38 protein-coding genes and 1 riboswitch (1 of these 39 cut by a window edge) are annotated in these 44,187 nt (G+C 69.7%); of the genes, 8 read left to right on the forward strand and 30 right to left on the reverse strand.

From position 1 onward, the window contains the following. From metH to AB0B82_RS13160, 3 genes are all read right to left on the reverse strand, one after another. Positions 1-1,046, reverse strand: the beginning of a protein-coding gene (gene metH / locus AB0B82_RS13150) for a methionine synthase (protein ID WP_360166235.1). The gene continues 2,569 nt to the left of window position 1, outside the view; only the first 1,046 of its 3,615 coding nucleotides appear in the window; it begins with the start codon at positions 1,044-1,046; its stop codon lies off the left edge, out of view. Between the two features lie 22 nt (positions 1,047-1,068). Continuing rightward, positions 1,069-1,146: riboswitch (S-adenosyl-L-homocysteine riboswitch) on the reverse strand. Between the two features lie 69 nt (positions 1,147-1,215). Next, on the reverse strand, positions 1,216-1,749 hold the full coding sequence (locus AB0B82_RS13155; protein ID WP_360166238.1) for a TetR family transcriptional regulator: 534 nt from the start codon (positions 1,747-1,749) through the stop codon (positions 1,216-1,218). Further along, positions 1,746-3,143, reverse strand: coding sequence for an MFS transporter (locus tag AB0B82_RS13160; RefSeq protein WP_360166241.1), 1,398 nt, complete (start codon positions 3,141-3,143; stop codon positions 1,746-1,748). The genes AB0B82_RS13155 and AB0B82_RS13160 overlap by 4 nt, the downstream gene beginning before the upstream one ends. 136 nt (positions 3,144-3,279) lie before the next feature. On the opposite strand from AB0B82_RS13160, the gene AB0B82_RS13165 reads away from it, so the two are divergent. Continuing rightward, positions 3,280-4,125, forward strand: a complete 846-nt coding sequence (locus AB0B82_RS13165; RefSeq protein ID WP_360166244.1) for an NAD-dependent epimerase/dehydratase family protein — start codon at positions 3,280-3,282, stop codon at positions 4,123-4,125. Positions 4,126-4,381: 256 nt separating this feature from the next. Here the strand turns inward: AB0B82_RS13165 and AB0B82_RS13170 are convergent, their stop codons facing one another. Then, the gene (locus tag AB0B82_RS13170) at positions 4,382-5,641 is read right to left on the reverse strand and encodes a trypsin-like peptidase domain-containing protein (RefSeq protein ID WP_360166247.1); all 1,260 of its coding nucleotides are present in this window, start codon (positions 5,639-5,641) and stop codon (positions 4,382-4,384) included. A 503-nt stretch (positions 5,642-6,144) separates the two neighbouring features. Then, complete coding sequence (locus tag AB0B82_RS13175; protein WP_360166250.1) at positions 6,145-6,702, reverse strand: TetR family transcriptional regulator; 558 nt, start codon at positions 6,700-6,702, stop codon at positions 6,145-6,147. 94 nt (positions 6,703-6,796) lie between these two features. Here AB0B82_RS13175 and AB0B82_RS13180 point away from each other — a divergent pair, with 94 nt between their 5' ends. Beyond that, positions 6,797-7,627, forward strand: coding sequence for an oxidoreductase (locus AB0B82_RS13180; RefSeq protein WP_360166253.1), 831 nt, complete (start codon positions 6,797-6,799; stop codon positions 7,625-7,627). A gap of 300 nt (positions 7,628-7,927) precedes the next feature. Here the strand turns inward: AB0B82_RS13180 and AB0B82_RS13185 are convergent, their stop codons facing one another. Beyond that, positions 7,928-9,067, reverse strand: coding sequence for an epoxide hydrolase family protein (locus AB0B82_RS13185; RefSeq protein WP_360166256.1), 1,140 nt, complete (start codon positions 9,065-9,067; stop codon positions 7,928-7,930). A 62-nt stretch (positions 9,068-9,129) separates the two neighbouring features. Here AB0B82_RS13185 and AB0B82_RS13190 point away from each other — a divergent pair, with 62 nt between their 5' ends. Beyond that, positions 9,130-10,074, forward strand: coding sequence for a YafY family protein (locus AB0B82_RS13190; protein ID WP_360166259.1), 945 nt, complete (start codon positions 9,130-9,132; stop codon positions 10,072-10,074). Between the two features lie 19 nt (positions 10,075-10,093). Here the strand turns inward: AB0B82_RS13190 and AB0B82_RS13195 are convergent, their stop codons facing one another. From AB0B82_RS13195 to AB0B82_RS13250, 12 genes are all read right to left on the reverse strand, one after another. Next, positions 10,094-11,008 (reverse strand): ribonuclease Z, encoded by a 915-nt coding sequence (locus AB0B82_RS13195; RefSeq protein ID WP_360166262.1) that lies wholly within the window; start codon positions 11,006-11,008, stop codon positions 10,094-10,096. After that, positions 11,001-13,259, reverse strand: a complete 2,259-nt coding sequence (locus AB0B82_RS13200; RefSeq protein WP_360166265.1) for an aminotransferase class III-fold pyridoxal phosphate-dependent enzyme — start codon at positions 13,257-13,259, stop codon at positions 11,001-11,003. The genes AB0B82_RS13195 and AB0B82_RS13200 overlap by 8 nt, the downstream gene beginning before the upstream one ends. A gap of 24 nt (positions 13,260-13,283) precedes the next feature. Further along, a complete protein-coding gene (locus AB0B82_RS13205) occupies positions 13,284-14,609 on the reverse strand; it encodes a metallopeptidase TldD-related protein (RefSeq protein ID WP_360166268.1) in 1,326 nt (441 codons plus the stop codon). Continuing rightward, entirely contained in the window at positions 14,606-16,066 is a 1,461-nt protein-coding gene (locus tag AB0B82_RS13210; RefSeq protein ID WP_360166271.1) for a TldD/PmbA family protein, read from the reverse strand. The genes AB0B82_RS13205 and AB0B82_RS13210 overlap by 4 nt, the downstream gene beginning before the upstream one ends. 105 nt (positions 16,067-16,171) lie before the next feature. Next, on the reverse strand, positions 16,172-16,387 hold the full coding sequence (locus tag AB0B82_RS13215) for a hypothetical protein (RefSeq protein WP_360166274.1): 216 nt from the start codon (positions 16,385-16,387) through the stop codon (positions 16,172-16,174). Beyond that, entirely contained in the window at positions 16,384-17,172 is a 789-nt protein-coding gene (locus AB0B82_RS13220; protein WP_360166277.1) for a hypothetical protein, read from the reverse strand. The genes AB0B82_RS13215 and AB0B82_RS13220 overlap by 4 nt, the downstream gene beginning before the upstream one ends. Before the next feature lie 186 nt (positions 17,173-17,358). Further along, positions 17,359-18,339, reverse strand: a complete 981-nt coding sequence (locus AB0B82_RS13225; RefSeq protein WP_360166280.1) for a pyridoxal-phosphate dependent enzyme — start codon at positions 18,337-18,339, stop codon at positions 17,359-17,361. Next, complete coding sequence (locus tag AB0B82_RS13230) at positions 18,336-19,142, reverse strand: ABC transporter ATP-binding protein (protein ID WP_360166283.1); 807 nt, start codon at positions 19,140-19,142, stop codon at positions 18,336-18,338. The genes AB0B82_RS13225 and AB0B82_RS13230 overlap by 4 nt, the downstream gene beginning before the upstream one ends. A gap of 9 nt (positions 19,143-19,151) precedes the next feature. Next, a complete protein-coding gene (locus AB0B82_RS13235; protein WP_360166286.1) occupies positions 19,152-20,177 on the reverse strand; it encodes an iron ABC transporter permease in 1,026 nt (341 codons plus the stop codon). Next, positions 20,174-21,238: an iron ABC transporter permease gene (locus tag AB0B82_RS13240; RefSeq protein WP_360166289.1), complete on the reverse strand. Its 1,065-nt coding sequence runs from the start codon at positions 21,236-21,238 to the stop codon at positions 20,174-20,176. The genes AB0B82_RS13235 and AB0B82_RS13240 overlap by 4 nt, the downstream gene beginning before the upstream one ends. A 1-nt stretch (position 21,239) precedes the next feature. Next, positions 21,240-22,268 (reverse strand): Fe(3+) dicitrate ABC transporter substrate-binding protein, encoded by a 1,029-nt coding sequence (locus tag AB0B82_RS13245; RefSeq protein ID WP_360166292.1) that lies wholly within the window; start codon positions 22,266-22,268, stop codon positions 21,240-21,242. Positions 22,269-22,305: 37 nt separating this feature from the next. Next, entirely contained in the window at positions 22,306-23,487 is a 1,182-nt protein-coding gene (locus AB0B82_RS13250; protein ID WP_360166295.1) for a C45 family peptidase, read from the reverse strand. Between the two features lie 173 nt (positions 23,488-23,660). Between AB0B82_RS13250 and AB0B82_RS13255 the strand changes: the two genes are divergently transcribed. Next, complete coding sequence (locus AB0B82_RS13255) at positions 23,661-24,605, forward strand: MurR/RpiR family transcriptional regulator (RefSeq protein WP_360166298.1); 945 nt, start codon at positions 23,661-23,663, stop codon at positions 24,603-24,605. A 3-nt stretch (positions 24,606-24,608) separates the two neighbouring features. On the opposite strand, the gene AB0B82_RS13260 is transcribed toward AB0B82_RS13255, so the two are convergent. From AB0B82_RS13260 to AB0B82_RS13285, 6 genes are all read right to left on the reverse strand, one after another. Then, positions 24,609-25,178 (reverse strand): Chromate resistance protein ChrB, encoded by a 570-nt coding sequence (locus AB0B82_RS13260; protein WP_360166301.1) that lies wholly within the window; start codon positions 25,176-25,178, stop codon positions 24,609-24,611. 9 nt (positions 25,179-25,187) lie between these two features. Beyond that, complete coding sequence (locus AB0B82_RS13265; RefSeq protein WP_360166303.1) at positions 25,188-26,963, reverse strand: FAD-binding protein; 1,776 nt, start codon at positions 26,961-26,963, stop codon at positions 25,188-25,190. Then, positions 26,960-27,679 (reverse strand): VIT1/CCC1 transporter family protein, encoded by a 720-nt coding sequence (locus AB0B82_RS13270; protein ID WP_360166306.1) that lies wholly within the window; start codon positions 27,677-27,679, stop codon positions 26,960-26,962. Before AB0B82_RS13270 ends, AB0B82_RS13265 begins: the two co-directional genes overlap by 4 nt. Positions 27,680-27,771: 92 nt before the next feature. Then, positions 27,772-29,502: an aldehyde dehydrogenase family protein gene (locus tag AB0B82_RS13275; RefSeq protein WP_360166309.1), complete on the reverse strand. Its 1,731-nt coding sequence runs from the start codon at positions 29,500-29,502 to the stop codon at positions 27,772-27,774. Beyond that, a complete protein-coding gene (gene acnA, locus AB0B82_RS13280) occupies positions 29,499-31,940 on the reverse strand; it encodes an aconitate hydratase AcnA (protein ID WP_360166312.1) in 2,442 nt (813 codons plus the stop codon). Before acnA ends, AB0B82_RS13275 begins: the two co-directional genes overlap by 4 nt. Further along, positions 31,937-32,986: an isocitrate/isopropylmalate dehydrogenase family protein gene (locus AB0B82_RS13285; RefSeq protein ID WP_360166315.1), complete on the reverse strand. Its 1,050-nt coding sequence runs from the start codon at positions 32,984-32,986 to the stop codon at positions 31,937-31,939. The genes acnA and AB0B82_RS13285 overlap by 4 nt, the downstream gene beginning before the upstream one ends. A gap of 104 nt (positions 32,987-33,090) precedes the next feature. Between AB0B82_RS13285 and AB0B82_RS13290 the strand changes: the two genes are divergently transcribed. Then, positions 33,091-33,786 (forward strand): GntR family transcriptional regulator, encoded by a 696-nt coding sequence (locus AB0B82_RS13290; protein ID WP_360166317.1) that lies wholly within the window; start codon positions 33,091-33,093, stop codon positions 33,784-33,786. Next, on the forward strand, positions 33,783-34,769 hold the full coding sequence (locus AB0B82_RS13295) for a GDSL-type esterase/lipase family protein (RefSeq protein WP_360166320.1): 987 nt from the start codon (positions 33,783-33,785) through the stop codon (positions 34,767-34,769). The genes AB0B82_RS13290 and AB0B82_RS13295 overlap by 4 nt, the downstream gene beginning before the upstream one ends. Here the strand turns inward: AB0B82_RS13295 and AB0B82_RS13300 are convergent. Further along, entirely contained in the window at positions 34,753-37,740 is a 2,988-nt protein-coding gene (locus AB0B82_RS13300) for a glycine--tRNA ligase (protein WP_360166347.1), read from the reverse strand. The genes AB0B82_RS13295 and AB0B82_RS13300 overlap by 17 nt on opposite strands. A 127-nt stretch (positions 37,741-37,867) precedes the next feature. On the opposite strand from AB0B82_RS13300, the gene AB0B82_RS13305 reads away from it, so the two are divergent. After that, positions 37,868-39,124 carry an RNA polymerase sigma factor gene (locus tag AB0B82_RS13305; RefSeq protein WP_360166323.1) on the forward strand — a complete coding sequence of 419 codons (1,257 nt, stop codon included), beginning with the start codon at positions 37,868-37,870 and terminating at the stop codon, positions 39,122-39,124. Positions 39,125-39,163: 39 nt separating this feature from the next. Here AB0B82_RS13305 and AB0B82_RS13310 read toward each other — a convergent pair whose 3' ends face one another. Together AB0B82_RS13310 and AB0B82_RS13315 are read right to left on the reverse strand one after the other, a co-directional pair. Continuing rightward, entirely contained in the window at positions 39,164-39,559 is a 396-nt protein-coding gene (locus AB0B82_RS13310; RefSeq protein WP_360166326.1) for a DUF3618 domain-containing protein, read from the reverse strand. Further along, entirely contained in the window at positions 39,556-40,023 is a 468-nt protein-coding gene (locus AB0B82_RS13315) for a phage holin family protein (protein WP_360166329.1), read from the reverse strand. Before AB0B82_RS13315 ends, AB0B82_RS13310 begins: the two co-directional genes overlap by 4 nt. A 157-nt stretch (positions 40,024-40,180) precedes the next feature. Here AB0B82_RS13315 and AB0B82_RS13320 point away from each other — a divergent pair, with 157 nt between their 5' ends. After that, positions 40,181-40,963: an alpha/beta hydrolase gene (locus tag AB0B82_RS13320; protein ID WP_360166332.1), complete on the forward strand. Its 783-nt coding sequence runs from the start codon at positions 40,181-40,183 to the stop codon at positions 40,961-40,963. Between the two features lie 121 nt (positions 40,964-41,084). Here AB0B82_RS13320 and AB0B82_RS13325 read toward each other — a convergent pair whose 3' ends face one another. The 3 genes from AB0B82_RS13325 to AB0B82_RS13335 all read right to left on the reverse strand — a co-directional run. Continuing rightward, positions 41,085-41,711: a superoxide dismutase gene (locus AB0B82_RS13325; RefSeq protein ID WP_360166335.1), complete on the reverse strand. Its 627-nt coding sequence runs from the start codon at positions 41,709-41,711 to the stop codon at positions 41,085-41,087. A 227-nt stretch (positions 41,712-41,938) separates the two neighbouring features. Further along, positions 41,939-42,310, reverse strand: coding sequence for a YciI family protein (locus tag AB0B82_RS13330; protein WP_360166338.1), 372 nt, complete (start codon positions 42,308-42,310; stop codon positions 41,939-41,941). 998 nt (positions 42,311-43,308) lie between these two features. Further along, positions 43,309-44,187: IS1380 family transposase (locus AB0B82_RS13335; protein ID WP_360166341.1), on the reverse strand; the 879-nt coding region annotated here is incomplete at its 5' end.

The raw sequence follows: 44,187 nt of genomic DNA on the forward strand, positions 1-44,187 counted from the left end.
ACGAACCCGGTGTCCGCACCGATCTTGAACGGCTCCAGCCCGGAGAAACGGGTGGTGTGATCGGCCGGTACGACGGTGCGCGGGGTCAGCGGCTCGACCGCCGCCGCGATCCGCTCGATGTGCGCGGGCGTCGTACCGCAGCAGCCGCCGACGATGTTGACCAGGCCGGACTGCGCGAACTCCGCCAGCATCGCGGCGGTCTGCTCGGGCGTCTCGTCGTACCCGCCGAACGCGTTCGGCAGGCCGGCGTTCGGGTGCGAGGCGACGTACGTGTCGGCGAACCGGGCCAGGTCCGCGACATGCGGCCGCATCTCGGCGGCGCCGAGCGAACAGTTCACGCCGACGACGAGCGGCTTGGCGTGCTCGACCGAACTCCAGAACGCCTCGACGGTCTGCCCGCTCAGCGTGCGGCCGCTCAGGTCGACGATCGTCACCGAGATCCACAGCGGCAACTGCGGCGCGACCTCACGGGCCGCGGCCACGGCGGCCTTCGCGTTCAGCGTGTCGAAGATCGTCTCGATCAGCAGCAGGTCGACGCCGCCCTCGGCCAGCGCCGCGATCTGCTCGGCGTAGGTGTCCTTGACCTTCTGGAAGGTCACCGCGCGGTACGCCGGGTCCTCGACGCGCGGGCTCAGCGACAGCGTGACGTTCAGCGGGCCGATCGAACCGGCGACGAACCTGGGCGCGTCCGGGGTGGCGAACTCGTCGGCCGCCTGCCGGGCCAGCCGGGCGCCGGCCACGTTCATCTCGCGGACGTACTCCTGCAGGCCGTAGTCGGCCTGCCCGATGCTCGTCGCGGTGAAGGTGTTGGTGGTGGTGATGTCCGCGCCCGCCGCCAGGTACTGCCGGTGGACGTCGAGGATCAGGTCCGGACGGGTGAGGTTCAGCAGGTCCGGGTCGCCGGTGACGTCGTGGGAATGGTCGCGGAAGCGATCGGCTTGATAGTCGGCCGGGGTCAGCTTGGCGCCCTGCAGCATCGTGCCCCAGGCGCCGTCGAGGACCGCGATCCGCTGATCCAGCAGCTCTCGCAGCGCAGTTTCACTCATCTGCCAACCCCTCCAGAAGAACTCTCCGGAGGCGCCCTTGCAGTCAGACTCCAGGTCGAGCGTGGCGGACCTGGGGTCCGTTGCAGCGCCTCTCGGCCTGGACGGTCCATGTTAGTGGGGTCACACCGGACGCCAAGCCCGTTGTCCACATTTTAGGATCGCTGTTCAATCAGTGGATGAGCTGCTGGATCGCGGGAGCGTAGCTCCGCGCGATGTCTGCGGGGTCGGCGGCGGCCACCGGCCCCGTCTTGTCGATCGCGAGCACGGCGCCCAGACCGAGCAGGTGCGCGGTGATCAGGCCGGCCCGCACCTCGGCGTCCGATCCGGTCAGCCGGGCCGCGAACGCACGCGTCACCTGATCGCGGAAATGCTCACGGATCAGCGCACGGTCCTCGCCTTTGCCAGCCGCGAACACGACCCGGAGAAGTAGGTCCTGATCGTTTTCTCTCCGATACGCGATCAGCGTCCGTACGGCGTGCTCACCGAGGCGCTCGTTCGGTGCGGCGAGCAGCAACTGGGCCGCCTCGGTGAAGTCGGCGACCCGTTCGAAGAGCGCTTCCTTGCCGCCGAAGTACTTCACGATCAGCGCGGCGCTGACGCCCGCGTCGGCGGCTACCCCGCGCAGGGTCACCGCGTCGTACGGCTGCCGCGCGAACGCCTTTCGTGCCGCCCGGAGGATCGCCGTACGCCCCGGATCGGTCACGGCGTGGTCACCTCGTACGCCGGCTCGGGCTTGTGCACCGGGATCAGCAGCACCAGCCCCGCCGCGACGACCGCCGCGATACCGGCGATCACGAACACCGTCAGGTACGCCGACAGTGCCGGCGCGACCCGTCCCGCGTTCGCGATCGTGAGGTTGGCCAGCACGGTCGCGACGATCGTGCTGCAGATCGCCTGGCCGATCGTGCGCATCAGCGTGTTCAGGCCGTTCGCGGCAGCCGTTTCGGTCACCGGCACAGCATGCATGATCAACGCGGGCAGCGCCGAGTACGCCACCGCCGTACCGGCACTCACGACCGTCGCGCCGACCACGATGCCGGCCACGTTGCCGCTGGTGAACAGGCGGACGACGTACCCCGCCGCCATGATCACCGACGCGATCGCGAGCGTGAACCGCGGGCCGCGGGCGGCCGAGATGCGCGCCGACACCGGCGAGAGCAGCACCATCGCGACACCGCCCGGCAGCAGGCACAGACCGCTGACCACGATCGACTCCTCGAGGCCGTACCCGGTCCACTTCGGCTCCTGGACGAGCTGCGCGGTGGACAGCGAGTTGGCGTAGAACGCGAACCCGATCAGCAACGCGCCGAGATTCGTGAACAGTACGCCGGGGCGCGCGGACACCCGCAGATCGACGAGCGGGCTCTTCGTACGCAGCTCGTACCAGCCCCACAACGGAACGAGCAGCACCGCGACGCCGTACAGGCTGATGATCGTCGGCGTACTCCACGCCCCACTCTTGGAGACCGCGAGCAGCAGGCAGACCAGGAACGCGCTCAGCCCGATCGCGCCGAGAACGTCGAACCGTCCGCTGGTGCGGATCGCGGACTCCGGCACGATCAGCAGCACCAGCACGATGTCGAGCAGCCCGAGACCGAGGTTGATCCAGAACATCGTGTGCCAGTTCGCGTACTGGACGACCAGGGTCGCGGCCGGGATGCCGAACGCGGCACCGATCCCGAGCGTCGAGCTCATGATCGCGATCGACGGGATGACGCGCCGCGGCGGCAGTTCGTCGCGCAGGATGCTGATGCCGAGCGGTACGACGGCCACCGCGGCGCCCTGGAACGCGCGCCCGGTGATCAGTACGGTCAGGTTCGAGCTGCTCGCGCAGAGCAGCGAGCCGATGACCATCGAAGACAGGGCGATCAGCAGCACCCGGCGCTTGCCGTACATGTCGCCGGCGCGGCCGAGCAGCGGCGTGAAGACCGCACCGGTCAGCAGCGTGACGGTGATGAGCCAACTGACGTCGGAGGGCGGGCTGTTGGTGATCTCGGGGAGTTCGGGGAGCAGCGGGACGACGATGGTCTGGCTGATCGAGACCAGGACACCACAGAACGCGAGCGCGGCGAGGATCAGGCGGGGGCGAGCGGACAAGGTGGGGCCTCACGAGGTGGTGAACAGTTGTTTACTCCTGATGGTAAACGCCTGTTCACCCTGGTCGGAAGTGGCCCGTTGAATCGTTCAGCAAATGGACCAAGTGCTGTGGTGGGCACCTGCTTACGGTGGCCGCATGAGGATCTTCGTCGCCGGCGCGACCGGCGTGGTCGGACGTCGGGTCGTCCCGCTGCTGGTTACTGCGGGCCATGAAGTGGTGGCACTGACCAGGCGTTCGGTCGAGATCGCGGGAGCGACCACGGTGGTCGGCGACGTGTACGACGCTGCGCGGCTGCGGTCTGTGGTCGCTGCCGCCCGGCCGGACGTGGTGATGCATCAGCTCACCGATCTGACCTCGCGCGACTTCGCCGCGAACGGGCGGATCCGGCGCGAAGGCACCCGCAACCTGGTCGACGCGGCACTTGCCGCCGGCGTCCAGCGGGTGATCTCGCAAAGCGTCGCGTGGGCCTACTCGCCTGGTTCGACACCCGCCGACGAGTCCGTACCGCTCGACCTGGACGCCGCCGACCCCGGCCGTCGCGCCATGGTCTCGGCCGTCGCCGAACTCGAGACGATCACCGCCGAGGCGCCCGAGTGGGTAGTGCTGCGGTACGGCATGCTCTACGGCCCGGACACCTGGTACACCAAGGGCGGCCTGATGGCCGACCAGGCCCACGCCGGCCAACTCCCCGCCGGCCCCGACTTCACCAGCTTCCTCCACGCCGACGACGCCGCCCTCGCCGCCCTCGCCGCCCTCGCCGCGCTGACATGGCCATCCGGGCCGATCAACATCGTCGACGACGATCCCGCCCCCGCCTCCCTTTGGACCCCCGCGTTCGCCGCCTCGGTCGGCGCTCCCCCACCCCCGCCCACCGACGCACCCCGAACCCCCTGGGCCCGAGGCGCCACCAATACCCACGCCCACTCCCTGAGCTGGCAGCCCACCCACCCCACCTGGAGGACCGGCTTCCACACCCCGTGACCCTGACCAACCCCGCCCGGCCGGCGCCGAGTCGTGGCAAATGGCTGCCGCCGGATTCGCCGAGTCGTGGAGATCGGGTCTCACCAACGACCAAAGCCCACGACTCGACGAACGACCATCACCACAAGCAACTCGCCCCGGCTTCGCGGGGGGGCGGCTCGGCGTACACGTAGAAGATCGGGCCCGGGCGCTCCTGGGGAGGGGGAGGGCTCGGGCCCGATCTGGTCGGTCCGCTGGTGCGAGGGGTAGCGCTGGATCAGCGGACCGGGCCGGTGACGAGTTCGATGGTGGCCTTGTGGGTCTGGCCGAACTGGTCCGTCCAGCCGACCTCGACCTTGTCGCCCGGGTGCTGCTTGTTCAGGAGCTCCGACAGCGTGTCGGGCGACTCGACCGTGTGCCCCGCGAACGAGGTGATCAGGTCACCGGGCTCGATCCCGGCTTCGTCGGCGTGGCCGTTGGCGACCACGTCCCCGACGACCGCACCTTCGGTACCGGGCGCCTCGACCACCGACACCCCGAGCATCGCCGAGTCACCGATGTGTACGTCGGCCGACGCCTTGCCGTCCTGGATCTGGCCGGCGATGTCGAGCGCCTCGTTGATCGGGATCGCGAACCCCTGCGTCGTCGTCCCATCGCCTTGCCCCTGACCCTGACCGGCGCCGGGGTCTTCCGAACCGTTGCCCTGGCCGTTGCCCTGGCCGTCGCCGAAGCCGCCGCCGTTCCCGAAGCCGCCGTTCCCGAAGCCGCCGTTCCCGAATGGGGATCCGTTCCCGTCCCCGAACCCGCAGCCCGTCGCGCCGTTGCCCGACGCTGCCGGCGTCGCCGCGGTCTGCTGCGGCGACCCCTGCCCGCCGTTGTTGCCGCCGTTGCCGGCCACGTCGACGCCGATGACCTCACCGTTCGCGTCGACCAGCGGACCGCCCGAATCACCGGGCTGAATGTTCGCGTCGGTCTGGATCAGGTTCTCGAGCTGCTCCGGGTCCTGGCCGTTCTCGTCGGTCGCGGTGATCGTCTGGTTCAGCCCGGTCACCCGTCCGACGGCGTAGCTCGGCTTGCCACCGACACCGCCCGCGTTCCCGACCCCGACCACCTGGTCACCCAGCTTCACCGTGTCGGAGTCGCCGGTCTTGGCGGTCTGCAGCCCGGACGCGTCCTTCAGCCTCAGTACGGCGATGTCGTGGTTCTCGTCGTACCCGACGACGCTCGCACTGTACGTCTTCCCGTTCCCGATGTCCGTGACGGAGATCGACGTCGCACCTTCGATCACGTGATGGTTGGTGAGCACCTCACCGTCCGACGACAGCACGATCCCGGTACCCGCGGCACGCGCGTTCTCGAATCCGAGCACCGTGTTCACATCCACGAGCCCCGGCGAAACCTGAGCCGCCACCGCCGCCGGATCGAGCGCCTTCTGCGACAACTCCGCCCCGTGCCCGGCCGCCCGCTGATCGATGCCCCAAGCAACCGATCCCGCGACGACCACCGCAGCCAGCCCCAGCACCCCGGCCCCGAACATCCGCCGCCCCCGCCGCTTCCGACCCCCATCTCCTCCCGCCAGACCACCCACGCCCTGCGTCCCCGGGTACTGCGGCGCCCCATGTTGCCCAGCGCCATACTGCCCAACCCCGTACTGCGGGACACCCTGCTGCCAGGCTCCACCCTGCGCCGCGGCGTCGGGGGTGGGGTTGCTCTGCGCGCCGGAGTTGAGTGTCTCGGCGGGCTGGGGTGCTACGGGCTGGGGGTTCGTTGCCTGCGCCCTGTAGTGCTGCGGCCCGTACTGCACTTCACCGGCTTGACCGTTCCCGTGTGACCCGTTCGGCTCGCCGTTGTTCGGCAATCCGGCCTGTTGTGGTCCGCTCGGCTGCGCATCGTTGTGCTGCTCGCCGCGTGGCGCCTGCCCGCCGTTGTACGGTTCCGGTCCAGCGCTCTCGTTCATCTGTTGTCGCCCTCCTCGGCCAGTTCCCTCTGCCTTCGAGTAGAGCTCGGCAGACTGAGAACTCCATCGGCCGAACCGATGAATCACCTGAGAATCTGCTGCACCGCCATCACCACCGCGCGCCGCCGCACGATCCGGTTCGGGAGGTCGGCGCCGAGCTCCGGGTTGATCGACCACCAGCTCGTCGCGATCGCCTGGATCAACGCCAGCAAGCTGACCGCCGTGAACCGCCTCGGCACCACCCGCCGCCGCATACCGCGCTGCAGCTCCTCCAGCCGACTCTGGTTCACCGCGACCACTGCTGCCAGGGGCTGACCGTCCGGCCGCTCGAGCCGGTACCAGATCGAGAGCCGCAATCGATCCGGGTGCTCCTCGAAGTAGTCGAACACCCGCCCCGCGTACGCCGGCAGATCATCGACATCGAACCCGACCTCGTCCAAGTACTGCTCGACCGATGCACTGAACACCGCATCGAACAGCTCGTCCTTGTTCCCGAAGTACGCGTACAGCATCGCCTTGTTGCACCCGGCGACCTCCGCGATCCTGCTCACCCGCGCACCGGCGATCCCGCGCGCCGCGAACTCCTCGGTGGCGGCCTCGAGAATGCGGGTCCGGGTCCGGTCTGCGTTCCGCTGCTGCATGCGCTCAGCCTACCGACCAACCGGTTAGTTGTTTTCCAACCAACCGGTTGGTTATATGGAGGTGATCCAACCAAACGGTTAGTTAGGAAGAAGCATGAGCAAGATCTGGCTGATCACCGGCAGCTCGCGCGGCCTGGGCCGTGCGCTGGCCGAGGCGGCGCTCGAGGCCGGCGACCGCGTCGTCGGGACGGCCCGCAATCCCGAGCAGCTCGACGAGCTGGTGACGAAGTACGGCGACCGGATGCGCGCAGTCCCGCTCGACGTCACCGACGCCGAGGCTGCGCGCATCGCCGTACGGACCGCGGTCGAGGAGTTCGGCGGGCTGGACGTGGTGGCGAACAACGCCGGGTACGCGAACAGCGCATCGATCGAAGAGATGTCGGACGACGACTTCCGGGCGCAGCTCGAGACGAATCTGTTCGGGGTGGTGAACGTGACGAAGGCAGCGTTGCCGGTGTTCCGGGAGCAGCGCAGCGGGCACTTCCTGCAGTTCTCGTCGATCGGCGGGCGAGTCGGTGGGACGCCCGGGCTGGGTGCGTACCAGACGGCGAAGTTCGCCGTCGAGGGATTCTCCGAGGTGCTGAACAACGAGGTGCGGCCGTTCGGGGTGAAGGTCACGATCGTGGAGCCGGGTGCGTTCCGCACGGACTGGGGTGGGTCGTCGATGCAAATGCACGACGTACACCCGGACTACGAGGCGACGGTCGGCGCGATGCACCGGCGGCGGCGCGAGACGGACGGCAACGAGCCGGGCGATCCGGTGAAGGCAGCGCAGGCCGTCCTCCAAGTGGTCGCCCTCGACACCCCACCGCTCCGCCTGCTCCTCGGCTCCGACGCCCTGGCCCTGGCCGCCGCTGCGTCCACCGCCCGCGCCACCGAGGCAGAAGCGTGGTCCACCCTCACCACCTCCACCGACTACTCCTGATCACCAGCACTCGGACGACTCTGTGGATGGGATCCGTACCGATCGCACGACCAGCACGGATCCCATCCACAAGCTCGTCCCCCTCGCCCCGGGCACGCAGCCAGGACGAACGCTGGTCCGGAGCATGGACAGGGCCGGGCATGCGGATCTGGAGCGACGGCAGGCGCGTCCGAGGCCACTTTGTGCACGGGATCCGTATTTCAACGCACGAAAAGTACGGATCTGGTGCACAAAGTCGCCCTCTGGCCGCGGCTCGCGGTGCGCGAGCGCGGCGGGTCGACGCCGCGCACGTGGGTGGGGTTAGCGGAGGCTGGTGAAGAAGGTGCGGATGTCGGCGAGGAGGAGGTCGGGTTCTTCCAGGGCGGCGAAGTGGCCGCCCCGGTCTACGTCGGTCCAGCGGGTGATGGTGTTGGAGGTCTCGCAGTACCGACGGATGGCCACGTCGTGGGCGAGGGCAAGGACAGCGGTGGGCACGCCGGAGTTGGGGCGTGGTGCCCACGAGCGCGGCTGGGCGTAGCCGATGTACGCCGCCGTCCCGCCGGTGCCGGTGAGCCAGTAGAACATGACGTTGGTGAGCAGGCGGTCGCGGCTGATGATCTCGTCGGGGAGCTTGTCGGCGGGGTACGTCCAGGCCTTGAACTTGTCCATGATCCAGGCGAGCTGCGCGACCGGCGAGTCAACCAGCCCGTACGCCAGCGTCTGCGGCCGCGTCGACTGGATCGAGATGTAGCCGAACTCGTCCTTCATGAACTGCCCGATTCGCGCGATCCGGTCCTGCTCCAGCGGAGTCAGCGTCTTCACCTCCTCCTCGGACAGCTGCAGCGGCGGCAGGTTCGTCCCGCCGTTGGCGTGTACGCCGACGACCCGCTCCGGAGCCGCGCGTCCCACCTCGGGTGAGACCGAGCCGCCGAGGTCACCGCCTTGGACGCCGTACCGGGAGTACCCGAGCTCGGCCATCAGCGCGGCCCAGACCCGGCCGATTCGTGGGAAGGTCCAATCACCGTCCGCGGTCGGGCCGGAGAACCCGAACCCGGGCAGCGACGGAATCACCACATGGAAGGCGTCGGCCGCCGACCCGCCGTGCGCAACCGGGTCGGTCAGTGGGCCGATCAGGTCCAGGAACTCGACGATCGACCCGGGCCAGCCGTGCGTGAGCAGCAACGGCAGCGCATCGGGCTCGGCGGACCGGACGTGGATGAAGTGGATCCGCTGACCCTCGATCTCCGCGACGAACTGCGGATACGAGTTCAGCTCCTTCTCGGCCGCGCGCCAGTCGTACGACGTACGCCAGTAGTCGACCATTGACGACAGCCAGGACACCGGGACGCCAGTCGACCAGTCGTCGCCGGGCAGCGGCGTGGGGAAGCGGGCACTCGCCAGCTTTGCGGCCAGGTCGTCGAGTGTGCTCTGCGGGATGTCGATGCTGAACGGCTTGATCATGGCTCCAGCCTGGCATCCGGTTAGGACAGCTTCGGTCCTAACCGGATGCCACAATCAGAAGCATGATCGAAACGTCCGCACGACTGCTGAAGCTCCTCTCCCTTCTGCAGCAACCCAGGGAGTGGAGCGGCGCGGCCCTGGCCGACGAACTCGAAGTGGGAGTTCGGACGGTACGGCGGGACGTCGACAAACTGCGCAACCTCGGCTACCCCGTCGACGCCGTACCCGGGGTGGCCGGCTACCGCCTCGGCGCCGGTGCCGCGCTCCCGCCGTTGCTGCTCGACGACGAGGAAGCGGTCGCTGTCGCCGTCGGACTGCGCGCGGCCGCGACCGGCACCGTCGCGGGCACCGAGGAGTCGTCGGTGCGTGCGCTGGCCAAACTGGAACAGGTGCTGCCGTCCCGCCTACGCCACCGGATCGAGCTCCTGCAGCAGATCGCGGTCACGCCCGAGGGCGGTCCCTCGGTGCAATCCGACGTACTGCTCGCGGTCGCCGCCGCGTGCCGTGACCACTTCCAGCTCAGGTTCGACTACCGCAATCATGACGGTACGGCGAGCACCCGGCGGACCGAGCCGCACCGGCTCGTGCACACCGGGCGCCGGTGGTATCTGGTGGCGTGGGATCTGGAGAAGGGGGACTGGCGGACGTTCCGGCTGGATCGGCTGGAGCCACGGATCCCGACCGGTCCACGGTTCACGCCCCGCGACGTACCGGACCTGCGAACCACCAACCGCGGCGTCGCTTCGGGTGGCTACCGCCACCAGGCCCGCATCCTGGTCCACGCGCCGGCCGAAGAAGTTGCCGACCGCTACGGTCCGAACGTTGCCACCGTCACTCCGTTGGACGAGGCAACGACCTTGGTCGAGACCGGCGCCCATTCGCTCGAACAGCTCGCGTTGTACCTCGGGTTGCTCGGCCTCCCGTTCGAAATCCAGTCGCCGCACGAACTCGTCGACACCATCCGTGACCTGACGACCCGCCTTGCGGCCGCGCTCCCGCAGGCCTAGAGGCCGGCCAGCGAGACGCTCAGTCCGCGCGCCGCGGTGGCACCGTGACCCGGCTCAGATCCGAAGCCACCACGATCTCCCCCGCGAACTCCGCCGCAGCCTCCTCGTAGAACCGCTCCGGCTCCAGATACCGCTGCGAGAAGTGCGTCAGTACCAGCGTCCGTACGCCGCACTCCGCCGCGACCCGTGCCGCCTGACGCGCGGTCAAGTGCCCGAACCGCCGCGCCAGCTCGGCCTCCGCCGAGAGGTACGTCGACTCGATCACCAGCAGATCGGCCCCGTCCGCGAGCCGCAGCACGTTGGCGCACAACCGGGTGTCCATCACGAAAGCGAACCGCTGCCCCCGCCGCGGCTCGCTGACGTCCTCCAGCAGCACCCGCCGACCGTCGATCTCGAGAGATCCGGTCTGCTGCAGCCGATCGATCGCCGGCCCGATCACGCCGTACGCCGCCAGCTTGTCCGGCAGCATCCGCCGCCCGTCGGGCTCGATCAACTGATAGCCGAACGACTCGATCGGATGCTCCAGCCGTCGCGCCCACAACTGCCCGAACGGCCCGACCGACAGCAGACCGTCCTCCTCCACCGGCTCCTCAAGCAGCGTGGCCCGCTCGAAGAAGGAGGCGGCGTACCGCAGCCGCTCGAAGTACTGCTGCCCGGACGCCGGGTAGTGCGCCCGCACCGGATGCGGTACGTCGTCCAGCGACAGCCGCTGCACCACGCCAGGTACGCCGAGGCAGTGGTCGCCGTGGAAATGCGTCACGCACAACCGGGTGATCGCGCCGGCCGGGACGCCGGCGTAAATCATCTGCCGCTGCGTCCCCTCCCCCGGATCGAAGAGGAACCCTTCGTCGTCCCAGCGCAGTAAGTAGCCGTTCTGCGTGCGCTCACGCGACGGCACCTGACTGCCGGTCCCGAGCACGACGAGCTCACGCACGCGCCCAACAGTAGCCAAACGCCCGGAGGAAGTACTCGACCTCGGCCTCGGTCCAGATCAGCGGTGGGCGGATCTTGAGCACTCCCCCGGCCGGACCGGTCGTCCCGACGAGGACGCCGTACTCGCGCAACCGCTCCGCGAAGCCGGCGGCGTCCGGCACCTCGACTCCCACCATCAACCCCTGCCCGCGCACGACAGCCTCGGGTGCTGCGGCCGCAATGCCCGCGCGCAGCAGCTCGCCGAGAGCACCGGAACGCTCGACGAGACCGGTCTGCTCGATGACGTCGAGCACCGTGAGCGCCGCGACACACGACACCGGGTTGCCGGCGAAGGTACTGAAGAACTCGTCAACCGCCGCGAACCGCTCGGCGAGCTCCCGGCGGGTGATCAGCGCCGCGACCGGATGACCGTTGCCCATCGGCTTTCCGAGCGTGACGAAGTCCGGCGTCAGCCCGAAGTCGAGGAACCGCCACAGGTTCCGTCCGCCGCGGCCGAACCCTGCCTGCACCTCGTCGGCCAGGAACAGCCCGCCGGCCGACCGCACCTCGTCCTGCAGACCGCGCATGAAGTCGTCCGAAGGCGTCAGAATCCCCGCGCTGCTGAACACCGAATCGACAGCGAGCAGCGCAACCTGATGACCGCTGCGCCACAGTTCAGCGGCGGCGGCGCGGACCCGGGCATGGGCCTCGGCGCCGCCCTCGCCCGACCGCGGCGCCTCGAAGGTCGCGATGTGCGGTGGCCGCGCCGACGGCGGATACGTGTTGGTCGACCAGGCGGCCGTCGCCTCGCTCACCCCGTGGTACGCGAGATCCGCGACGATCGCCCCGGAGCCCCCGGTGGCCAGTCGCGCCATCCGCCAGGCCAGATCATTGGCCTCGCTCCCCGAGTTCACGAACACGCACGTGTCGAGACCGTCCGGCATCGAGGCGACCAGCCGCTCGGCCAGTTCGACCGCATGCGGATGCAGGTAGCGGGAGTTGAGGTTGAGTACGGCGGCCTGCCTCGAGATCGCCTGGACCACGGCCGGATGCGCGTGGCCGACCACCGGAACGTTGTTGTAGGCATCGAGATACCGCCGCCCGTCGGCAGTGTGGATCCAGGCCCCTTCGGCCCGGACCGGCTGCAACGGTTCGCGATAGAACAGCGGCGAGAGGTCACCGCCGAGCACGGCCTTCCGCCGTACCAGCAACGCCGGATCCGCGGTCGTGGTCACCCGCAACGTCCCGCAGAGCCGGTGGAAGCGACCGGCCAACTCGACCCGGTCGAGGTCGGCGAGTTCGTCGAGGACGCGCCAGCTACCCGAAACCAGGCTGGTCAGGTACTCCTCGTTCTCCGGGTACAACGGGGCCCGCCAGGCCGAGATCAGGATGCTCGCGACGCAGCGGGCGAGCACCAGCTCGCCGAGGACGTCCACCTCCGCGGGCTCCAGCGGCAGCTCCCGCTGGTAGGCGTCGAGGAACTGCCGAGCGTCGCTCCACAGGTCGTCGGACTCACGCAGCAGAGACGTCAGACTGATCGCCAGGTCGGCGACCCGGGCGGTGTGATGCATGTCGCCGAAGTCGATCACGCCGGTGATCCTGTCGGCAGTCATCAGCACGTTGCTCAACGTCACATCGCCGTGAAACACCGACGACGGCAACCCTTGAGTCGCCTCCGGCAGCCTGGCGAATCGATCCGTCAGCGCCTGCAACAAGGCCTGGCGATCGACGTCCGGCACGTGCTCGACGTACCGCTGGAGGCTGCTGACCAGTCGCGGATCCCAGTCGAGCCGCCGGTACGCCGCCGGATGGCCGAAGCTCTCCAACGCCTTCGCGAGCCGTGCACACACCGCACCGAACTCGCCCGGGAACCACGACGGCAACGCGGTCAGATCGCCGACGTCACCCGGCAGTGTCGTGATCACCCGGACCTGATGCATCCGGCCGTCGTTCGCCCGCAGCACGGTGACCGGGCCGCCGGCCGTCGCCGGCAGCACCCGCGGAATCGGGAACCCTGGATCGACGAGCTCGACATGCCGCATCGCCGCACACTCCATCGCGATCTGGCTGCTGTCGTCCCCGGAGTTCGAGACCTTCACCACCCACCGCGCCGTGCCGCTCTCGGCCAGGAAGTTCCGGTCCCGCTCACTCCGCAGCTCGGTCAGGACGGCGTCGACGCCGTACTGCTGCCGCAACAGCCGATCGACCAGCAGCACGTCGACCTCCGGCGGATCCGCCACCATGCTCGGCGTCCGCTCCGGCATCACATCCATGACGTCTCCTCGGCGAAACCCGGATCAGGGCAGGACGAGCGGGCCGGCCTCGATCAGCAGCGACGGTACGACGACGCTCTCCATGAACGTCTGGTCGCAGCGCTGCCGCTCCGCGCCGACGCCGATGACCGCGTTCAGCACGTCCTGCATCCGGAACGTGAACCGCAGCTGCGGATGCCAGCCGACGAGCTCACCGCCCTCGGTCCAGTACGTCGCATCGCGCGTCGTGCCGGTCACCAGCGTCTCCTTCGGGTGCAGGACGCGCAGGTAGTCGAGGCGGTTGACGACCAGGCCGCTGCCGCACTCGGCGAGCAGCTCGTCCTCACTCGACGTACCGGCATCGAGCAACAGATGGGACGGCACCGGATCACCGCCGAACCGCCAGCCGTCCGGCACCGCGTGTCCCGTCGGTACGCCGTCCGTCAGGCCGGCCCGCCGCAGGTCGGACACCAGCCCGACCAGGACACCGTTCTCGAGCAGTGGTGTCCGGCGGCGGACGTTGCCCTCAGCATCGAATCCGCTCGGCAGACCGTCAGCAGCGCAGCCGTCGTCGACCAGCGTGACCAGCTCGCTCGCCACCTTCTCGCCCAGCCGCCCGGAGACCGCGGATCGACCGGTCGCATAGGCGTTCGCGCCGAGGACCGCATAGCCGTACGTCGCGATGAGTGCGTTGGCAGCTTGTGGTTTCAGGAGCACACGGCAGGTTCCGTGCCGGGCGTCGACCGTCGGCAACGGGCGAAGCGCGTCGCGCAGTCTCCCCGGGATCTCGTCGACGGGGATCCGGTCGGCGTCGCGGTGCATCAGCTTGACACTCGCGGACCGGCCGTCCTGCTCGGCGATCGCCTGGATCGATGCCTTGGTCAACGTCTCCGAACGGAGCAATCCGGTGGAGTCGGCAACCACCCGGTCCAGCACGTCGAAGCGAATCGCCCCACCGAGCTTGGCAACCGGATCGAGGCCGTCGCGGACCGTCGCGAACCAGCGATGCCGGACCGCCGGGTCGGACTCGAGAACCGACGCGGCAGCCGGGATCCGCGGCGTCGGCGCCGAGCGGTCGGCGCCGAGCGGCAGCTCACCGTCGGGCCCGGCCGGCAGGTCGCCCAGCGCCGCATGCAAGCGCTCGGCGAGCCCGCGCACAGCCTCCGCGTCGAGGGTCTCCAGGGAACCTGCGACCGAGCGCCCGTTCCGGGTGATCCGGGCCCGGACCCGCAGCCGCCGCTCGCTGTGCTGCGCGGTGATCTCGGACTCGGCGTACCGCAACAGGTCGGCGTTCTCGCCGAGGACGTCGATGCGGGTGCCGTCACCGAGGATCTCCAACGCCTGCCGGACCAGTGATTCCTGGATGCTCATCGTCCCACCTGTACGTTCTGGAAGCGGCCGGGAACCGTGCCGTGGCCGAGATGCGCCACCTGCAACGGTTCGCCCTTGTTGCAGGACGGGACGCCGTGCACCTTCCACTCGTCCGGTCCACCGAGCGCGTCGAGACTGCCCCAGAACGTCGGGGTGTCGCTCTGGTACGTGCAGTTCTTCAGCAGCCGCCCGAGTTTGCCGTCGCGGATCTCCCAGCCGAGCTCGGTCTGGAAGCGGAAGCTCATCCGCTGGTCGTCGATCGAGAAGCCCCGATTGGTGTCGACCAGGATGCCGCGCTTGGTGCCGGCGATCATCTCCGCCAGCGAGGACTCCCCCGGCTCCAGGCAGATGTTGGTCATCCGCACCAACGGCAGCCGTTGCCAGCCGTCCGCGCGCGCCTGCCCGGTCGACTCGAGTCCGAGCGCACCGGCGTACTCGCGGCTCGTCATGTACCCGACGAAGATGCCGTCCTGCACCAGGTCGGTGCGCTGCGCCGGCACGCCTTCGTCGTCGTACTTGAACGAGCCGAGCGCACCGGGGATGGTCGCGTCGGCGTAGGCGGAGACGATCGGCGTACCCCAGCGGAAGTTGCCGCGCCGCTCCGGGGTCGCGTACGTGCCGCCGGCGAGGCTGGCCTCGGTACCGAGCGCGCGGTCGGCCTCCATCGGGTGGCCGGCGCACTCGTGCAGAACCATCGCCAACTGGTTGCCACCGGCAATCAGCGTGGTGATCTCGTCCGGGCACTGCGGCGCGGTCAGCAGCGCCACCGCCTCGGACGCGACCCGGGCCGCGTTCTCCACCAGGCCGAGCGAAAGCACGTGCTCGTAGCCCGCCAGAGCGAAGTCGCCGCGCTGACCGCGGATCTGCCGCGGCACGCCTTGCGGGAACGAGCGGCGCTGGACGTCGTTGCCGTCACCCGCGTTCACCATCAGGCCGCCGCCGCTCTCGGTCAGGGTCTGCTCGATCAGCGCGCCCTCGGTGTTCGCGAAGACCTTCTCGTCGCGGTAGAAGTCCATCGACGCTTCGATCTGCTGCACCAGCGGGCCCGCCGTCGACGCCTCCTTCACGGCGGCGGACAACAGGTCGAGCTTGGTCGACAAGGCGACCTGAAACGGATCCACCTCCAGGGGTGAGACCCACGTGTCACGGGTGGTCACCGGCGTCCCCAGGGCGACGTTCCCGCCGCCACCGGCCGCGCGGGCCTGGCCGACCGCCTGCGACACCACGGCGTCCACCCCCTGCGGGTCCAGCCGGTGTGTCGCGGCGAAACCCCAGCGGCCGCCGATCAGGACCCGCAGCCCGAGGCCGAGTGAGTCGTCGTAGTTCACCTCGCCGGGTCCGTCGAGCTCGACGAGCACCTGCTCGTGGGTCCGGCGAACGACGCGGATGTCGCCGTACTGGACGTCGTTGGGCAGCAGGCCGAGCACCACCTCTGCGAGATCACGGGATGCAGTCACGAAGGACCTCCGAATCGAGGTTGGGGGAACGGGCGCCACTGTCCAGCACTGTAGCAGTCACTACGAGATTCTGTGAAGACGTTGTGTTTGCTACAGAACCGCGGATCACCGCTTCGGGCGGACGTCGATCGCGAGGCTGATGCTGAACGCGGCCACGACCAGGGCCCCGCCCAGCAGCGTCAGTCCGGTGTCGCCGAAGACGCCGGCGGTCATCGCCACGAACAGCACCACCAGCGCGAGCACCACCGCGGCTGCGATCTTCCAGTCGTCACCGATGACGAAGTCGTACCAGAACTGGCCGAATGCCTTGAGAAACTTCACTTCTGCACCTCCACAGGTACGGCGGGAGTCGCGGGCGCGGGCTTGCGCAGCGCCGCGACGAAGATCCGGCTGAGCACCAGCCACGCGGCGATCAGGACCAGAATCATCAGGTCGTGCCCCGGCCAGTCGAGACTCTCGCGGCCGACCCGGAAGATGCCGATCCCCTCGACTGCCCAGTACGTACCGAACGACGCCAGCAGCAGACCGACGCCGTACTTGAGCAGATTCTCGTTGATCATCGACAGCGGCCGGCGCAACGCGATCGCGACCGCGAGCACGATGACCACCGCGGCGATCGCACCGAGGCTGGCGCCCGGGATGTTGCCGGCGTTCAGCCCGAAGGTCAGCACGATGAAGACAACCTCCATGCCTTCCAGGAACACACCCTTGAACGACACCATGAACGCGAACAGGTCCAGCCCCCGCGCGGTCTCGCCGGCCGCCTTCGCCGCCTCGACCTCCTCGCGGTAGATCGCGTCCTCGTCGTGAATCGCCTTCCGGCCGGACGAGCGGAGAATCGCCTTGCGCAGCCACTGCAGCCCGAAGATCAGCAGCAGTCCGCCGATCGCCAACTGCAAGGCCGATTCCGGCAGCCAGGTCGCGAGCGCGTACCCCGCCGCGACGGTGACCACCGCGAGGGCGCCGAGCGCCGCGAACGTCCCGGCCAGCGCCGATCGCCAGCTCCGGGTGTACCCCATCGCCATCACGATCGTGGTCGCTTCGACCATCTCCACGAAACACGCGACGAACGTCGCGATGATGAGCCCCCAGGTTGCCGCGTCCATCACTCACTTCCTTCAGCTAGATGCAACATATGCTTCATGAAACGATAGTTACACAGCTTGAGGAGTGTCAACGACACGGTCCAGAACGGCAAAACACCCGAAATCCCCGCAGAACAAGGGCAGACCGAAGCGCCCGATCCACTCAGGGAGGCGGTCGGGCGCTTCAGCCGGGAGGGGGCGAGATGTTCAGTGCAGGGCGGCCGCCAAGCTCGCCGACGAGATGTTGGCGCCACAGGAGACGATCGCGACCCGCTGCCCACGCAGTTCGGTACGGCGGGCGCGCGCGGCGGCGAACGCCAGCGCCGCCGATCCCTCGATCAACTGATGCTCAGTGTCGATCACGGTCCGCAGGGCATCCGCGATCGCGTCCTCGTCGACCAGGATCCAGTCGTCGACCAGGTCACGGCACAACGGGAACGTGATCGAGCCCGGCTCCACGCTGCCGGCCGTCCCGTCGGACAGCGTGTCCCCGGCATCGACGAGCACGATCTTCCCGGCCCGTACGGACGCCGCCATCGCGTCGTCCCGCAGCGGCGCGGCGCCGTACACCTTGATCCCCGGGCGGTGCTTCTTGAGGACGGCGGCGACACCGCTGATCAGTCCGCCGCCGCCGACCGCGACCATGACCGCGTCCAGCGGTGCGCCGGCCAGCTGTTCGAGGATCTCGACCGCGAGCGTTCCCTGCCCGGCGATCACGTCCGGGTCGTTGTACGGCGGGACGTAGGTCAGCCCGTGCTCCGCGGCGAACGCCCGTGCCTTCGGCTCGAGGACCCCGGAGTCGTTGCCCTCGGCCCGTAGTTCGAGACCGAACCGGCGGAGCGCCGCAACCTTGCTCGGCGATGCGTTCTCCGGCAGGTACACGATTCCCCGGCCGCCCAATGTCGCGAGCGCGTTGCCGACGCCCAGACCGTGGTTGCCGGTGGAGGCGGTCACCACGCCGGCCTGCCGCTCGGCATCGGTGAGCGTAAGCAGTTTCGCCAGCGCACCGCGGGCCTTGAACGACCCCGTGCGCTGCAGGTGCTCACACTTCACCAGCACCTCCGCGCCGAGCTCGTCGCTGAAGGCGTCGAACCGCACGAACGGCGTGAGCAGGAGATGCGCCCGCAGCCTCGGGGCCAGCCGCTCGGACCGCGCGGCGACCTCCTGCCAGCTCAGCGACTCGGTCACGTCGCCACAGCCAGCTGCGCGCGCAGCCCGGCCCGGAGCGGGATACACATCGGCTTTCCGCTGACCGGATGCGGTACGACCTTGGACTCCACGCCGAAGACGTCGCGGATCGTGTCGCAGGTGAACACGTCTTCGGGCGGGCCCTCGGTCACCAGTGCGCCGGACTTCATCACGAACACGTGATCGGCGTACTCGGCGGCCATGTTGAAGTCGTGCAGCACCATCGCCACCGTCTTGCCCTGCTCCTGATTCAACTGGTGCAGCAGGTCCAGCACCTCGAGCTGGTAAGCGACGTCGAGGTACGTGGTCGGCTCGTCGAGCAGGATCAGGTCGGTCCCCTGCGCGAGACAGAGCGCGATCCACACCCGCTGCCGCTGGCCTCCGGACAACTGGTCGACGTGCTGGTGCCGCAGTTCGGCCGTCCGGGTGACATTCATCGCCCATTCGACGGCCTCCTTGTCGGCGGCGCTCGGCACCTTCAGCGAGGCCCGGTGCGGGTGCCGGCCGAACCAGACCAGATCCTCGACCGAGATCGACTCCGGTGTGACCAGCACCTGCGGCAGGATCGCGAGCAGCCGGGCCACCTCCTTGGTCGAAGTGTCCTGGATCGACTTGCCGTCCAGGATCACGCTGCCCTTGGCGGGCGGGAGCAACCGGGCCAGGGCGCGCAGCGCGGTGCTCTTCCCCGAGCCGTTCGGCCCGATCAGCACGCTGACCTTCCCGTCCGGGACGGTGAGCGTCAGATCCTCGGCGATCACTCGCTGGTCGTACGCGAGCTCCACGCCCTGTGCCTGCAGACGCATGGCGTTCTCCTACTTTCCGGTCTTCACGAGCAGGTAGAGGAAGTACGGCCCGCCGACGACCGCTGTCACCAGTCCGGCGGGGATCTCGAGCGGGGGCGCCAGGCCGCGGCCGATCATGTCGGCGCTCAGCATCAGCAGGACGCCGAACAACCCGGCCGCGGGCAGCGAGGCGAGGTGCCGGCCGCCGAACACCCGCCGGGCCATGTGCGGGGCGATCAGGCCGACGAAGCCGATCGTGCCGGAGACCGCAACGGCCGCGGCGGCGAGCGCGACCGCGAACAGCAGCAGTGTCCGCCGAGTCCGTTCGACCGGCTCGCCCAGTCCGGCCGCGAGGTCGTCACCGAGGCCGAGGACGTCGAGCTTGCGGGCCCAGACCACGATCAACGGGACCAGCACCACGACCCACGGCAGGATCTCGAACACGGCGCTCATCGACCGACCGAACAGACTGCCGGTCAGCCAAATCAGCGCCGCGCTGACGTCGAGCGGGTTGCGCACCAGCAGGAAGCGGATGCCGGCCTCGAACGCCGCACTGACCGCAATTCCGACCAGTGCGATCCGGACCGGCGTCGCGCCGCGGCGGTACGCCAGCAGATACACCAGCGCCGCCGCGACCAGGCCACCGGCGAAGGCGGCCGGTACGACGGCCAGCACCGGCAGCCCGGGAAGCACCAGCAGCGTGAGCATGCCCGCGAACCCGGCACCCTTGGTGACACCAACGATGTCGGGAGCAGCCAGCGGGTTGCGGATCACGCCCTGCATGACACCGCCGGAGACCGCGAGCGCGATCCCGACCAACCAGGCCAGCAGAACCCGCGGCAGCTGGAACTGCACGACGATCTGCGCCGCCTGATTGCTGGTGTCGCCGATCAACGCCCGGAACACGTCACCCATCGACACCTCGGTCGCGCCGACACTGAGACTGTAGAAGCTCAGGACGAGAGCGAGGACGCCGAGCGATCCCATCAGGACGCCGGGATGCTTCTGTGCCAGCGACGTCCGGTGGACGGGCCGGGCGACCACGGCGGCGCTCATGCGGAACTCACCTTCTGCCGGCGGGCGAGGTAGACGAAGATCGGTGCGCCGATGAGTGCGGTGACCACACCGGCGGGCACCTCGAACGGCGGCTTGACGAAGCGGGACAGGATGTCGGCGTACAGCACCAGGACGGATCCGCCCAACGCGCACAGCGGGAGCAGGGCGGTGTAGCTGGAACCGACCAGCCGGCGCATGATGTGCGGAACGATCAGGCCGATGAAGGCGACCGGCCCGGCCACCGACACCGCGGCGCCGCACAGCACGATCACCAACGCGGATCCGAGCATCCGGGTCCGCTCGACGTTCTGCCCCAGGCCGCGGGCCATGTCGTCGCCGAGCGCCAGCAGGTTCAGCGACCGGGCCATCGAGAACGCACCGATCAGCCCGACCACCAGCCAGGGCAGCAGATTGCGGATGTCCTGCCAACCCGCGAAGTTCACGCCGCCGACCAGCCAGAACAGCACGCTGTCGGTGGAGTTCTCGTCGAAGATGATCAGCACCTGGGTGAGCGAGACCAGCAGGCTGGTCGCCGTCACACCGGCCAGGGCGAGCCGGACCGGACTGACCCGGCCGCGTCCCGAACCGGCCAGCAGCATTACCGCGACACCGGCCGCGGCCGCGCCGCCGAAGGCGAGCAGGATCGTCGGCGCACCCGCCAGCGACGGCGCCACGGTGATCGCCAGCACGACGACGAACACCGCACCGGCGTTCACACCCATGATCTCGGGCGCCGCCAGCGGGTTCGCCGCGACCGCCTGCATCAGCGCACCGGCCACCGCCAGGGCGGCGCCGACGCAGAGCGCCAGCACCACCCGCGGCATCCGGATCGACTGGATGATCAGCGCGGTCGAGTCCTCCGCGGAGAAGATCGCGCCGGGGATCCTCGACAGTGGAATGCGTTCACTGCCGATTGACAGCGCCCACAACACGCCCGCCACGATCAGCACCAGCGTCGCCAGGGACACCCACGTGACCCGCTGCTTGCTGGTGACGATCCGGGGCCGTTTGTGCGCGGCGTCCTCGGCTCGTTCGGGCTTCGCGCCCACGGTCAGGGACATGTCACTTCCCGTAGAGGAGTTTGACGGCGTCCTGGGCGACGACCTCGGCGGAGATCAGGCCGCGCGAGCGGGACCACTCGTTCGCGTCCACGTCGTAGCTGGCGTTGTTCTGCACCGCGGGCACCTGCTTCCACAGCGGACTCTTCGCCCAGGTGTCGCGCAGCGTCGGCCCCTTGTTGGCGCCGATGAACATGATGTCCGGCTTGGCACTGACCAGCGTCTCCAGCGTCAGCGACACCGACGCGTCGGAGCCCTTGTCCGGCAGCGCCGTGTCGATGCCGATCGCGGCCAGGACGCCGGGGGTGTAGGCACGCGGCGGGAAGCCGGTGAAACTCTTCTCGGCGGTCCGGACGAACAGCGCCTTGCGGCCGTCGTCGGCCGGGATCTTGCTCTTCAGGTCGCTCATCAGCTGGGCGTGCTGGGTGAGCCGTTGCTTCATCGCGTCACACTTGTTCAGCGCGATCGCCGTCGACATCTCGCTGTCCAGCACCTGCTGGTAGTTGCCGTTCAAGCTCGGGTAGGCGATTGTCGGCGCGATCTTCGACAGTTGGCCGAGGATCGCCTTGTGCCGGCCGGAGTCGGCGACGATCAGGTCGGGCTTCAGCGCGGTGATCACCTGGATGTTCGGCGTCGCTCGCAGGCCCACCGACTTGTACTCGCCGACCTTGTCCCGCAGCGCGGCGATGATCCGCTCCGGTTGGTTGTCGTCGGCAACGCCGACCGGGGACATGCCGACCGCGACCAGCGCGTCGACGAATGAGTACTCCAGCGCGACGACCCGCTCCGGGTCGCCGGTGATCGTGGTGTCGCCGGCGTCGGACGTGATGGTCCGCGTCGGCTTGCCGCATTCGTCCAGGTTGACGTCGGAGCTGACGCCGGGCGCGGCGGCGGCCCGGTCCGCGTTCGGCGCTGCCCCCGCAGCCGGCGACGTGGACGAGGCAGTGGTCCCGCAGGCCGCCAGCAGGGCGGCCGTGCAGGTCAGGGTCAGTACGGCGAGAACGCGCCGTGAGCGGGAGGCGGAGAAGGACATGACATGTGCTCCTCGAGACTAAGGATGCGGGGGAGGGTCAGCGGATCCCGGCGAACGACGCTCCCGGAGCGGGAACGTCCGGACGGTCCTCGGCAGCGGGACCGTCGTACAGGTTCCAGGGGACCTGCTGGTAGCTGTTCGAGCAGGGCACACCGTGGGTGAGGTGATAGGTGCCCGTCGTCAGGTCGACCAGGCTGGACACGACGGTGATGCAGCGGTCGAGCTCGTGCCGGCGCGGATCGGCGTGCTGGCAGACGGCGTCGGGGTGGCCGAAGTGGTCGGTCATCGCCGCGCGCACGGTCGCGCGGACGGCGTCGTCGGAGGTGCCTTCGGAGCGGAGCCGGGACAGCCCGGCCTCCACTCGCGGCACCCGGTAGAGGGAGTCGACCGAGAACGGGCGGTAGCGGTCCTCGATCTGCGGCGGGACGAACGCCTGGAAGTGGTTGCCGTGCACCAGCAACCCCTCCGTCGGGTACATCCAGCCGTGCCGGCCGGGCGTGGTTTCGACGTCGATGGCGAAACCGTCCCGGTGGGTGAGCAGGAGGTTGCTGGACAGACTCTGGCGGGCGTCGAAGACGGCCTTCAGCGCGTCGTGGAAGTCCCAGCTCTCCAGGACCTTGCGGCGGACCGCGGCCCCGGGGACACCCAGGCCGCGGCCGAAACCGGCGCCGAGACCGTTGGCGTTCAAGGCGATCCCGGCCGAGTTCGCTCCGTGCCGCGCGACCTGGCCGGCCTCGACCTGGCAGATGATCGTCGGCTTGCCGGGCTGGGCGATGCGCAGCACCACGATGGTGTCGGCGGTGCCTTCCCACAGGTCCCAGTTCTGGCCGGCCAGCGTGTGCCCGAGTGCGTTCGCCGCGGGCAGCACCGCGAACGACGTACAGCCCTCGTCGTCCTCGTCGCCGTCGGAGTCGGTGTCGAAGGGGTTGCCGGCGGTGAGCTCACCGCGGGTGTTCAGCGCGAGGATCTCGTCGAAGCGCCGGCCGGAGCCCTCGGCGATCCCCCGCAGTTCGGGGAGCAGGTCAGGTGTGTAGCCCTCGATGATCGGGATCCAGGCGTGCGCTCGGTCCTGCACCTGCGACCAACTCAGGCCGGTCCGTCGCGCCACCGACTCGGCATAGAACGCCGCCGATGCGGCGATCTGCTCGCGGACCGCCTCGCCGTACTGCCGGCCGCGGTCCCGCGGGTCCGGTGCCGAGATGTCGATCGTTGCAATCACGGATACTCCCGGTAGAAGTGGACTCAGACCGCTACCGCCGCCCCGACGACGGCTGCCCGTTGTGTTTGCTACGGATATTCATTTGACGGTAGTGATCGCTACAATCGCTGTCAACGGGTTCGCGAAGTTCGCGGATGAAAAGATGGCTCTCTTCGGACCTACGGAGGACGCTCGTGACCACAGCTGAGGCCAAACCGCCGACCCTGCAGGAGCGCGTTGCGGCACGCCTTCCCGACCTCACCGCGACCGAGCGGAAGGTCGCCGAACACCTGGCCGCCCACCCGCAGCAGGCCGCGTTCTCCTCCGCCGAGGAGCTCGGCCGCGCGACCGGCACCAGTGACGCCAGCGTCGTGCGCACGGCGAAGGCGCTCGGGTACGACGGGTTGCCCGGCCTGAAGCGTTCGCTCCAGGGGCAGCTGCAGACGCTGCTCACGCCGGCCAACCGGCTCAGCGCGAGCCTGGAGTCGTTCGGCAAGGAAGGCCCGGAATCGTTGCTGCGCGCGACCCTGCGCGATCACATCGAGCATCTGACGCTGGCCGAGCAGAACATCGACACCGACGCGTTCCGGCGCGCGGTGGAGCTCGTCGACCAGGCCCGCGAGACGGTCGTCTGCGGGTTCGCCGGCCTGGACGGAGTGTCGGAGTACATCGCCACCCACCTGACCCGGATCGGGCACCGGGCCCGCGTCGCCAGCGACACCGGCTACCGGCTCGCCGACCGGATCCTGCTGCTCGAGCCCGACGACGTCGTGGTCGTGATGGCGCACAACCGGTTGATCCGCGAGTCACGGGTGATCATCGACCACTGCCGCGAGGCCGGTGTCCCGGTCATCCTGGTCACCGACACGCTCGGCGAGGCGCTGCGGGACGAGGTCGAGGTCGTCATCTCGGCGCAGATGAGCCGGCCCGGGACGTTCACCAGCCAGGCGATGGTGCTGATCCTGCTGGAGGCGCTGACCATCGCGGTCGCCGCGCAGGACCGTGAACGCGCCCTGGCGAACACCGAGCGGATGCGGCAGCTCCGTGAGGACCTGAACGGCTACCTGCTCGCCGACGAGACCGCGCTCGGTTTCGCGCGGCCGGCCACGGACAAGCCGAAACGCAAAGGCCGGGGCTGAGGCTCAGTCCTTGCCCTCGGTGCGCTCGAAGACGTCGGCCTCGAACTCCTCCAGCAGGCGCTCACACTCGGCCACCTTGGCGCGCGCGAGTTCCTTGCCGTCGGCATCCATCCAGTCCCGGCCCTCCACCTTGGCCAGCCAGCGGCGGAGCTTCTCCAGGTCTTGGCGGATCTCCTCGGCCTCCTCGAACGTGTAGTTCTCGCGGAACCGCTCGAACTCGATCTCCTTGACGAACTTGGTCTCACACTCCTCGACGATCTCGGCGTACTCCTTGGCCGACTGCGCCCGGAAGCCCTCGACGAACTGCGCACGCACCTCGTCGTCGACCTCGGTCAGCGTGAGGAAGACGCTGGAGCCGCCGAGGTCGGCGACCCGCTCGCGCACCTTCTCCATCCCGGCCCGCAGTTCGTCGCGGTCGGGCAGCACGCACACCGCCTGCTGGACGTAGTAACCCCCGAGCCGCTTGAGCTCGCGCCACACCGCCACCCGCGCCCGGGAGGACTCGCTGGGCACCTTGTAGATGAGCAGCAGCCAGCCTTCCGGCTTCTTGGTCGAGGTACGTCGGGTCGCCATGCGCAAAGGTTACCCACCGACCTGGGCCCGCAGCCCGTCGACGAGATACGGCATCACCTCCTGCCAGTCCGCGACCAGCCCGACGTCGCAGTGCGCGAAGATCTCGGCGGCCGGGTCGGTGTTGATGGCCAGTACGGTCCCGGCCCGGCTCGCGCCGGCCAGGTGATTCAGGTTCCCGGACAGGCCGACGGCGACGTACATCCGCGGCGCCACGCTGCGGCCGGTGATGCCGACCTGGCGGCCGTGCGGCAGCCAGCCCTCGTCGGTGACCTTGCGGGTCGCGGCGAGCTCGGCGTTCAGCACGTCCTTGATCGGTTCGAGGTCGGCGTACCGGTCCGGCGGGACGCCGCGTCCGACGCCGATGACGAACTCGGCCCGGTCCAGCGCGTCGCCGTCGTCACCGGTACTGCGGTGCGCACGAGCGAGCGCGGGCTCGTCCGCGACCTCGAGGAGATGTTCGGTGAGAACACGGTCGGCGCGCGGGGTCCGCAACGGCAGCAGGCCGGTGCGCAACGTTGCGATCTGCGGCGATCCGTGGCTGATGATCTCGGCGAGCGTGCCGCCGCCCGACGGTTTCAGTCCGGCCAGCCGGGGCGCCGGGCCGGAGGTCACCGAGAGGCTGACGAGGTCGGACATCAATCCGGCGCCGAAGGCAACGGCCAATCGAGCGAGCACTTCCCGGTCCCAGGGCAGGGCCGCACCGAGGACGGCCCAGGGTTCCCAGTGGGCGATCCAGGAAGTCAGCGCTCTTGCCACTGGCCGCGGCTCCGCGCCGTTGAGCGTGACCAGCTCGTCCGCACCCCAGCGCGCCAGGTCGTCCGGTCCGTCGGGTGCACGGACCGCGACCACAGCACCGCCGACGTCCGCGGCCAGCGCCGCGGCGGCGCCCAGCAACGCCCGGGTCCCGGCGACCGGTCCAGGTCCGACGAGCGCGACCACGTCCGGACCGTGGCGTTGCGGGACCGGCACCGGCTCGGCCGCGGCACGGACCGGCGCGTCGAAGCAGCCGCGCGCGACCAGCTCGGCGATGGCCCTTGAGACCTGCCGGTCCGGCCGGCCACGGAAGATCACCGGATCCCGGGTCAGCGGCGCGGGATGCACCTGCGACACCTTGGTCGGGCTTCCCGGAAGGCCCCACGTCCCCGGCGGGAGATCGGCCGTGCTGACCAGGCGTACGGCGGCCTCGGCCGGCCACTGCTCGACCGGCATTTTCGCGGGTGGGCAGGAACGCTCGGCCACCGAGACGACCGCCGGTAGGTCGACGACGACCGACTCGGTGCCGTCGTCGTGCTGGACGGTCGTCCGGAGCCGGGTCCCGTCGGGCTCGACGGTCAGGACCGGACCGGCGTACGGCAGGCCGAGCAGCTCGGCAAGCATCGCACCGACGGCGCCGGTGCTGCCGTCGACCGAACTCGCACCGACCAGCACCAGGTCCGGTGGCTGATCCTGTAAGGCGATCGCGGCCGCCAGCGCGCGAGCGGTGACCAGACAGTCCGAACCGGCCAGCGCGGGGTCCGACAACAGCATCGCCTCGTCGGCGCCCCACGCCAGCGCTTCGCGGAGGACGTCGACGGCGGCGGGCGGTCCCATGGTGATCGCCGTACTACGACCACCGGACTCCCCTGCCAGCCGAACGGCCTGCGCCACGGCCCGGCGGCACCACGGATTCATCTCGGTGACCACACCGGCGCGCTCGAGGCGACCGTCCGCGTCGAGGCGTCCGCTGTGGTCACCCTTCGGCACCTGCTTCACCAGTGCCGTGACCCGCAGGGCCGACGGCGTCATGACAGTCCGGTCCCGACGGCGAGCCCGATCGCGAACGTGACCGCCGCGGAGAGACCGCCGAGCAGCAACTGACGGCCGCCGCCGTACCAGAACGGGCGCGCGGTGATCTTGCCGACGATGCCGCCGGTCACGATCAGGCCGACCGCGCTCAGCAGCAGGGCCGGCAGCACGCTCGAGGCGCCGAACACGAACGGGATCAGCGGGATCAGCGCACCGATCGCGAACGCGACGAACGACGAGCCGGCCGCGATCCACGGCGACGGCAGGTCGTTGGGGTCGACTCCGAGCTCCTCGCGGACATGGGTGTCGAGGGCGACGGCCGGGTCCTGGGTCAGCTCGCGCGCGACCTCGGCGGCCAGTTCCGGCCGCAGCCCCTTGGCCTCGTACATCATCGCCAGCTCGCGTTCCTCCTCGGCGGGATGGATCTCCAGCTCGCGCTTCTCGACGGCGATCTCGGCCTGCATCAGCTCGGTCTGCGAGGACACCGAGGTGAACTCGCCGGACGCCATCGAGCAGGCGCCGGCGACCAGACCGGCCAGGCCGGTCATCAGCACGATCTTTCCGGACGCCCCGCCGCCGACCACACCGGCGACCAGGGCGAAGTTCGAGACCAGACCGTCCATCACGCCGAAGGTGGCGGGCCGCAGCCAGCCGCCCGTGACATCGCGATGGGAGTGGTGGATCTCAGGGGTACGTTCCGCGACTTCGGCGGTCATCAAGCTGTCCTTCCGCACTGAGGTGAGCCTTGGCTTGCCAAGGTTTGCGTAACCTTAGTTAAATTGCATCACCTGTTACATAAGCTTACTCGCTACGCCGACGGCGTCGCAACGGCGCCGCGGTCGGCGGCTGAGAGATGCGCCACGGTCACCCCGGTCGCGGTCATCGTCCGGGTCACCGCACGCCCGCCGTACACCCAGTAGATGGTCATCTCGCCCGCCCCGCGGTTGATGAACTGGTGCGGGACGCCGGCCGGCACCCAGGTCGCGTCCCCGGCCTCCAGGTCGACCCGCTCGCCGTCGATCACCGCGGTCGCCTGGCCGGAGAACACCAGCACCGACTCCTCCACGTTGTGCGAGTGCATCGGGATCCGGGTGCCGGGCGCGAAGGTCGTCGTGCCGGTGGTGATCCGGTTCGCATCGCAGTTCCACGCACCGGCGTACGGCACGGTCCGGACGCCGCTGCCGCGATCGAAGACCTCGACCTCGTCGGGCCGGATCACCAGCCGCGGCGCCGGCTGCGCCGACCACACCGTCTTGGTGTTCATGAACTCGCGCATCCCGTGCGCGCCGAGTTCGCGGCCGTAGCCGCTGTTCTTGATGCCGCCGAAGGGCAGCCGCGGGTCCGAGGCGACCATCGCGTTGACGAAGACCGCTCCCGCGTCGAGCCGCCGGACCAGGCCGCCCGCGCGCTCCGGCGCGGTCCACAGCGAGGCGCCGAGGCCGAAGTCGGTACGGTTCGCCAGGCGGATCGCGTCGTCGGCGTCGCGCGCCCGGACGATCGCGGCAACCGGACCGAACGTCTCCTCGTCGAACGCCGCCATCCCCGGCCGCACCTGGTCGAGCACCGTCGGGCGGTAGTAACAGCCCGGATCGATCTTCGCGCCGCCCCGGAGCAGTACGGCGCCGGCGTCGACGCTGCGGCGTACCTGGTCGTGCAAGGTGTCGCGGAGACTCTCCCGCGCGAGCGGGCCCATGGTTGTCCGGCGGTCGCGCGGATCGCCGACAACCAGGTCGTCGACCGCGGCGCAGAACCGCGCGACGAACTCGTCCGCAACCGCTTCCTCGACGATCAGCCGCTTGGCGTTCACGCAGCTCTGACCGGCGTTGAGGAACCGCGCCCGCACCGCTGTCGTCGCGGCCGCGTCCAGATCGGCATCGGCGAGGACGACGAACGGATCCGATCCGCCGAGTTCGAGGACCTGCTTCTTGAGCGCCTGCCCGGCCTGGGCTGCGATGATCCGGCCGACCTCGGTCGACCCGGTGAACGTCACCGCGGCGATCCGGTCGTCCGCGATCAGACCGGACACCTGATCAGTGCCGACCAGCGCGACCCCGACCAGGCCGTCGGGCGTGCCGGCGTCGCGCAGGACCGACTCGATCGCGAGCGCACACCGCGGGACGTTGTTCGCGGGCTTGAGGATCGCGCCGTTGCCCGCGGCAAGCGCCGGCGCCGCGAACCGGAAGAACTGCCAGAACGGAAAGTTCCAGGGCATCACCGCGAGCACAACACCGAGCGGCTCGTACTCGATCCGGCTCTCTGCGGTGACCTGCTCCGGAGCGAGGAAACCGGCGGCGTTCGTCGCGTAGTACTCGCAGGTGAGCGCGCATTTCTCGATCTCGGCCTCGGCCTCGGTCAGCGGCTTGCCCATCTCGGCGGAGATCACCGCGGCGAGCTCGGGGCGAGACCTGCGCAGTTGCTCGGCGATCGACAGCAACAGGTCCGTACGGCGCTCCACTTCGGTCCGCCGCCAGTGGCTCTGGGCAAGCACCGCGGCGTCGAGCAACGGGTCCGGGTCGACCGGATTCGTCGAGATGATCACAGGGAATCCCCTTCGCTGAGGCGATGCAGGACGTACGGCAGCACGCCGCCGTACCGGTAGTAGTCGTGCTCACGCGGTGTGTCGAGGCGGACGCGCAGCCGGTAGCTGCGGCCGGCCGATCGCGCGGTGGCGAAACCGTCACCGTCGAGCTCGATGTCGATCGGATGCTCGCCGGTGAGGTCGTCACCCTCCCCCGGCAGGAACTCCAGCGGCAGGATGCCGAGGCCGACCAGGTTCGATCGGTGGATGCGCTCGAACGACTGCGCCAGTACGGCGCGGACGCCGAGCAGCGCGGGGCCTTTCGCGGCCCAGTCGCGCGACGACCCGGTGCCGTACTCCTTGCCGGCGACAACCACCAGCGGGACGCCGGCCGCGCGAAACGCCGTCGCGGCGTCGTACACCGAGGTGACCTCGCCGTCGGGTCCGCGGGTGAATCCGCCCGGTCCGTCGACCAGCCGGTTCCGTAGCCGGATATTGCAGAACGCGCCGCGGACCATCACCTCGTGGTTGCCGCGGCGCGAGGCGTACGTGTTGAGTTCGGTCACGCCCTGTGCGGCCAGGTACTTTCCGGCCACGCTGTTGGGCGGGATCGCGCCGGCGGGCGAGATGTGGTCGGTCGTCACCGAGTCGCCGAGCCGGAGCAGCGCCCGCGTGCCATACAGGTCCTTCGGTTGCGGATCGAAGTACACCGGTCGCCGCAGGTACGTCGACTCGCCCCAGTCGAAGGTGTCACCCGTTGGCGCGTCCAACTGTTGCCACCGCTCGTCACCGCTGAACACGTCGTCGTAGGCGTGCTCGAAAAGCGCCGGATCGAGGACCTGCCGAAGTACGGTGTCGATCTCCTCGCGGCCGGGCCAGAGGTCGCGCAGGTATACGCCATCGCCGAGCGGCTCGGTGAGCAGGTCGATGTCGACGCGACCGGCGATCGCGTACGCGATCACGAGCGGCGGTGACGCGAGGTAGTTGAGCTTGACGTCGGACTGGATCCGGCCCTCGAAGTTGCGATTTCCGGACAGCACCGCGGCGACCGTGAGGTCGTGGCTGCGGACCGCCGCCGCGACCTCGTCGACGAGATCTCCCGAAGCGCCGATGCAGGTCATGCAGCCGAAGCCGGTCAGGTGGAAGCCGAGCTTGTCCAGGTACGGCGTAAGACCGGCCGCCGCGAGGTAGTCCATCACGACCCGCGATCCCGGCGAGAGCGTGGTCTTCACCCAGGGCTTGCGCAGCAGGCCGCGCTCGACCGCCTTCTTCGCGAGCAGACCCGCGGCGAGCATCACCGCCGGGTTCGACGTGTTCGTACAGGACGTGATCGCGGCGACCGCGACGGCACCGTGGCCGACCGTGGCCGACGTCCGCGGACCGGGTGGAAGCTCCGCGTCGGTTGCCTGCTTCGCGTCGGCCAGCGCGATCCGCTGGTTCGGGCGGCGCGGTCCGGCGATCGACGGCACGATGCCGGACAGATCGATCTCGATGTCTTCGTCGTACCGCAACGCGGTCGCGGGATCGTGCCAGAGTCCCTGCTCGCGTGCGTACGACTCGACGAGCGCGATCTTGCCGGGCGGACGGCCGGTGAAGCGGAGGTAGTCGAGGGTGCGCTCGTCGATCGGGAAGTACGCCGCGGTGGAGCCGAACTCCGGGCTCATGTTCGCGATCGTCGCCCGATCCGGCACCGGCAGCCCGGCCAGGGCGGGGCCGCTGAACTCGACCAGCTTCCCGACCACGCCGTGCGCCCGCAACCGCTCGGTGATCGTCAGCACGAGATCGGTCGCGGTCGTCCCCACCGGCAGCGCACCGGTCAGGCGGACGCCGACGACCGGCGGCAGGACCATCGAGACCGACTGACCGAGCATCGCGGCCTCGGCCTCGATCCCGCCGATCCCCCAGCCGAGGACGCCGAGGCCGTTGACCATTGTGGTGTGCGAGTCGGTCCCCAGACACAGATCCGGGAACACCGTCCCGGCGCGCTCCTCGACCACCCGGGCCAGGTACTCGAGGTTGAGCTGATGCATGATCCCGGCGCCCGGCGGCACCACCTGCAGACCGGTGAACGCCTGCTGTCCCCAGCGCAGGAAGCGGTACCGCTCGGCGTTCCGCTCGTACTCGCGGGCGACGTTCAGCCGCAGCGCGTCCGGCCGGCCGAACACGTCCGCGATCACCGAGTGATCCACCACCAGCTCCGCCGGGATCACCGGCTCGACCAGCCGCGGGTCCTTGCCACGGGCAACCAGCTCGTCGCGGAGCGCGGCCAGGTCGGCGAGCACCGGTACGCCGTTGGTGTCGTGCAGGAAGACCCGCGAGGGATACACCTCGAGCTCACCGGTCGTGCCCGGGGTCCAGGACAGCAACGCGTCGGCCGCCGTGCCGTGGCGGAGTGCGTTCTCCAGCAGGATGCGCAGGGTGCGCGGGAGGTGGTCCGGCGCGCGCAGGCGGTGGTTCATGCCAGGTCGTCGATCGTCTTCACCACGGCCGCGGCGAATTCCGCCGTACCCGCGGTGCCGCCGAGATCCGCGGTCCGGACGCCGTCGGCGACCGCGGCGCGCAGACCGCGGGTGATGGTCTCGGCCGCGGTACCGGCCCCCAGCCAGTCGAGCAGCATCGCGCCTGAGGCGATCATCGCGGTCGGATTGGCGACGCCGCGACCGGCGATGTCGGGGGCCGAGCCGTGCGCGGCCTGAGCCATCGCGCGCTCGTGGGAGGCGTTGATGGACGGCGCGATCCCGAGCGAACCGGCCAGCTCACCGGTCAGGTCGGACAGGATGTCGCCGAACATGTTCTCGGTGACCAGGACGTCGAAGTCGGCGCCGCGGCGGACCAGGTGCACGGTCATCGCGTCGATGTGGAAGTCGTCGACCTCCAGCTGCGGGTAGTCGGCGGCCACCGCACGGCAGATCTCCAGGAAGAAGCCGGTAGTGGTGCGCAGAACGTTGGCCTTGTGCACGATCGTCAGGTGCTGCCGGCGGCGCAGCGCGAGCTCGCAGGCCTGGCGGGCGATCCGCTCGATGGCCGGCCGGGTGAAGATCCCCATCGCGATCGCGACGTCCGGCGTCGGCATGTACTCGCCGGTGCCGCGGTAGGTACTCCGGTCCGCGTAGAAGCCCTCGGTGTTCTCCCGCACCACCACGAGGTCGAGTCCCGGCACGAGGGCCGGCGTACCGTCGAAGGCCTGCGCCGGGCGGATGTTCGCGAACAGGTCGAAGTGCTTGCGCAGGAAGCCACTCGGGTTCAGCTGGGCGCGGTGCTCAGCCGGGTACGACGCGGAGTCGTGCGGACCGAGCAACCAGCCGTCCAGGGTCGCCAGCGCCTCGACCGTGACGTCCGGAAGCGCGCTGCCGTGCGTCTCGATCGCGGCCGCGCCGACCGGCAGCGGCACCCAGTCGGCCGTCGCCCCGGTCGCCGCGAGCGCGGCATCGATCACCTGAACGGCCGCCGGAACGATCTCCGGCCCGATGCCGTCACCGGCCAGAACTCCGAGTCGATAGCTCATACCGGCAGTGTGAGTCGTTATAACGACTCAAGTCAATCGTTGCCGCTGCGTCGTCTCAGGCCTTGATATGCTGCGATCGCTCGCTATAACCGAGAGGAGCAGCGGTGACCAAGGCCGAACTCGCGTACGAACTCGTCCGGGAGCGCGTGCTGCGCGGCGACCTGCTGCCCGGCGCGGTGATCCCCCAGGCCGCGCTGGCCGCCGAGCTCGGCGTGAGTACGACACCTTTGCGCGAGGCGCTGCGCCGGCTGATGACCGAGGGACTCGTCGAGCTGGACGCGCACCGCGACGCCCGAGTCACCCGGCTGACCGTCGAGGAAGCCCGCGACCTGGTCGAGATCAGGCGGTCCCTCGACCCGCTGGCGGCCGCCCTGGCCGCGGAACGGCGGACCCGCGAGGACCTCGCACTGATCCGCCGGACGGCGGACGAATTACTCCCGCTGCGCGCGGATCCGGGCCCGGTCGAGTTGCTGACGCACCGCCGGTTCCATGCCGCGATCTACTCGGCGTCGCACAACGAACTGCTCGTCCAGACGCTCGACGGGCTCTGGGACAAGGCCGACCGGTATCGCCGGCTCGCGCTCGAGGACGGCCGCACCGACGAGGACCTCGACCGCACTCACTCCGAGCACCTGGCGATGGTCGACGCGATCGCGGCCGGTGACAGCCGCGCGGCCTCCGACGTCATGCTCGCGCATGTCGACGCCAGCCTCGGCGCCCGGGCCGTCGCCCGGCTGACCACTGTGGCCGCGCAGCCGGTCGATCCTTCCCCACGGGGTATCCGAGGAGTGCGCGCATGAGCTGGACCGGCTATCAGCACCGCGACACCGACGCCGCCGGCTGGACGACCTTCTGGCGCCTCGACCCTCGTGGCGAAGGCTTCGCGCTCACCGACTGGACCGGCTATCCGGACCGCCCGGGCCACCGTCTCTGGGTTCGCGCGGCCACGCCCGCCGGGGTGCGCGGTCGCTGGCGAACGTCGGCCCGCTCCGTCTGCCTCCAGGTGCGGGCGGAACATGGCATCTACACCGGAATCGCCCCCGTGGACGTGCTGGTCGACGGCACCCTGCACGCGCGCCGCGCCGTACAGGAAGGCCAGCAGCGACTGGAGGTGGACCTCGAGCCGGGTGCGCACGAGATCGAGATCTGGCTACCGCAGGCCGGCGTGATCGCGGTCCGGGAGCCGGTCTTCGACGGTACGGCCGATCCGGTCGCGACTGACGGACCGCACTGGATCACGTACGGCAGTTCGATCACGCAATGTGCCGGTGCGGACGGTCCGTCCGAAACCTGGCCGGCGCTCGTTGCTCGCCGGCAAGGATGGAATCTCCGCGCGCTCGGATTCGCGGGTGAGTGTCACCTCGACCCGATCGCCGCACGGACAATCCGCGACAACCCGGCGGACCTGATCTCGCTCTGCCTCGGCATCAACGTGTTCGGCGGCAGCACCTTCAGCGGACGGACGCTGCCGAGTGCGGTCGAGGCCTTTGTCGCCACCGTCCGGTCCGGCCATCCGGAGACGCCGATCGTCGTCATCACCCCGCTGGTCGCCCCGAACGTCGAGGGCAAGCCGAACGAGGTCGGCCTGACGCTGGACACCGTCCGCGACCTGGTGGAGCTCGGGGCGCGCCGCGATCCGGCGGTCACGGTTGTCGACGGTCGCGACATCCTCACCGCGGACGAAGCCCGGGAACTCTACGCCGACGACCTCCACCCTGGCCCGGACGGCTACCGCCTGATCGCGGAGCGCCTCGCGCCTCAGCTGGCTACTCGGTCGGCGTGAGGCTGGTCCCCAGGGCCTGCCAGTCGAGGACGGGCGCGGCCAGGTGGCTGATGGTCGCCAGCAGGCCGAGGCGGGCGGCGCGGACGGCGGGATCCTCGGCCATCACCAGGATCTCGTCGAAGAACGCGTTGACCGGCTCGATCAGCACCGACGCGGTGGCGACGAAGTCGCCCAAACCGGCCGGCGCCTGACCGATCTTCTGCACGGCCTCGTGCAGCACGACCTCGGCCGGCTCGGTCAGCTTGCTCGCGTCGTACTCGGGCGCGGTGCCTTCGGGGACGATCCGGCGGACCCGCTGCAGCACCGCGACCAGGTCGGCGAAGTCACTGTTGCCGACCAGACCCTGCAGCGTGTTCAGCGTCTCGTCCGCGACCACCGGAGCAGTTGCCAGCGGCAACACAGCGGCCACCTGGTGGTGGTCGTCCCCACGATCGAGCAGCTGCTGCTCGTACCGGCGTACGGCGAACTCCACGACCTCGTCGAGCGACGACGCCGGTACATCGATGCCTTGGGCACCGATCTCCGTGGCGGCAGCTTCGAGACCGTCCGGCAGCGTGATCGCGCGCAGCTCGGGGTGTTCGCGCAGGATCGCCACCACACCGGCGGCCGCGCGCCGCAGGGCGAACGGGTCGGAGCTGCCGGTCGGCTTCGCACCGACCGCGAACAGCCCGGCCAGCAGGTCGAACCGGTCGGCGAGCGCCAGCAATGCACCTGGAGTCGTTGACGGCACCGGGTCGCCGGCCGACCGCGGCAGCTCCATGTCGTACAGCGCCTGGGCGACCGCTTCGGTCTCGCCCGCGCGGCGCGCGTACTCACGCGCCATCGTGCCGGCCAGGCTGGTCAGCTCGACCACCATCTGCGACCCGAGGTCGAACTTCGCCAGCTCGGCGGCCCGGCGCAGCGTGCTGAGGTCGTCCTCGCCCAGCGAGACCTTCCCGGCCAGGGCCAGCGCGATCCGGCCGATCCGGCCGGCGCGGTCGGCCATCGAGCCGAGCCGCTCTTCGAACGCGAGCTTGTCCAGCTCGCCCTGCATCGACTCCAGCGGGGTCTCGAGGTCGGCGCGCCAGAAGAACGCGGCGTCCTCGTAGCGCGCCCGCAGGACCGCCTCGTTACCGGCCCGGACCACGTCCTCGTCGACCGAACCGTTGGCCACGGCAACGAAGTGCGGAAGCAACTTGCCGGCGCCGTCGCGGACCGGCAGGTACCGCTGGTGCTTGCGCATCACCGTGGTGAGGATCTCGCTCGGCAACTCGAGGTAGTCGGCCGCGAAGCCGCCGAGGATCGGCGTCGGCTCCTCGATCAGGTTGACGATCTGGTCGAGCAGCGCGGACTCGCCCTCGAAGTCGACGGTGCCGCCGACGCCCGCGGACAGCTCGGTTGCCGCAGCCACGATCGTCTCGCGGCGACGGGCCGGATCCGCTTCGATGCCGTGGATCCGGAGCAGATCCAGGTATCCCTCGGCGGAGGCGATCTCGACCTTCGGCGGCGCGGCGGTGCGGTGCACGCGCGTCGTCCGGCCGGCGGCCAGGCTGGAGACCGAGACCGGGACGATCTCGTCGCCGAGCAGCGCGACCAGCCAGCGGATCGGGCGGGTGAACGACAGCTTGGCGTCGTTCCACCGCATGTTCTTGTCCGAGCGCAGGCCGGCGACGATCTCGCTCAGCACACCGCTGAGCACCTCGGCCGCACCACGGCCCGGGTCCGGCTTGGTGACGGCGACGTACTCGACACCGTCCACGTCCAGGTCGTGCAGCTCACTCGCGTCCACGCCCTGACCGCGCGCGAACCCGGCCGCGGCCTTGGTCGGGTTGCCGTCGGCGTCGTACGCCGCCGACTTTCGGGGACCGCGGACGACGCGCTCGGCATCCGGCTCGCCCGCCTGGACCTCGGCGACGAACGCGACCACCCGGCGCGGCGTCGCGTAGGTCGTTATCCGGCCGTGCCCGAGGCGGGTCGCGGCCAGCTTCTCCTCCAGCGCCGCCTGCACGGCCTGGGCGGTCTTGGTCACCTCCGACGGCGGCATCTCCTCGGTGCCGATCTCGAAGGTCAGCTGCCGGGTCCCGCTGATCGCCGGGAACTCGGTCGGCGCGGGCGCCGCGGGCGGCAGCTCGGCCAGGCCCAGCGGGTGCTCCAGCTCGGCGCGGCGCTCGGCCCACAGCCGCGAGACCTCGCGGGCGAGCGTCCGCATCCGGCCGAACGCCTTCGCGCGCTCCGTCGTACTGACGGCACCGCGGGCGTCGAGCACGTTGAACGTGTGCGAGCAGCGCAGCACCTGGATGTGCGCCGGCACCGGGAGCCGGTCGTCGATCATCCGGCGCGCCTCGTTCGCGTACTCCTCGAACAGCCGCTTCTGCGACTCCACGTCGGCGTCGTCGAGGTAGTACTTGCTCAGCTCGTACTCCGCCTGGCCGAACGCCTCGCCGTACGAGATGCCCGGCGCGTAGGCGATGTCCTTGAAGTGCGAGACGCCCTGCAGCGCCATCATGATCCGCTCGATGCCGTAGGTGATCTCCACCGACACCGGATCCAGCGTCATCCCACCGGCCTGCTGGAAGTACGTGAACTGGGTGATCTCCAGGCCGTCCAGCCAGACCTCCCAGCCGAGGCCCCACGAGCCGGTCGCCGGGTTCGCCCAGTTGTCCTCGACGAACCGGACGTCGTGCGCGTCGACATCGATGCCGAGCGCGGTCAGGCTCTCCAGGAACAGCTCCTGCGGGTTGCCCGGGTCCGGCTTCAGCACCACCTGGAACTGGGTGTGGGTCTGCAGGCGGTTCGGGTTCTCGCCGTACCGGCTGTCGTCCGGCCGCACACTCGGCTCGACGTACGCGACCCGCCACGGCTCCGGTCCGAGGACGCGCAGGATGGTCGCCGGGTTCAGCGTTCCGGCACCGACCTCAGTGTTGAACGGCTGCACGACCATGCAGCCGCGGTCGGTCCAGTACTTCGTCAGCGCCAGCAGCGCGTCCTGCATGGTGAGCACAGCACAACCTCGAGCCGTCGGTGGGGGGTTCTCGCAGCGCAGTCTATTAGGCCCGCCACCGGTGGTTACCCGCCGACCTCACCCGGCCACGGACCGGATTGCTGTCTACTATCGGCAGGTGACGGTTGCCGAGGCACAGGGGGCGGTCGACGCGGTCTGGCGGATCGAGTCGGCGCGGATCATCGCGGGTGTGGCCCGGATCGTCCGGGACGTCGGGCTGGCGGAGGAACTGGCGCAGGACGCGCTGGTCGCCGCGCTCGAACAGTGGCCGGAATCCGGCGTACCGAACAACCCGGGCGCGTGGCTGATGGCGATTGCGAAACGGCGCGCGATCGACCTGATTCGGCGCAAGGAGACGTACCAGCGCAAGCTCGCCGAACTCGGCCACGAACTCGAGATCACCGGCGACAGCGTCGAGGACGACGTCGAGGCGATCCTCGATGACCACATCGAGGACGACCTGCTCCGGCTCGTGTTCACCGCCTGTCACCCGGTCCTCACGATGGACGCCCGGGTGACGCTGACGCTCAAGCTGCTCGGCGGTCTGAAGACCGACGAGATCGCCCGCGCCTTCCTCGCGCCCGAGGCAACAATCGCGCAGCGGATCGTGCGTGCCAAACGGAACCTGGCCAAGGCCGGCGTCGAGTTCGAGGTGCCGTCCGGGCCGGACCTGCGCGAGCGACTGCAGTCGGTTCTCGAGGTCGTCTACCTGATCTACAACGAGGGGTACTCCGCGACCGCCGGCGACGACTGGATGCGCCCGGCGCTGTGCAACGAGGCGATGCGGCTCGGCCGCCTGCTCGTCGAGCTGATGCCGGACGAACCCGAGGTGCTCGGCCTGCTGGCCCTGATGGAACTGCAGTCGTCGCGGGCGAACGCGCGGATCGGGCCGGACGGCGAACCGGTGCTGCTGCTCGACCAGGACCGCCGACGCTGGGACCGGCTGCTGATCAACCGCGGACTCGAAGGCATCGAGCGCGCCTGGGCCCTGGAAAGGCCGCCCGGACCGTACCTGCTCCAGGCCGCGATCGCCGCCTGTCACGCCCGCGCCGCGGACCCCGAGGACACCGACTGGGAGCGGATCGCGGGGTTGTACGCCGTCCTCGCGCAGGTCGCCCCGTCACCCGTGGTCGAGCTGAACCAGGCGGTGGCGATCTCGATGGCGTTCGGCCCGGAGCGCGGTCTGCAGGCCGTCGACCTGCTGGCCGACGACCCGTCGCTGAAGGACTATCACCTGCTGCCGAGTGTCCGTGGCGACCTGCTGTTCAAGCTGGGACGGCTGGACGAGGCGCGGGCCGAGTTCGAGCGGGCCGCGGCGCTCACGCGCAACGAGCGGGAGCGCACGTTGCTGCTGGAGCGCGCCGCGGCCTGCTGAAAGTCCTCTTTGCGGGCCTACTTGCGGCCTATCTACGGCCTACTTGCGGCGCCTGGCCATCCAGGCCATCGCGCCGGCGCCGAGGAGCGCAGCACCACCGACGGCAGCAGTGACCTTCGGGTGCTGCTTGCCGGTCGCCGGCAGGTTCTTCACCGCGCCGGGCACCTGCTTCATCATTTGTCCAGTCTGCCCGGCCGCACCCCTCATTCGCTCGCCGGTGTAGCCGGCGGCACCGGTGACCTTGTGACCCGCGTTCGCGGCGGTCTCCTTCATCCGGTGCGGCACGTTCAGCCGGCGGGTGAGCTCTTGCACCGTGTCGGCGAGGTGCTGGCGGGTGTACTCGAGGTCCTCGCGGAGCGTCTCGCTCTCGCTCCTCGGGTCCCGGTGTGCGGCGTTGCTGGCTGTCGAATGGGCGGTGGACTTGGTGCTGGTCATGCTGTTGTGCTCCTTCCCTCCGGCTGGTGGCCTTTGAGCGCTTCCAGGTCGTCGTGCACGCCGTCGACGGCACGTTGCGGAACGGGCGGAGCGGCACGCGCGACGTGCCGTTTGCCGAGCAGCGCGGCGATCCCCGCGATCGCGAACAACAGCACCGCGACGATCAGCGCCGACAGCCACGCCGGCAGCGCGGTCGCCAAGCCGAGCACCGCCGCGGCGATCAGGACACCGAGGCCGTACAGGGCGATCGCGCCGGCCCCGCCGAACAGCCCGGCCCCGACGCCGGCCTCCTTGCCCTTCTCCTTCAGCTCCGCCTTGGCCAGCTGTACCTCGTCGCGGACCAGTTGGCTGAGGTCGCTGGTCGCCTGACTGACGAGCGCGCCGATGGCCGGCTGCTCACCGTTCAGTCGATGCCTCGCGACGTTCACCGGGTCGCGCCGGACAACTTCCGGGCCTGTCGCCATGACCGCCTCCCGTACTCGGTTGGCGCACCGGTACCCACGCCCGGCGATCGGCACGCAGCCGAACGCGTACGACGTGATCTGCGTCACAACCTGTCGAGATGTCGCCCGCCGTACTCGACGCAGTGGTGAGATCGTCACCCATCAGGAGGAATCCACCATGGACACCGTGGTTTCGAAGGACGGCACCACCATCGCCTACGACCGGCGCGGCGCCGGACCCACGCTGGTCCTCGTCGACGGCGCGATGTGTTCCCGCACCATGGGCCCGATGCCCGAGCTGGCCGGCGTCCTCGCGGACCGGTTCACCGTCTACAACTACGACCGGCGCGGCCGCGGCGACTCCGGCGACACCGGGGAGTACGCGGTCGAGCGGGAGCTTGAGGACCTGGCCGCGGTGATTGAGGCGGCCGGCGGGTCGGCGTACGTCTACGGTTCGTCCTCCGGCGCGGCGCTGGCACTGCGTGCGGCCGCGGCCGGGTTGCCGATCGAGAAGCTGGTCGCCTTCGAGCCGCCGTACGTCGTCGACGACAGCCGCGAGCAGATTCCACGCACCTGGGTCGCCGATCTGGAGGCCCGGAAGCCGAGCGACGCGATCAAGTACTTCTTCACCCGGGGCATCGGAATGCCCGCTGTGGTCGTCGCGATGATGCGGCTGATGCCGGCCTGGAAGCGGATGAAGGCAGTCGCGCACACACTGCCGTACGACGCCCGGGTGCTCGGCGAGAATTGCTTCGGCGACCCGATGGACGCAACTCAATGGGCGTCCGTCGACCCGCCGGTGCTGGTGGTGAACGGCGGCAAGAGCCCGACCTGGATGAAGAACTCGACCCGCGCGCTGGCGGCCGCCGTACCAGGCGCCGTACACCGCGAAGTCCCGGGCCAGAATCACGTGATCAAGGCCGCGGCGATCGCCCCGGTGATCGCCGAATTCTGCGCCTGACGCCGAGTGCTCGGCGACAGCCGTCGGCAACGGATGCGACCGCGAGCTACGAAGGGCGTCCGGCGGTGTGCCGGACGCCCTTCGTCGTACTGCGGGTACTGCGGTTGCGGTACCGGGTGGATCAGGCGCCGGTGATCAGCGCGCCGGCTCCGGTCCGGGCCGCGTCGAAGCGGGCCTGGGCGTCCGCCCAGTTCACCACGTTCCACCAGGCCTTGACGTAGTCCGGCTTCACGTTCTTGTACTGCAGGTAGAACGCGTGCTCCCACATGTCCAGCATCACGATCGGGATCTGCCCGGCCGGCAGGTTGCCCTGCTGGTCGTAGAGCTGGTGCACCAGCAGCTTGCCGGCCAGCGCGTCCCAGCCGAGGATGGCCCAGCCGGAGCCCTGGATCGTGGTGGCGCTGGCGGTGAAGTGGGACTGGAAGCCGTCGAACGAGCCGAAGAACTCGTCGATCGCGGCACCCAGCTCGCCGTCCGGCTTGTCGCCGCCGTCCGGCGACAGGTTCTTCCAGAAGATCGAGTGGTTGACGTGCCCGCCGAGGTTGAAGGCGAGCGACTTCTCCAGCCCGACGATCGCGCCGAAGTCACCCTTCTCGCGGGCCGCGGCCAGCTTCTCCAGGGTGTCGTTCAGACCGTTGACGTAGGTCTGGTGGTGCTTGGAGTGGTGCAGCTCCATGATCTCGCCGGCGATGCTCGGCGCGAGTGCGCCGTAGTCGTAGGGGAGGTCGGGAAGCGTGTACGTGGTCAACTCTGCTCCTTCGTCAGGGCCCCGCGAGGCCGTTGTCTCCGATGTCCTGTTGTCAGCGGCACCAGCTTGAAACTTCAACCACGGTTGAGGTCAAGACGCCACGCCGGGCGCACGCGGCCTCCGACCGGTGCTCGGCGTCCCCGTCCGCACCGGGTGGGATCGCCGAACACCCCCAGCTTCACATACTCGACTCCACAACCCACGCCCGCGTCTCACCTGGATCAGCCTCAGAACACCTCCGAGTCGGGACCGAAGTCAGCCTCCTCGACGACCCGCCGTACCTCGATCTCGGAACCCAGCGCCTCGGCCAGCCGGGCCGCCCACTCGATCGCCTCGTCGCGGCTGCGGACCTCGACGACGATCACGCCGCCGATCAGCTCCTTGGTCTCGGTGAACGGCCCGTCCGTCACGGTCCGCCGCCCGTCCGCGACCTTCACCCGCGCACCGAGCGCACTGCGGTGCACACCTTCGGCGAACAGCAAGACACCGGCCTTCGACAGGTCGTCGACAACCTTGCCGACCGCCTCGGCCAGCTCCGGCGCCGGGAGCTTTCCGGCCTCGCTGTCGGCGTCCGCCTTGTTGATGATCATGTAGCGCATCGCTGCTACTCCTCGTCGTGTCGATCGATCACTTACCCACACGTCGAGCGAGCTCTGCCCGGATCGACACCCAGCTCCAGCTTCGTGTGGCTGGTCGTCCATCACCGCGAGCAGCACGCTCTCGACGGGCGGCTTCGCGAAGACGGCGCGCGGTGAACTTCGCGACGGCGCGCAGCGGTTGCGGTAGATGATTTTTCCCGCTGCGCGTGTACGGCGGCTGTACGCCGGAGGGCTTCGTCCGCCCGTCGGGGTGGTTCCGGACGTAGTGCACCGCGAACACATCGTTCGCCCGGCCGGCGCTCGTGATCGCGCGGACCGTACCCGCGGGTGAACAGGGGTCGGCCCCGCTGACCTCGCCCTTGATGCCGGTCGCGCCGGCGTACTGGCGATCACGGTGACATGCGCCCCGCGAGACGACCCGGCTCGGCTGCTCGAGTGCGCCCGGCTTCGGCTCGCCAGGCTTCGGTTCGCCCCGGGATGGGAACGGCGGTGCGAGCGTCCGCGCGTCGCCGCGAGGTCGGGCTCGATCCGGCCCCGGCATTCCCGGCACTGAGGCTCGAAGTCCGGTTTGTCCACCGAGGCGGTGCGACCTCGTCGGCACCGGTCGTGCTGCGGCGGGATCCGCTCGAGGAGCTGCCCGCGACGCTGACGCACCAACATCCGCGCCCTCCGGACCGCCGTCGGTACGCCGGCCCTCACGATCGCGACCGAAGACACCCTCCGTCCGCACCTGCAGCCGGCGGTCGAGACCCTCTCCGACCGCCCGATCCCGGCGCCCGGGGCCGCAAACACGACCTGGCTAGACCAGGGCAATGCCAGAACTCTGCCTGGGCTCTGCCTGGGCTCTCTAAACCTCGATCCACCGATCGGTTTGTCGTGATGCGCTGATTCCGGTTCGGCGTGGTGCTGGGCTCGGTGGGCGTGGTGGGGTGTCCCGCCTCGCTGCGGGTGAGTTCCACTTGGGGTTGCGTTGGTCGGGCCGCGGTTCGGCGGGGTGGTCAGGGCGTGGCGGTGGCTGGTGGTCCGCAGACGTGGTTGAACAGCGCGGTCCATTGCTGTTGCCAGGGCCAGCCGAGGGGGAGGTGCAGGGTGATTCGCCTCGCGGATGAGGCGATCCGGGCAGCGATGTTGATCAGCTTGCGTCTGATCGTGCCGGTGCGGGACTTGGCCAGTTCGGGGCCGGCCAGGGTCGCGGCGGCGCGGGTGAGGTTGAACGCCATCACGGCGAGCACGAGCCAGGCGGCGTTCGCGGTGAACACCCCGGACGGTAGGTGCGCGAGGGCGGAGTCCTTCAGGTCGGCGTTGACTTGTTCGATGATCGCGTGCCCGCGGTGGGTCTTGTCCGCTGTCACGGTGTCCATGGTCTGGGTGTCGGTGGTGGTGAAGAAGGCGTGGAACCGCCAGGTGTCGAACAGCGTTTCTTGTCCGGATGCCTGGCTCTTGCCGGGGTTGAGGTCGGGGATGCGGCGGATTACGAGCCGACCGGGCACTCGTTCGGCTTTGCTGCGGGACGCGAACGCCGTGTACGGGATTTCGGCGACTTCGGCGCGGGAGATCCATTGGCCGGTCTGCTCGTCGAAGATCGCGTCGGTGTATTCGATCGGGGTCCACGCGTCGGGGTCGTCGGTGATGACCTCGAGCGCGGCCTTGACCCGCTTGTCGAGGCGGACGGTGACCGAGACATCGGCGCCGGCGCGGACCGCGGCCAGCACCAGCCCGCGGCCGTAGAACGCCGAGTCGGCCCGCACCAGCGGCGCGCCGGGCGATACTCCACGCAGTCCACGCACGGTCTTCAACGCGTCGGTGACCAGACGCTTGGCGCCGCGCGGCGAGCCGACCGATCCCTTCCGCAGCCGCTGCGCCACCACGACCGGCGC

Source organism: Kribbella sp. NPDC048915 (assembly GCF_040649595.1).
Lineage (GTDB): Bacteria > Actinomycetota > Actinomycetes > Propionibacteriales > Kribbellaceae > Kribbella.

Bases quoted from the DNA above. Each gene is read 5' to 3' on its own strand.
- AB0B82_RS13270 (WP_360166306.1), bottom strand. From the start codon at position 27,679: ATGACCGCCGAAGTCGCGGAACGTACCCCTGAGATCCACCACTCCCAT.
- AB0B82_RS13330 (WP_360166338.1), bottom strand. From the start codon at position 42,310: ATGCGCTACATGATCATCAACAAGGCGGACGCCGACAGCGAGGCCGGA.
- AB0B82_RS13310 (WP_360166326.1), bottom strand. From the start codon at position 39,559: ATGACCAGCACCAAGTCCACCGCCCATTCGACAGCCAGCAACGCCGCA.
- AB0B82_RS13245 (WP_360166292.1), bottom strand. From the start codon at position 22,268: ATGTCCTTCTCCGCCTCCCGCTCACGGCGCGTTCTCGCCGTACTGACC.
- acnA (WP_360166312.1), bottom strand. From the start codon at position 31,940: ATGAACCACCGCCTGCGCGCGCCGGACCACCTCCCGCGCACCCTGCGC.
- AB0B82_RS13220 (WP_360166277.1), bottom strand. From the start codon at position 17,172: ATGGACGCGGCAACCTGGGGGCTCATCATCGCGACGTTCGTCGCGTGT.
- AB0B82_RS13240 (WP_360166289.1), bottom strand. From the start codon at position 21,238: ATGTCCCTGACCGTGGGCGCGAAGCCCGAACGAGCCGAGGACGCCGCG.
- AB0B82_RS13320 (WP_360166332.1), top strand. From the start codon at position 40,181: ATGGACACCGTGGTTTCGAAGGACGGCACCACCATCGCCTACGACCGG.
- AB0B82_RS13260 (WP_360166301.1), bottom strand. From the start codon at position 25,178: ATGGCGACCCGACGTACCTCGACCAAGAAGCCGGAAGGCTGGCTGCTG.
- AB0B82_RS13295 (WP_360166320.1), top strand. From the start codon at position 33,783: ATGAGCTGGACCGGCTATCAGCACCGCGACACCGACGCCGCCGGCTGG.
- AB0B82_RS13315 (WP_360166329.1), bottom strand. From the start codon at position 40,023: ATGGCGACAGGCCCGGAAGTTGTCCGGCGCGACCCGGTGAACGTCGCG.
- AB0B82_RS13300 (WP_360166347.1), bottom strand. From the start codon at position 37,740: ATGCAGGACGCGCTGCTGGCGCTGACGAAGTACTGGACCGACCGCGGC.
- AB0B82_RS13180 (WP_360166253.1), top strand. From the start codon at position 6,797: ATGAGCAAGATCTGGCTGATCACCGGCAGCTCGCGCGGCCTGGGCCGT.
- AB0B82_RS13170 (WP_360166247.1), bottom strand. From the start codon at position 5,641: ATGTTCGGGGCCGGGGTGCTGGGGCTGGCTGCGGTGGTCGTCGCGGGA.
- AB0B82_RS13205 (WP_360166268.1), bottom strand. From the start codon at position 14,609: ATGAGCATCCAGGAATCACTGGTCCGGCAGGCGTTGGAGATCCTCGGT.
- AB0B82_RS13175 (WP_360166250.1), bottom strand. From the start codon at position 6,702: ATGCAGCAGCGGAACGCAGACCGGACCCGGACCCGCATTCTCGAGGCC.
- AB0B82_RS13185 (WP_360166256.1), bottom strand. From the start codon at position 9,067: ATGATCAAGCCGTTCAGCATCGACATCCCGCAGAGCACACTCGACGAC.
- AB0B82_RS13190 (WP_360166259.1), top strand. From the start codon at position 9,130: ATGATCGAAACGTCCGCACGACTGCTGAAGCTCCTCTCCCTTCTGCAG.
- AB0B82_RS13265 (WP_360166303.1), bottom strand. From the start codon at position 26,963: ATGACGCCGTCGGCCCTGCGGGTCACGGCACTGGTGAAGCAGGTGCCG.
- AB0B82_RS13285 (WP_360166315.1), bottom strand. From the start codon at position 32,986: ATGAGCTATCGACTCGGAGTTCTGGCCGGTGACGGCATCGGGCCGGAG.
- AB0B82_RS13200 (WP_360166265.1), bottom strand. From the start codon at position 13,259: ATGGATGTGATGCCGGAGCGGACGCCGAGCATGGTGGCGGATCCGCCG.
- AB0B82_RS13165 (WP_360166244.1), top strand. From the start codon at position 3,280: ATGAGGATCTTCGTCGCCGGCGCGACCGGCGTGGTCGGACGTCGGGTC.
- AB0B82_RS13235 (WP_360166286.1), bottom strand. From the start codon at position 20,177: ATGAGCGCCGCCGTGGTCGCCCGGCCCGTCCACCGGACGTCGCTGGCA.
- AB0B82_RS13230 (WP_360166283.1), bottom strand. From the start codon at position 19,142: ATGCGTCTGCAGGCACAGGGCGTGGAGCTCGCGTACGACCAGCGAGTG.